The 51,645-nt window shown below is 33.9% G+C and carries 44 protein-coding genes and 1 tRNA gene (1 of these 45 only partly in view); 11 read left to right on the forward strand and 34 right to left on the reverse strand.

The window, feature by feature from the left end:
* The 3 genes from Q0783_RS09200 to Q0783_RS09210 form a co-directional block, all read right to left on the reverse strand.
* A protein-coding gene (locus tag Q0783_RS09200; protein WP_298894591.1) for a hypothetical protein crosses the window boundary here: on the reverse strand, window positions 1–705 show its 5' portion. It extends 867 nt beyond the left edge of the window; the window shows 705 of its 1,572 coding nt (coding positions 1–705); it begins with the start codon at window positions 703–705; the stop codon falls past the left edge of the window.
* Window positions 706–771: 66 nt separating this feature from the next.
* Complete coding sequence (locus Q0783_RS09205; RefSeq protein ID WP_298894592.1) at window positions 772–1,356, reverse strand: hypothetical protein; 585 nt, start codon at window positions 1,354–1,356, stop codon at window positions 772–774.
* Window positions 1,340–1,897: an RNA polymerase sigma factor gene (locus Q0783_RS09210; RefSeq protein ID WP_230936111.1), complete on the reverse strand. Its 558-nt coding sequence runs from the start codon at window positions 1,895–1,897 to the stop codon at window positions 1,340–1,342. The genes Q0783_RS09205 and Q0783_RS09210 overlap by 17 nt, the downstream gene beginning before the upstream one ends.
* A 178-nt stretch (window positions 1,898–2,075) precedes the next feature.
* Here Q0783_RS09210 and Q0783_RS09215 point away from each other — a divergent pair, with 178 nt between their 5' ends.
* Both Q0783_RS09215 and meaB read left to right on the forward strand, forming a co-directional pair.
* On the forward strand, window positions 2,076–2,648 hold the full coding sequence (locus Q0783_RS09215) for a DUF2911 domain-containing protein (RefSeq protein WP_298894593.1): 573 nt from the start codon (window positions 2,076–2,078) through the stop codon (window positions 2,646–2,648).
* 7 nt (window positions 2,649–2,655) lie between these two features.
* Window positions 2,656–3,735, forward strand: coding sequence for a methylmalonyl Co-A mutase-associated GTPase MeaB (gene meaB / locus Q0783_RS09220; RefSeq protein WP_298894594.1), 1,080 nt, complete (start codon window positions 2,656–2,658; stop codon window positions 3,733–3,735).
* Here meaB and Q0783_RS09225 read toward each other — a convergent pair.
* Window positions 3,725–4,663: an NAD(P)-dependent oxidoreductase gene (locus Q0783_RS09225; RefSeq protein ID WP_298894595.1), complete on the reverse strand. Its 939-nt coding sequence runs from the start codon at window positions 4,661–4,663 to the stop codon at window positions 3,725–3,727. The genes meaB and Q0783_RS09225 overlap by 11 nt on opposite strands.
* Window positions 4,664–4,761: 98 nt before the next feature.
* Between Q0783_RS09225 and Q0783_RS09230 the strand changes: the two genes are divergently transcribed.
* Window positions 4,762–5,478, forward strand: coding sequence for a glycosyltransferase (locus Q0783_RS09230; RefSeq protein WP_298894596.1), 717 nt, complete (start codon window positions 4,762–4,764; stop codon window positions 5,476–5,478).
* Between the two features lie 2 nt (window positions 5,479–5,480).
* On the opposite strand, the gene Q0783_RS09235 is transcribed toward Q0783_RS09230, so the two are convergent.
* The 8 genes from Q0783_RS09235 to Q0783_RS09270 all read right to left on the reverse strand — a co-directional run bounded on the left by Q0783_RS09235 (window position 5,481) and on the right by Q0783_RS09270 (window position 13,758).
* Window positions 5,481–6,056, reverse strand: coding sequence for a phosphatase PAP2 family protein (locus Q0783_RS09235; protein ID WP_298894597.1), 576 nt, complete (start codon window positions 6,054–6,056; stop codon window positions 5,481–5,483).
* A complete protein-coding gene (locus tag Q0783_RS09240) occupies window positions 6,056–6,283 on the reverse strand; it encodes a hypothetical protein (protein WP_230936105.1) in 228 nt (75 codons plus the stop codon). The genes Q0783_RS09235 and Q0783_RS09240 overlap by 1 nt, the downstream gene beginning before the upstream one ends.
* Window position 6,284: 1 nt before the next feature.
* Complete coding sequence (locus tag Q0783_RS09245; RefSeq protein WP_298894598.1) at window positions 6,285–7,673, reverse strand: MATE family efflux transporter; 1,389 nt, start codon at window positions 7,671–7,673, stop codon at window positions 6,285–6,287.
* A gap of 322 nt (window positions 7,674–7,995) precedes the next feature.
* Entirely contained in the window at window positions 7,996–9,099 is a 1,104-nt protein-coding gene (locus Q0783_RS09250) for an ATP-grasp domain-containing protein (protein WP_298894599.1), read from the reverse strand.
* A gap of 45 nt (window positions 9,100–9,144) precedes the next feature.
* Window positions 9,145–10,092, reverse strand: coding sequence for a nitronate monooxygenase (locus Q0783_RS09255; RefSeq protein ID WP_298894600.1), 948 nt, complete (start codon window positions 10,090–10,092; stop codon window positions 9,145–9,147).
* Complete coding sequence (locus tag Q0783_RS09260) at window positions 10,093–11,700, reverse strand: S8 family serine peptidase (protein ID WP_298894601.1); 1,608 nt, start codon at window positions 11,698–11,700, stop codon at window positions 10,093–10,095. It abuts the gene before it with no gap.
* Window positions 11,701–11,769: 69 nt separating this feature from the next.
* Window positions 11,770–12,957, reverse strand: coding sequence for a tRNA 2-thiouridine(34) synthase MnmA (gene mnmA / locus Q0783_RS09265; RefSeq protein WP_298894602.1), 1,188 nt, complete (start codon window positions 12,955–12,957; stop codon window positions 11,770–11,772).
* A gap of 78 nt (window positions 12,958–13,035) precedes the next feature.
* Window positions 13,036–13,758 carry a toxin-antitoxin system YwqK family antitoxin gene (locus Q0783_RS09270; RefSeq protein WP_298894603.1) on the reverse strand — a complete coding sequence of 241 codons (723 nt, stop codon included), beginning with the start codon at window positions 13,756–13,758 and terminating at the stop codon, window positions 13,036–13,038.
* A 64-nt stretch (window positions 13,759–13,822) separates the two neighbouring features.
* Here Q0783_RS09270 and Q0783_RS09275 point away from each other — a divergent pair, with 64 nt between their 5' ends.
* Entirely contained in the window at window positions 13,823–15,238 is a 1,416-nt protein-coding gene (locus Q0783_RS09275; RefSeq protein WP_298894604.1) for a fasciclin domain-containing protein, read from the forward strand.
* A 128-nt stretch (window positions 15,239–15,366) separates the two neighbouring features.
* On the opposite strand, the gene yidC is transcribed toward Q0783_RS09275, so the two are convergent.
* Window positions 15,367–17,277, reverse strand: a complete 1,911-nt coding sequence (yidC, locus tag Q0783_RS09280) for a membrane protein insertase YidC (protein WP_298894605.1) — start codon at window positions 17,275–17,277, stop codon at window positions 15,367–15,369.
* Window positions 17,278–17,347: 70 nt separating this feature from the next.
* A complete protein-coding gene (locus Q0783_RS09285) occupies window positions 17,348–18,988 on the reverse strand; it encodes a CTP synthase (protein WP_298894606.1) in 1,641 nt (546 codons plus the stop codon).
* A 219-nt stretch (window positions 18,989–19,207) separates the two neighbouring features.
* On the opposite strand from Q0783_RS09285, the gene Q0783_RS09290 reads away from it, so the two are divergent.
* Window positions 19,208–19,597 (forward strand): hypothetical protein, encoded by a 390-nt coding sequence (locus tag Q0783_RS09290; protein WP_298894607.1) that lies wholly within the window; start codon window positions 19,208–19,210, stop codon window positions 19,595–19,597.
* A gap of 8 nt (window positions 19,598–19,605) precedes the next feature.
* Here Q0783_RS09290 and Q0783_RS09295 read toward each other — a convergent pair whose 3' ends face one another.
* Window positions 19,606–20,475, reverse strand: coding sequence for a DUF4349 domain-containing protein (locus Q0783_RS09295; RefSeq protein ID WP_298894608.1), 870 nt, complete (start codon window positions 20,473–20,475; stop codon window positions 19,606–19,608).
* Window positions 20,476–20,607: 132 nt separating this feature from the next.
* On the opposite strand from Q0783_RS09295, the gene Q0783_RS09300 reads away from it, so the two are divergent.
* Both Q0783_RS09300 and Q0783_RS09305 read left to right on the forward strand, forming a co-directional pair.
* A complete protein-coding gene (locus Q0783_RS09300) occupies window positions 20,608–21,495 on the forward strand; it encodes a hypothetical protein (protein WP_298894610.1) in 888 nt (295 codons plus the stop codon).
* A 59-nt stretch (window positions 21,496–21,554) separates the two neighbouring features.
* Window positions 21,555–21,974 (forward strand): hypothetical protein, encoded by a 420-nt coding sequence (locus Q0783_RS09305; protein WP_298894611.1) that lies wholly within the window; start codon window positions 21,555–21,557, stop codon window positions 21,972–21,974.
* 9 nt (window positions 21,975–21,983) lie between these two features.
* Here Q0783_RS09305 and Q0783_RS09310 read toward each other — a convergent pair whose 3' ends face one another.
* The 7 genes from Q0783_RS09310 to porU all read right to left on the reverse strand — a co-directional run bounded on the left by Q0783_RS09310 (window position 21,984) and on the right by porU (window position 32,148).
* The gene (locus Q0783_RS09310; protein ID WP_298894612.1) at window positions 21,984–22,667 is read right to left on the reverse strand and encodes an SDR family oxidoreductase; all 684 of its coding nucleotides are present in this window, start codon (window positions 22,665–22,667) and stop codon (window positions 21,984–21,986) included.
* A complete protein-coding gene (locus Q0783_RS09315; protein WP_298894613.1) occupies window positions 22,660–23,643 on the reverse strand; it encodes a M28 family peptidase in 984 nt (327 codons plus the stop codon). Before Q0783_RS09315 ends, Q0783_RS09310 begins: the two co-directional genes overlap by 8 nt.
* 90 nt (window positions 23,644–23,733) lie before the next feature.
* A complete protein-coding gene (locus Q0783_RS09320) occupies window positions 23,734–25,362 on the reverse strand; it encodes a pyruvate dehydrogenase complex dihydrolipoamide acetyltransferase (RefSeq protein WP_298894614.1) in 1,629 nt (542 codons plus the stop codon).
* 3 nt (window positions 25,363–25,365) lie between these two features.
* Window positions 25,366–26,364, reverse strand: a complete 999-nt coding sequence (gene pdhA, locus Q0783_RS09325; RefSeq protein ID WP_298894615.1) for a pyruvate dehydrogenase (acetyl-transferring) E1 component subunit alpha — start codon at window positions 26,362–26,364, stop codon at window positions 25,366–25,368.
* A gap of 89 nt (window positions 26,365–26,453) precedes the next feature.
* Complete coding sequence (cdd, locus tag Q0783_RS09330; RefSeq protein WP_298894616.1) at window positions 26,454–26,936, reverse strand: cytidine deaminase; 483 nt, start codon at window positions 26,934–26,936, stop codon at window positions 26,454–26,456.
* 74 nt (window positions 26,937–27,010) lie between these two features.
* Window positions 27,011–28,240 (reverse strand): type IX secretion system outer membrane channel protein PorV, encoded by a 1,230-nt coding sequence (gene porV / locus Q0783_RS09335; RefSeq protein WP_298894617.1) that lies wholly within the window; start codon window positions 28,238–28,240, stop codon window positions 27,011–27,013.
* 65 nt (window positions 28,241–28,305) lie between these two features.
* Window positions 28,306–32,148, reverse strand: coding sequence for a type IX secretion system sortase PorU (porU, locus tag Q0783_RS09340; protein WP_298894618.1), 3,843 nt, complete (start codon window positions 32,146–32,148; stop codon window positions 28,306–28,308).
* A gap of 251 nt (window positions 32,149–32,399) precedes the next feature.
* Between porU and gldJ the strand changes: the two genes are divergently transcribed.
* On the forward strand, window positions 32,400–34,082 hold the full coding sequence (gene gldJ, locus Q0783_RS09345) for a gliding motility lipoprotein GldJ (RefSeq protein ID WP_298894619.1): 1,683 nt from the start codon (window positions 32,400–32,402) through the stop codon (window positions 34,080–34,082).
* A 68-nt stretch (window positions 34,083–34,150) separates the two neighbouring features.
* Window positions 34,151–35,416: a UDP-N-acetylmuramoyl-tripeptide--D-alanyl-D-alanine ligase gene (gene murF / locus Q0783_RS09350; protein ID WP_298894620.1), complete on the forward strand. Its 1,266-nt coding sequence runs from the start codon at window positions 34,151–34,153 to the stop codon at window positions 35,414–35,416.
* Window positions 35,417–35,660: 244 nt separating this feature from the next.
* Here murF and Q0783_RS09355 read toward each other — a convergent pair.
* Window positions 35,661–35,735 (reverse strand) — tRNA-Val (locus Q0783_RS09355).
* Window positions 35,736–35,894: 159 nt separating this feature from the next.
* Here Q0783_RS09355 and Q0783_RS09360 point away from each other — a divergent pair.
* Window positions 35,895–37,403, forward strand: a complete 1,509-nt coding sequence (locus Q0783_RS09360) for a hypothetical protein (RefSeq protein WP_298894622.1) — start codon at window positions 35,895–35,897, stop codon at window positions 37,401–37,403.
* On the opposite strand, the gene Q0783_RS09365 is transcribed toward Q0783_RS09360, so the two are convergent.
* The 10 genes from Q0783_RS09365 to Q0783_RS09410 all read right to left on the reverse strand — a co-directional run bounded on the left by Q0783_RS09365 (window position 37,396) and on the right by Q0783_RS09410 (window position 47,759).
* Window positions 37,396–39,888: an Hsp70 family protein gene (locus Q0783_RS09365; RefSeq protein ID WP_298894623.1), complete on the reverse strand. Its 2,493-nt coding sequence runs from the start codon at window positions 39,886–39,888 to the stop codon at window positions 37,396–37,398. The genes Q0783_RS09360 and Q0783_RS09365 overlap by 8 nt on opposite strands.
* A gap of 6 nt (window positions 39,889–39,894) precedes the next feature.
* On the reverse strand, window positions 39,895–40,188 hold the full coding sequence (locus Q0783_RS09370) for a hypothetical protein (protein ID WP_298894624.1): 294 nt from the start codon (window positions 40,186–40,188) through the stop codon (window positions 39,895–39,897).
* Between the two features lie 44 nt (window positions 40,189–40,232).
* Window positions 40,233–41,450, reverse strand: coding sequence for a folylpolyglutamate synthase/dihydrofolate synthase family protein (locus Q0783_RS09375; protein WP_298894625.1), 1,218 nt, complete (start codon window positions 41,448–41,450; stop codon window positions 40,233–40,235).
* Complete coding sequence (locus Q0783_RS09380) at window positions 41,451–42,308, reverse strand: energy transducer TonB (protein ID WP_298894626.1); 858 nt, start codon at window positions 42,306–42,308, stop codon at window positions 41,451–41,453. It lies immediately after the preceding gene.
* Window positions 42,309–42,376: 68 nt separating this feature from the next.
* A complete protein-coding gene (locus Q0783_RS09385) occupies window positions 42,377–42,766 on the reverse strand; it encodes a biopolymer transporter ExbD (protein ID WP_298894627.1) in 390 nt (129 codons plus the stop codon).
* Between the two features lies 1 nt (window position 42,767).
* A complete protein-coding gene (locus Q0783_RS09390) occupies window positions 42,768–43,163 on the reverse strand; it encodes a biopolymer transporter ExbD (protein WP_230936076.1) in 396 nt (131 codons plus the stop codon).
* Complete coding sequence (locus Q0783_RS09395) at window positions 43,163–43,846, reverse strand: MotA/TolQ/ExbB proton channel family protein (RefSeq protein WP_230936075.1); 684 nt, start codon at window positions 43,844–43,846, stop codon at window positions 43,163–43,165. Before Q0783_RS09395 ends, Q0783_RS09390 begins: the two co-directional genes overlap by 1 nt.
* 66 nt (window positions 43,847–43,912) lie before the next feature.
* Window positions 43,913–45,310 carry a sodium:proton antiporter NhaD gene (gene nhaD / locus Q0783_RS09400; RefSeq protein WP_298894628.1) on the reverse strand — a complete coding sequence of 466 codons (1,398 nt, stop codon included), beginning with the start codon at window positions 45,308–45,310 and terminating at the stop codon, window positions 43,913–43,915.
* Window positions 45,311–45,320: 10 nt separating this feature from the next.
* Window positions 45,321–46,547: a Glu/Leu/Phe/Val dehydrogenase dimerization domain-containing protein gene (locus tag Q0783_RS09405; protein WP_298894629.1), complete on the reverse strand. Its 1,227-nt coding sequence runs from the start codon at window positions 46,545–46,547 to the stop codon at window positions 45,321–45,323.
* Between the two features lie 153 nt (window positions 46,548–46,700).
* On the reverse strand, window positions 46,701–47,759 hold the full coding sequence (locus Q0783_RS09410; protein ID WP_298894630.1) for an anhydro-N-acetylmuramic acid kinase: 1,059 nt from the start codon (window positions 47,757–47,759) through the stop codon (window positions 46,701–46,703).
* Window positions 47,760–47,851: 92 nt separating this feature from the next.
* On the opposite strand from Q0783_RS09410, the gene Q0783_RS09415 reads away from it, so the two are divergent.
* Window positions 47,852–48,994: an acyl-CoA dehydrogenase gene (locus Q0783_RS09415; RefSeq protein WP_230936071.1), complete on the forward strand. Its 1,143-nt coding sequence runs from the start codon at window positions 47,852–47,854 to the stop codon at window positions 48,992–48,994.
* Between the two features lie 48 nt (window positions 48,995–49,042).
* Here Q0783_RS09415 and Q0783_RS09420 read toward each other — a convergent pair whose 3' ends face one another.
* Window positions 49,043–51,478, reverse strand: coding sequence for a helix-turn-helix domain-containing protein (locus tag Q0783_RS09420; protein ID WP_298894631.1), 2,436 nt, complete (start codon window positions 51,476–51,478; stop codon window positions 49,043–49,045).
* Between the last annotated feature and the right edge of the window lie 167 nt (window positions 51,479–51,645).

Here is a 51,645-nt window from a genome sequence, read left to right on the forward strand (position 1 = left end):
AGCGTAGTCTTTACCAAACTTTTTTCCAAACTTCTCTCCCCATTCTTCCATGCGTTTTTCATAAGAAGAAAAATCAACTTTTGCCATTTTTCGACCCCAAGCTTTCATTTTCTCACGGTCTTGAGCTGGATACTCTTGACTCCACTTTTCTAAATAAGCTTCACCATCTTTTTTATAAGCTTCGGTGTCAAAACTGATATTATTAACACCTTCTGGTAGTTCTGGTAATTCTGGTAACTCAGGCATTTCAGGAATTTCAACATTTGCAATTTCTGGCATTTCTGGTAAGTCTGGCATCACAGGCATTTCTGGCAAATCTTCTAAGTTTAGATCACCTAATACCTCTAAGGCTTCAAGTCCTTCTAAATTGATGTGCAGGTCTGCCAAACGGTCCCATGATCCATGCGATCCGTGAGATGTAATCTTCACATTGCTTCCAGAACCTTCAACCTTCAAGTTCCAGTCTTCAAGTGCTTCTTGCAATTCTTCTTTAGATAATTTTTCACCTTCAATATAAGCTTCAACCTCTAGTGTGTTCTTATTCCATGTATCAATTTCTATTTGCACATAGCTGGTGTTTAAGTCGATAGTCACATCTTTAGTAACATCAATTTTCTTAGACACTTTTGTTAACTTCTGTTGTGCTGAAACACTTATAGTGAAACAGAAAAACATTAGTAATAGTAGTTTAAATTTTGTTTTCATTGTATTATGTTTTATTCTGAAATATGATGCTTTTGACACCTTGTAATTAACATTTCAGTATTAGGTTTATCCTTGATTTATAACTTCATCAGAAGCATTTAGATCATGTAATTGTTCTTTTAAGCGATACAATAAATTAAGACGTAACTTTAAATTATCTATCAATGCACTTACCGTTAATTCATTAGGACCGTTATTGGTCAATTCTACCGACAAACGTTTGTACTCCTGATTTAACTCAGCAAGTCTTACAACATAACCATCAAACAATTCTTTGTTCTCAGGTGTTTGTTTCACTTTAGATAATTCTAAGTTAATATTGGCCAGATAGTAATCTTCCACCTTTTTTAAATCGGGTGAAATATCACCTAAAGATTTAAGCTGCTCCTCTTTTGCAGGATCATCATTGCTTACAACCGTATTTTCAATAGATTGTGGTTGATTAAAAAACTTATAAGCTCCAAATGCTAATCCAATTAGAATGACAATACTCGCTGCAATTTGTAGCATACTGAAACGTTTTTTGATCGTTTGTTGTTGCGGTAGTGCCTCATCTAATTTTTTAAGAAAACGTGCTTCATGACCTTCGCTCATTTTTAATTGCGACTGCTTCTGCTCTTCTTCAAATAAATTTCTAAGATCTTGTGCCATTTTTAATAGGTATTAACAGTTCTTTTAATTTCGATTTTCCCCTAGATAGTTGTGTACGAGATGCAATTTCTGTGATATTTAAAATTTCAGAAATCTCTTGATGATCGTATCCTTCGACCAGATATAACGTCACTACATAGCGATATTTGTCTGGTAACTTTTGAATTGCCTCTTTAATCTCATCTAAAGTCATTGTATCATCTACTAACCATTCGTTTTCATAACTCGAGTCGACTACTTTTAGGTGCACCTCATCCAATTCTTGCAAATGCTGTTTCTTGGATTTCAAACAGTCGATACTCTTATTAACTACGATACGTTTTAACCAAGCTCCAAAAGTCACTTCAGCTTTATACTGATTCAATTTTGCAAATGCTTTAATAAAGGCTTCTTGTACGATATCTTCAGCTTCCATAGAATCCTTTACAAATCGCATGGCAACTGTGTACATACCATCACAATATTGATTGTATAGTTTTAATTGCGCAGTTCGATTATTCTGCTTGCATTGCTCAATGATGTCAACTTGAAATGTATTCAAATCTCTTTTGGTTTGGTTGAGTTCACTTTAAAGACGATACAAAAAAGTGAGTGTTGCAAAATTTGCATGATTTTTTTAAAAATAATAAGAAATTTATACAATTTCCCGTTAAGTAGTTACTTAAGATTTCAATTTAATTTATCTTTGATACTTATTTTAGTTTCAATCTTGTTTTGCTATGAATACCTTTTTAAAACGCCTACTTGTTACATTATCTATAGTTGCCGTTGGCCTCTTTTTATATTCTTATTTTGTTGAGGATATTTTTTCTAAACGTTTGAGTCCGAAAGACACCGTCGAGTTTAGACTCAACGATCTTAAGCTCGAAGTATTCTATAATAGACCATCTAAGAAAGGTCGTGAGATTTTTGGCGCTCTAGTGCCCTATAATAAAGTTTGGCGAACTGGTGCCAATGAAGCTACCACTTTTCAAACGAATAAAGCTTTAATGATACAAGGTATTTATTTACCCCAAGGAAAATATACTTTATGGACAGTTCCTAAAGATTCTGTTTGGAATGTCATTTTTAACGAAAAACAGTATCCGTGGGGAGTTGATGAAGAAATGCAAGTGATGTGGGATCCTAACTATGACATTTTAGAAATTGATGTTCCCGTTGAAAAAATAGATACCACAGTTGAACAGTTTACTATCGCCTTTGATAACTCAACAGATAATCTCAAACTTACTATGGCTTGGGATAATACAAAAATAGCAGTACCTTTAAGTGTATTAAAAGACAAAAAATAAACGAAGTTTGTCAAAAAAATCTAAATCGTCTGCTTTACATGAAAACGATGGTGTTTCGCAATCTGATATCACCAATGCATCCTCTATAAAAACAATTCAGAAGAAAAGACGCCTCCAACCTAGTACTCAAGATTTAGTTTCTGAAATTTTAAACGGAAATATTACTTCGCTAAGTAGAGCAATCACTTTAGTTGAAAGTGCTAACCCAAAGCATTTAGAAAAGGCGCATGACATTATAACACAGTGTTTACCATATGCCAACAAATCGGTTCGTATTGGAATCACTGGTGTTCCAGGTGTTGGAAAAAGCACATTTATTGAAGCCTTAGGTATGCATCTTACTGCTATTGATAAAAAAGTGGCTGTATTGGCCGTTGATCCAAGTAGTAGTTTGAGCAAAGGCAGTATTTTGGGTGATAAAACACGTATGGAAGATCTTGTAAAAAACGAGAACGCCTTTATTAGACCTTCCCCTTCTGGCACATCACTTGGTGGTGTGGCTCGTAAAACGCGTGAGACTATTATTCTTTGTGAAGCTGCAGGTTTTGATACGATTATTATAGAAACGGTTGGTGTTGGACAAAGTGAAACGGCTGTTCATAGCATGGTCGACTTCTTTTTATTACTCAAAATTGCTGGTGCAGGAGATGAGCTTCAAGGTATCAAACGCGGTATTATTGAAATGGCTGATGCTATTGCTATCAACAAAGCAGATGGTGAAAATTTAAAGGCAGCAAAACTTGCCAAAGTTGAATTTAATAGAGCCTTACATCTCTATCCGCAAAAAGATTCTGAATGGCAACCTAAAGTAACGCTTTGTAGTGCTTTACAACGTGAAGGCATTGATGACTTGTGGACGTTGATTTCAGAATATATGACGCATACAAAGTCTAATGGCTTTTTTGAACACAACAGAACAGAGCAAAATAAGTTTTGGTTGCTTCAAACCATTGAGGAGCGTTTAAAATCTGATTTTTTCAATCAGCCAACCATAAAAAAAGAACTCAAGGCACAATTACAATTGATTGAAGAGGGAAAAACAACGCCTTTTGTTGCTGCAGAATATTTATTCACACTTAAAAATTAGCCTTATACCATTCTACCTGCTGCTTTACGGCTTCTAACAATGTTGTTTGCGGGTTATAATCTAATAATCGCTTAGCCTTATCAATATTAGCCTTTGTACGTGATTGATCACCAGGACGTTTAGGAATAACATTAATTGCTATAGACTTTCCTAAAACAGCTTCTACAGTTTCGATGCCTTCTTTAGTGGTATGCTCTACTTCTGTTCCTAAATTAATAATCTCACCTTCAACTTTTATTTCATTATCGATCACACTTACCACACCATCAACAATATCATCTACATAGGTAAAACTTCGTAAATGTTTGTCGCTACCTTCAAATAGTGGAAACGCCTCATCTTTTAAACCTAAAGCAATTAATTTTGTATACATTTTTTCTGGACGTTCTCGAGGGCCGATTACCGAATATAAACGTAATGAACACGCTGGTAATTTTTTCTCTCTGCTTTTTTGAAGTACTAATTGCTCGGCTGCTAATTTAGTGACACCATAATGTGATGCTGGTTTAGGCACATAGTCTTCGGGAAACGTCGCCTCAAGTCCATAAATGGAAGAAGTACCAATATTGACAAATAATTTCAGGTCTTTACATCGTTCTGCAAAATCAATCAAATGCTTTGTTGCAATAATATTATTGCTAAAATAATCTTCAAAAGTAGAGGATTGTGAAATCCCTGGTTGTGCCGCAAAATGAAAAATATAGTCAATGTCTTTTGGTAAAACACTAGCTAAATCATCGTCACGCAAATCTTTTTTTAAGATGGTAATTCCTTTTTGGCTCAAGGCTACGGCATTGAGTTGTTTTAGTTCTAAACTGTAATAGTCACTAAAATTGTCTAAACCAATAACATCATGTCCAAGACTTTGTAAACGTTCTGCTGTATGAGAACCTATAAAACCAACTGCTCCAGTAACGAGTATTTTCATTGATACGAATTGAAGTCACAAAATAACAATTTTTAAATCAAACCAAATCAACAGCAAGCAGATTAAAAAGAATATTTTTGTAAGACTAACTTTTAGTAATGGATTATACATTTACCATAATTGTTCCTGTCTTTAATGAGGAAGCTAATCTTATTCGTTTAGAAAAAGAGCTGATATCGTATCTAAACAATACTTCGGTAAAGACCAAGGTGCTTTTTGTAAATGATTGTTCTACTGATAACAGTCAGTCCATGATAGAATCTATTTGCCATACAAACGTCGCTTTTGATTATCTCCTGTTTTCAGATAACAAAGGCTTAAGTGCTGCGCTAAAAGCTGGTTTTGATCATATCGATACACCTTTAATTGGGTATATTGATGCCGACTTACAAACATCTCCAGACGATTTTAATTTGCTACTCGAATATATAGAAGATTATGACCTCGTTACAGGTGTTAGAATAGATAGACAAGATAGTTTGATAAAAAAACTATCCTCAAAAATAGCCAATCGTATTAGAAGAGTATTTACTAATGATGGCATGCAAGATACTGGTTGTCCACTAAAGGTGATTAGAACAGATTATGCCAAACGAATTCCAATGTTTAAGGGTTTACATCGTTTTTTACCTGCTATGATTTTACTTCAAAAAGGTACAGTAAAACAAGTCCCTGTAAACCATTTCCCAAGACTAGCAGGCACTTCCAAATTTGGCTTACGCAAACGATTACTATCTCCTTTGACTGATTGCTTTGCCTATCTTTGGATGAAAAGAAAAACTATAGATTATACGATTAAAAAGAAAAGTTTTTAAAGTTATTTCAGCTGATATTTAGTTTGTAAATATTTATCCAACTTATAGAATAGAAGTCCTGAGAACGCACCAAATAGCATTCCGCTAAGTACATCTAATGGATAATGCACACCAATATAAATACGACTATACCCCATTGCTATTGCCCAGATTATCATAATGTACGGCAAAAACCTATATTTTGATTTTAGCATAAAACTAGTAAATACTGCTACAGCCATAGAATTAGAGGCATGACCAGAAAAATAACCATATTGACCACCACAATAACTTTTCACGAGCCTGAAGAGTCCATCAATATCTTCGTTATGACATGGTCTTAATCTCATTACCAGCACTTTTTTAAACAGATTAGTCATTTGATCTGTGAATGTAATCATTAATGCAATGACCAATAAAGTGAGTAAAAACATCTTGGTATTAAGACGCTTATACATTAAATACGCCAAGACGGCATAAAATGGAATCCAATTGAATTTGGTCGTATAAAACATCCAAAATCCGTCCCAGGCTTCTGTCCCAAGGTTATTAAGGTAGATGAATAATTCGGTATCTAGTCTTGCTAATTCTTCTATCATTACTCGTCGTATCGCGCTACTTCTCTGTCATAGAAGTCTGTTGCTGCCTGAATTAAATTTTCGGCCTCACTTTCAATTTCTCTTTGATCTTGTTCGTCAAACTCTTCAAACCATTCCACATCATCATCTTCGAGGTTTATGATAAATCTAGGAAATTCGGTATGAATGACATAGATCGCATTTGGATGGTCTGTATTATCGCCTAATATGAATTTTGGTAGTTCCATGTTATTCTAAGTCGTTAGTATTTGACAAAATTAACTTTTTCGTGAGATAATTGAATCTAATAAATAATAATATTGCAGCAGTTGTTAAACCTGCCAATAAACCTAACCAAATCCCAAAGCTTCCATACGCCTCTTCTTTTCCGAGGAAATAACTAATAGGAAACCCAACTAGCCAATAAGAAATAAACGTGATAATGGTAGGTATTTTTACATCCTGAAGACCTCTTAATGCTCCTAAAACAACCACCTGAATACCATCACTTATCTGAAATATGGCAGCAGCAATCATCAATTTTGCAGCTATTGAAACCACTTCTGTATTATCTAACAAATTTTCACTATCGTTAAAATCTACATATAATTTTGGGAGTTCGTCATGAAATAAAAAGAAAATAGCCCCAAAACATACAGCTAATAGTATGGCTAATAAGAAAATAGAAAATGCAATTCGTCGCAGTTCAAAATACTTATGAAGTCCTTTTTGGTTTCCAACTCTAATCATAGATGCTACACTCAATCCCATCGCTACCATAAAAGTCATTGAAGATAAGTTAAGTGCTATTTGATTTGCAGCTTGAGGGTTTTTTCCCAGTAAACCACTTAACCAAATCGCAGCTGTAAAAATGGCTACCTCAAAAAACATCTGCATCGCACTAGGCAGGCCTAAATTGATAATTTTCCGAAGCATTAATTTCTCTAAAACAAAAAACTTAATATTGGTCACATAAGCTTTTGACTTTTCTTTTTTTGTCAACAACCACCAAAGATATATCACCATAATAAACCTTGAAGCTAAAGTACCATAAGCGGCTCCAACAATACCAAGTTCTGGAAAACCAAATTTTCCAAATATCAACACATAATTTAAAATAACATTGACAATATTTGCTATAATAGTTGCATACATAGGATATCGCGTCATCGACAATCCATCACTAAACTGTTTAAACGCTTGAAATACAATAAGCGGAATAAGCGAAAAAGCAACCAAATTTAAATAAGGTAACGCTAACTCAACCACTTCAACAGGTTGCTTCATAAAGTACAGTAATGGTTTTGCAACAAATACAGATAGAAACAATACAACTCCTAGAACTGTACATAGAAATAATCCATGCTTGAATGAAGATTTTCCTTCTGAAAAATGGTCTGCTGCATCAGCTTCGGCTACTAAAGGTGTGATTGCTGTAGAAAAACCAATACCTATAGACATTGCTATAAACATAAAGCTGTTTCCTAAAGAAACTGCTGCCAACTCGGCAGTTCCCAATTGTCCTACCATGATGTTATCAATAAAGCTAACAAAAGTATGACCAAGCATCCCAAGAATAACAGGAGCTGCTAACTTAAAATTATAGTTGAATTCTTTTGTGTACTGTGATAAAACCAAGTGATTATTTTTAAAGTGCCAAAGTTAATGCATTTGAATTGCCTATAGTCTAAGCACTGGTAATTTTAGCAATATAAAATTCAATTGTTTGATTTCTATAAAGTTATAAACTTAAATTGTTAATAAGTTGACTAGAAAATTAATGAGATAATTGGCTTAAAAACTTATTTTTATTCCCGACAAATATCTTATTGTAGTAGGTTAGGTATTTGGGGTAGAAACTTTTTTAGCTATTATTTTAGAGGGATTTAAAAATTTTTTTGTTAAAAAACGTTTCACGCAAAAAGAGGACTCGTCCTCTTTTTGCCGTTTATACACCTTTTTAAAATTGTCTACCTAACCATTCTCTAAACTTATAGACTGTTGGCAGTGGATCTTTTAAAAACATATTAACTTCAGTATTATTTAAAAGAAATTTTCTTTTGAAAATAAACCAAGGACGTCGTTTAATGCATTTAAGAACACCTTTTAGACGCATATAATTAATCTCATCAAATGTAGTGGCACTAATGGTTTTACTTAGTGCTAGCTGAATTGATAAATGCGGAAAGTTTATTCCTGCAGAACGAGAAGCATCTACACTTCCCCAAAAACGCGCATTAATTTCTATAAGTTTAAATGTATGAGTGTTGTTGTCAAACCTGAGATCTAAGTGCGCAACACCAGACCAATTGAGTAAAGCCATGGTGTTTTTCGTAACTGTTAGCACTTCATCATTCTTTAAAAAATCAAAACCCAACTGTGGAGCAAATTCGTTATGCCCTTTTAAATTTCCTTTTTGAATGGTATACGCCAAAATCTTACCATTAAGACACAGCACACTGCAATCTATATCATAACCTTCAATAAACTCTTGAATAAATAAAGGTGAATCTTTTACGTCTAAACGCATAGGGAAATTAGACTTTGAACTTACTTTTAGTATACCATCACCACCCTTCTGACTTAAAGGTTTTATTAAAATTGGAAAGCGTATATGAGTCAATAGTTCTTGCCTTTCTTTTTCTGAAGACACAAAAAAAGACTTTGGGTGCGCAATCGTATGACTATTTGAAAAATCACTAAGCTTATGTTTATTCGTGGCTGTTTCAAAATCTTTTAGATCTGGTAAAGGAATTACCTTTGCTAGTTGTGATATCCTATGCTTATAATTAATAAAGAATAAAGTCTCGACTTCGGCAACAGGAAGTATAACATCAATCGCATTTTTTTCTATTTCAGAATTGATAATTCTTAGCCAAGACTCATCATTTGATCGCTCATAAAATGCATAGTAGAATGTATATTTTGAAAACTTTGTAGCCGTTCTTTTCTCGTTAGATAAAACAAACAGTTTGTAATTGTCTATATGAGATAAGCACTGTATAACAGACAGCGCCCAAGTGCTATTGCCGTCTGGAATTAGAACGTTCAATTTAGAACTCATCAATTAATAAGGGTCATTATTAATAGTATTAAATATACTATTTTTTTAAAGTCTAATCTTCTGGGTAATCTTTTGAGCCTCTTTAAACTCGGTAATCATATCGTCAACAATCTGAGCAGCAGGTTTGATATCATGTATTAATCCTGCAATCTGGCCTATTTCTAATTCGCCATCTTCTAAATCACCTTCAAACATCCCTCTTTTAGCTCTGGCTCTTCCTAAAAGTTCTTTCAATTCTTCAACTGTAGGTCCAGATTTATAGAGTTCTTGCACTTCATTATAGAACTTATTTTTTATCAATCTAACTGGTGCTAATTCTTTTAATGTTAATTGAGTATCGCCTTCTTTTGCATTGACTACAACCTCTTTAAAAGCTTGATGTGCTGAAGATTCTTCACTAGCTACAAAACGACTTCCAACTTGAACCGCATCTGCGCCTAGAATCATGACTGCTAACATAATTTGCCCGTTAGCAATTCCACCAGCTGCAATTAGAGGAATATCTAATTGCTCTTTCACCATTGGTATTAATGTTAAGGTTGTTGTTTCTTCTCTTCCATTGTGCCCACCAGCTTCAAAGCCTTCGGCGACCACAGCATCAACTCCAGCGTCTTGTGCTTTTAATGCAAACTTTACACTGCTCACAACATGTACAACTGTTATTCCCTTTTCTTTTAGCCAATTGGTCCAAGTTTTTGGGTTTCCCGCAGATGTAAACACAATTTTTACGCCCTCTTCAACAATGATATTCATAATGTCTTCAATGTTGGGATATAGCATGGGTACATTAACACCAAACGGTTTATTTGTTGCTTTTTTACATTTCTGAATATGTTCACGCAAGACATCGGGATACATAGAGCCTGCTCCTATTAAACCTAAAGCACCTGCATTACTGGCTGCAGAGGCTAATCTCCAACCGCTATTCCAAATCATTCCAGCTTGAATGATTGGGTATTTTATATTGAAGAGTTCGGTAATTTTATTTCCCATTTAAGATTTTATGAGTTTGATTGTTTTTGAGGCTTCTCCTGATTGAAATGACATAATGTAAACTCCTGCAGACATTGAAGACACATCCAATTGATGCGTTGATTGCATGATTTGTTGTTCTAAAACTGTCTTTCCAAGAATATCATAAATTCGAAGTGTTGTGGTATCATTTGCTGAAGGTACCTGAATGTTCAATATATCTACAGCTGGATTAGGAAACACTTTGAATTCAAATAATTCTTCTTCCTGTACAGATAGACCAATATCTAATGCTAATTGAAGATCTGGTATCCCGTAACCTAAAAAATAATCTGGTGTATCATATTGAGAAGCCGATAATCTTACGTAATGCTTAATCTCTTCATGTGTTGCATTAGGTAAGGCCTGCCAAAGCGATGCGATACCACCTGCCATGATCGGCGAGCTAAAAGAGGTCCCATTATTGGAGATAATGGTATTAGTATCAGCAACAACAAAACTTCCGCTTCCTTGTGCAACAACATCGGGTTTTTGTGTTGGTTGTATGGCACTTCCCTGAGAGCTAAAGATGGCATAAGCTCCATTATTATCTACAGCTCCAATACTTAAAACACCGGCAGCATCTGCAGGAGCTCCTAGTCCACTAGCGCCAGAATTTCCAGCGGATGTCACTACTAAAATTCCTTTTTCATTAGCAATGTTTGCTCCTCTAGTTATAAAGGCAGTAAGACCATCTAAATCTTCATTTGCATAACTGTAGTTGGCATTTTGATAGGTCTTGTATCCTAACGAACTATTAATCATATGCACACCAAGACTATCAGAGCGTTCAGCAGCTTCTACCCAATAAGCTTCTTCAACTGGTGTTTCACTTCCTACATCTTCTGTTCTAAACAAATAGTATGACGCATCTGGGGCTGTACCTACAAATTGATCTTGTATAAAACCAGCCATATCGCTCAGTACTCTTGTTCCGTGATCATTTGTTGTAAATTCATATACATTATCATTTCTATCAACAAAATCATAACCTCCTAGCAAATCGCCATTATCTCTCAATCGCTGAAAGGCTCCCATAGTATCTACATTAGAAAATCCTGAATCTAAAACTGCTATAATAATACCTTCACCTGTAAAATCATCGAGATGTAGCATATGTGCATTAATCATTTCAACTTGATTTTCAGCATCTCCATAATTAAAAGTAACTGTATTATTTTCTACTAAAAATTTATCGTTAACCGCAGCAAATCTTGTAGATGCATCTAAACTATTGTCTGCAAAATCAACATATTCTACAAAATCGAAATCATCGACCAAGGCATTAATTTCAGCTTCACTACCGCGAACATAAACGGCATTAAACCATTTTGACTTTGCAAAAACAGTAACACCTGTTTCGGGTGCTTTCAGCATAGAAATATAAGATTCATTTACAGGAACATCGCGTTCATCAATCGCAATACCATGTGCATTTTTGCGATCAATGGCTTGTTGTGTTAAAATTGAAATTGGATTATCTAACGACGCTTGAACATTTTCTTTGGCATTAAAAAACACCCAGGCATCTTGTTGTGCAAAGGCATTGTACTGACATAGTACAATACAAACGAGTAGGACTTTTTTCATAGTAATTAATATTTCATTTAAAAACATTGTCGTTTTTAAAAGCAATAATTAAGATTTCTTTCTTGCAATTTAAGAAATTACTCCCGAACCTACTAATTCGTCACCAAGGTACCAAGCGACAAACTGACCTTCTGTAATGGCAGATTGCACATTTTCAAATTCTACAAAAAGACCATTATCAACTTTATACAATTTAGCTTTTTCCAGAGCTTGTCGATATCTGATTCGTGCATTTACCACCATAGTCTCATTTATATCTAAGGCTAAATCCTCACGAATCCAGTGGAGTTCGTCATTACTAACAAACAATGCTCTTTTCAATAATCCAGGGTGTAGTTTCCCTTGACCAGTATAAATCACATTTTCATCAACATCAGTCTCTATAACAAACAACGGTTCTACGGTTCCACCAACAGCCAAGCCTTTTCGTTGCCCTTTAGTAAAGTAATGTGCGCCTTGATGTTTACCTACAATAGTGCCATCTGCAATAGCATAATCAATCTTTTTTGTTAGATATTGAAGTTCTTTTTCTTTAGAATCAAATACAGGCATATCTAAATTATAGAGCTCTTTTTCTTTAGGTATCTCAACAATAACGCCTTCTTTAGGCTTTAGTTTTTGCTGAAGAAATTCTGGTAATCTCACTTTTCCTATAAAGCAAAGTCCTTGAGAGTCCTTTTTATCTGCAGTAACCAAATCTAATTTAGTTGCAATATCGCGCACTTGAGGTTTGGTCAATTCTCCAATAGGAAACAATGCTTTTGACAATTGCTCTTGCGATAATTGGCATAAAAAATAAGATTGATCTTTGTTAGTATCAACACCTGCAAGCAGTTGATAGATTTGTTTTCCGTCTTTTTCTATCGTTCCTTTTCTACAATAGTGACCTGTAGCAACATAATCTGCGCCAAGTTCTAAAGCAATTTTCATAAAAACATCAAACTTGATCTCCCTATTACAAAGAACATCCGGATTAGGCGTTCGTCCTTTTTGATATTCATCAAACATATAATCGACAATACGCTCTTTATACTGTTCGCTTAAGTCTACAGTTTGAAAAGGGATACCTAGCTTATCTGCTACTAACATAGCATCGTTACTATCATCTAACCATGGGCACTCATCTGAAATTGTAACAGAATCATCATGCCAATTTTTCATAAATAAGCCAATTACTTCATAACCTTGCTCTTTTAATAAATAAGCTGCAACGCTTGAATCAACACCACCTGAAAGTCCGACTATTACTCTTTTCATACTGCAAAATTAATAAATAAAAATAGCAACATGATATCTGTTGCTATTATAATTAACTATATAATGTATTGACTTTGACTATTGTTTTTTAGGATTTTTACTTCGCTTTGTATGGTCTTTACTATTTACGAGTTTTCCGTTTTCATAATAGTTCCAAACTCCATGTTTAAGTCCGTCCCTATAGGTTCCCTCTGCTTTGATATTTCCATCAGCATCATAATACTTTGACACACCATTGAGTTCATCATTTTGATACTCAAATATTTTTAAGGGTTTTCCGTTTTCTGCATACCATGTTGATGTGCCTTCAAGTTTACCACTAGAGTAATTGGAGTGTTCGGCTAATTTTCCATTTGGATAATACACCATTTTTTCGCCTTCAAGTTCTCCTCTATTATTATAAAACTCAGTAGATAGAATTCCATCGGTTTTATTATGATAATACATCCATTTACCGATGTAAAGCTTACCATTCATTTGTCCTTCACTAATGAGCTTTCCTTTTGACGACATAAACTTCACAACAGCCTTATTATCAGAAGTATTAAACTCTTTTGTAGCACTCAAAACGCTTTTACCTTTATTAAGTGTGTAGAATTTAAATGTACCGACTTCCTTACCATGATTAAACTGCCCCTCATAACGCAATTGTTTAGTCTTATCAAAGTACTTTTTCCATACACCGTGCCTTTTTCCGTTGCTATCAAATTGATTTACAGAATCTTGAGCATAAGAACTTAAACAAACAACTGTTAAAATATATATAAAAAAATGTCGCATTTTATTATTTTGTTTAATCATTTCATAGATTTGTTGAACAAAATTATTTATTATCAGTAATGTTGAACAACAAAAACTCAAAAAAATGAAAATTATTTCAAAAACATTCAAAATTTTACCTTTATTTTTATTGGCTTTGGTATTCACATCATGTAGTGATGACGATGACAATACAATAATGAACCCACAACCGATGAACATTGTGGAAATTGCCCTTGGAAACTCTGACTTAACAAGTTTAGTAGCAGCTTTACAAGCGGCAGATGGAGATTTAGTAAACGTATTAAGTGGTAGTGGTCCATTTACAGTTTTAGCTCCTACAAATGACGCTTTTGCAACGTTTTTAAATGCTAACGGGTTTTCTCAATTAAGCGATGTACCAACAGATGTATTATCTCAAATTTTATTGAATCATGTTATTTCTGCAGATTTAGCTGCTTCTGATCTTGTTGGATTAGGCGCTGGATATACAAGCACAAATGCTCTAGGAGCAGACGGACGAAACATGAGCATCTATTTTAACACCTCTAGCGGTGTAGAGTTTAATGGAATCTCATCAGTAACTGCAGATGGTGCAGATATCGATGCTTCAAACGGAACAATTCATATTGTAGATGCTGTAATAGGCTTACCAAGTATTGTAGATCACGCCTTAGCTAATCCAGGGTTTAGCAATTTAGTTGCTGCTTTAGGAGCTGCAGATGGGAACCTAGTTGATGTTTTAAGTGGCGCTGGACCTTTTACAGTATTAGCTCCAGATGATGCAGCATTTGCTACGTTCTTAGACGGAACACCTCTTGGAGATGTACCAACCGATGCTTTAGCTAATATACTATTAAACCATGTGATTACTGGAAATGTTGCATCAAGCACACTCATAGCTGGTGGAGCGGGTTATGCAAATACAAACGCAACTGGACCAAATGATAATAGCTTAAGTTTATACTACAATACTAGTGATGGTGTAAGATTTAATGGTGTGTCTTCTGTTGCTCAAGCTGATGTTATTGGAACAAATGGAATTATTCACGCTGTAGATGCTGTTATCGATATTCCTTCGATAGTAACTTTTGCAACTGCAGATCCTAATTTTTCAACATTAGTTACTGCATTAACAACATTAACACCTGCAACAGATTTTGTAGCTACATTATCTACTGCTAATGGAACAAGTCCTGCACCTTTTACAGTATTTGCACCAACCAATGATGCTTTTGATGCCTTAGCTGCGATTCCTGCAGAAGATGTATTAACGCAAGTATTACTACATCACGTATTAGGAGATGCTAATGTGCAGTCAGGTGATTTAACTGATGGTATATCTCCATCAATGTTAAATGGTCAAGCTATTACTATAAACTTGCCAGGAGCTGGAGATAATATTGCAGATGTTACTGATGGTGCTGGAAATTCTGATGTTGGAATTGTAGCCGTTGATGTTCAAGCCGGAAATGGTGTAATACATGTACTAAATAAAGTAATGTTACCTGCTGATGAATGATTCATATAAAAGATAAGTTCATTGGGAATTGATTAATAGCATAATATAATTTATATGAACTTAACGAAAAGAGCCTTTAGAATGTGATCTAAAGGCTCTTTTTATTTATAAAGTAATTGTCTAATTAATTACTTTTTCTTTCTTTTCTGTTGCGCCTGTTTTTGCTGCTCGGCCTGTTCCATCATGTCTGCCATTCGCTTCTGAAATTTATTCTGCTTTTTAGGTTTCGCCTTATTCACTTGAATTTGTGCATGTATCTTATCTTCATCTAAAATGTAGTTTTTGATCACTAGCATAATTCCGATACTAATTAAGTTAGAAATGAAATAATACAAACTTAATCCAGAAGCATACTGGTTAAAGAACACCAACATTAATATTGGTGAAAAATAAATCATATACTTCATCATCTTACTCATATCTGGCATACCTTCTTGCGTAGGTTGAGATGCCATTTGCTGACCAGTAGTCATCTTCATATAAAAGAAAATGGCGATTGCTGCTAAAATTGGAAACAAACTCACATGATCTCCATAGAATGGTATATTAAAAGGTAGTTCAGCTATCGCATCATAAGATGATAAATCATCTGCCCAAAGGAAACTTTTTTGACGTAAATCAAACGCTGTTGGGAAAAACATGAATAAAGCATAAAACACTGGCAATTGAATCAAACCTGGTAAACATCCTGCTAACGGACTTGCACCTGCTTTGTTTTGAAGTGCCATTGTCTCTTGTTGCGCCTTCATCTTATTATCCTTATACTTTGCTCTAATCGCATCCAATTCGGGTTTTAACACCTTCATTTTAGCTTGTGATAAGAATTGCTTGTACTGCACAAATGACATCATTAATTTAATAAGAACAGTCATAACAATAATCGCAATACCATAAGGTAAGAAACCACTTAAGAATGCAAATAATGGAATAAATAATGCTTTGTTAATCCATCCAAAAATTCCCCACCCAAATGGTATACTTTCTTCCAGATCATAATCATATTGCTTTAAGACCTTACTATCTGTAGGCCCAAAGTATAATTGAAAGTTGTTATTTGCATCACCATTTGTAAACGTTAATGGTAGTTTAGATGAAAACTGCTTCGTAAATACGGTATCAACTGCTTCATCTTCTATAAGATTCTTTGTCGCAATAGTTGCATTTTTGAAAGGTTTATCTGCAACGAGAATAGAACTAAAGAAGTGTTGCCTATACGATAGCCAACGTGCATCTGTAATGAGTTCTTCATCATCACCCATTTGGCCTAATTTATCAATTTTATCCTCTTCATGCATATATGTTAATCGCGTGTAACGATTTTCATACGTAATACTCTGGTCATGACGAAATGCCTTTAATGACCAATCTAAGTTAATCTCTTGAGAACTATTGATCACATTACTCAACCCTTCAGAACGAATTGAAAAATCGATCATATAGTTATCAGGCTTTAACTCATAGCGATACTCTAAAAATTGAGATTCAGACGCCTTAAATTTCATAGAGACCACAGTATTATCACCATTTTTAGTTACTGTTGGTTGAAAATACTTGTCTTCTGTATTAAGAATTCTGTTGTCTGAGGTTTGGAAATTGATATTGAAGGATGTATTTCCATCTTGAATTAAAGCAATTGGAATTGAATCGTAGTCTACAAACTCTTTTAATATAACTTCGGAAAGAAATCCTCCTTTGTTACTAAACTTCAAATCAAGTACATCGGTTTGCACTGTTGTATACGCATCTGTTGCTGATGGCAAAGTTGATGAATAAGCAAACGCTCCTAATTTGTTTTTTAAATCGGCTAGTCGTGTAGAGTCTCCTGGTTGTACAGCTGAAAAATCTTCAGCAGTAGTTACCTTAGTTGAATCTTTAGCTGTTTCAACAGCTTCTTTTTTATCAGCTTCAATTTGCGCTTGTTTCTCTTGTTCTTCTAATTCTTCAGGAGTGGGCTTTTGTTGCCACATCATATAGAGTAAAATTCCGAAGATAAGAACGAATCCTATAATGGAGTTGAGATCAAATTTTTTTTCTTCCATGGGTATAATTTAGTTTCTCCGATTGGTTAGGGAGAGGATGCCTCCTCAATATCAAAAAGTTATCCAAGTATTAGTTTTGTGCCATACTGACACTATTATTATTTGTTTTGAAATTTAAAGCTGCTTTTACAAAAGCCACAAAGAGTGGATGCGGATTAGCAACTGTACTTTTATATTCTGGATGGTATTGTACACCAACAAACCAGTTATGTGATGGAATTTCTACAATCTCAACTAAGCCTGTTTCAGGATTTAGTCCTGTTGCTTTCATTCCTGCAGCTTCAATTTGAGCCTTATAATCGTTATTAAATTCGTAACGATGTCTATGGCGTTCTTTAATTGCATTGGTTTGGTATATGTCTTTTGAAATACTACCATCCAACAACTCACAATCCCATGCACCTAAACGCATGGTTCCTCCTTTATCTGTGATTGATTTTTGCGATTCCATCAAATCAATGACTGGATTTGATGTGTCTTCATTCATTTCAGTAGAATTTGCATTATCTAATCCGAGTACGTTTCTAGAATACTCAATAACTGCCATTTGCATACCTAAACAAATTCCTAAAAACGGAATATTATTTTCTCTCACATACTGTACAGCATCAATTTTTCCTTCGATTCCTCGCTCTCCAAAACCAGGAGCAACAAGTACACCATGAAGATGTTTTAGCTTGTCGGCAGCATTATCTGCTGTTAAATGTTCAGAGTGTATCGATTCTATTTTTACTTTCACCTCATTTTCAGCACCTGCATGAATAAAGGCTTCCAGTATAGATTTATACGAATCTTGGAGTTCTACATACTTTCCTATAAGTCCGATAGTGACTTCTCCTATTGGGTTTTTGTGACGTGTTAAAAACTGATTCCACTGCGTAAGGTCTGGTAGAGAACTATCTAATGCTAGTTTTTTAAGCACTACTTTATCCAAACCTTCATCTAGCATCAAATTAGGCACGTCGTAAATAGTTGAAGCATCTATAGATTGAATCACCGCTTCAGGACGTACATTGCAAAATTTAGCAAGTTTGTGACGTAAGTCTGTTGGTAGTTCATGTTCTGTTCGACAAACCAAGACATCGGCCATCACTCCACTTTCCATTAAGGTTTTTACACTGTGTTGTGTTGGCTTTGTTTTTAATTCACCTGCGGCAGACAAATAAGGCACTAATGTTAAATGAATCACAATTGCATTATTCTCACCTAGCTCCCACTTTAATTGACGTACAGCTTCTACATAAGGTAATGACTCAATATCACCAACAGTTCCTCCTATTTCGGTTATAACGATGTCATAATCGCCAGATTTTCCTAAAATTTGTACACGATGCTTAATTTCATCAGTGATATGCGGAATCACCTGAACTGTTTTTCCTAGAAATTCTCCACGACGTTCCTTTTCGATCACACTTTGATAGATACGACCAGTTGTAACATTATTAGACTGGCTCGTTGGTACATTTAAAAAACGCTCATAATGCCCAAGATCAAGATCAGTTTCGGCACCATCGTCTGTGACATAACATTCGCCATGCTCATAAGGATTTAAAGTTCCTGGATCTACATTAATGTAAGGATCTAGTTTTTGAATCGTGATTCGATAACCTTGTGCTTGGAGTAGTTTTGCCAAGGATGCAGCAATAATTCCTTTACCTAGTGAAGAGGTAACGCCTCCAGTTACAAAGATGTATTTCGTAGTAGTTGTCATGTTGCGCTGTTAAACGCAGGCAAATTTACAAAATTTAAATAGTTATTGTTGTATAGTTATAGGGTTTAATTATTAACAGTTGAAATCACTGACTATGAACAAGATATACTTAATCTCGGTATTGGATATATTAAAAAAATAAACGACCTTCGTTTAACACTTGATGTGAGTCATTCATATCAGTGAAAATTGACAAATTATTTTTAGAGTCTAAGTACAATGAACCACCTTATCACCATACTTCTTATTACCATCTCAAGTTTTCAAGCCAAGCAAGAACAAAGTTTAGATGACTGGATCAAAGCGGTTGTTAATGATATGGTAGAATTAAATGATTTAGATAAATATAGTGATAGATCTATTTCTTCTGATATTGAGATTAATTTCATTTTAGTACAATCTACTAAGGATATCACCATAAAAGACGATAGTATTACCATGCTCATAAATAATGGAAAAGGGACGTATTGTACACAATTAAAATTTAGATATACTCAAAAAGACGGTCAGTTTTATTTGGTTTTTCCAGAACCATATAAAACGACCATCTTAGGTCAAGAGCGTTTGTTTGTTAACCCTTGGATTGAGAAAACCAATATTTGCGAGTAATAAACAGATTAGGCTTTTCTATTTTTAATTTTCTTTTTAACTACAAAAAACACAATCACACCAATAATTACCAATGGCCATATATAGATTAATCCTAGAATAAAACTTTCTATAATAGTCCATCCATTGTTCAAACCTTCTTTTCCTTTAGCGAAAAAGGTTTTAGAGTAGCTTTCTGGCTCTTCAGTATATTCGACGGTTTCATACAAATCAATTTGAATGGTACTATATGACACCTTATTTGTTAAATATTTTAAGCGTCCTTGAGCCGATTCGATTTCTTCTTGGATAATGCGTAGTTTATCTTCAGTTGCTAGAATATCTTCAACAGTAATCGCATTTTTTCGTAAAATGGATTCGTAACGTGTTTTCACTTCTTTTTTTGTTTCTAGTCGTGTTTGGATATCGATATACTCTTCAGTTACATCTTTTGTAGTTATGTTTTCGTACTCTACAAATTCTACCATAAAACCGATAGAATCCATCATGGTGTCAAAATACTGCTGTGGAATTTTAATGGTAAATCTGTTTTCCTTTTGGTACAGATTATTTTCAAACCGTAAATCGGAAATATAAGCACCATATTTTTGAGCGATGTGCTTTATTTTTCTGGTTGTTGTTTTGACGTCCTTAACTTTATATCTCGCATTTGCAGATTTAATTATTTTAAGATCGGCTGGCACCTGATTCATTCCAACTTCAGATTTTAGCGCCTTATCATTGCCGTCATAAACGGCTTCATAATCTTCATCGATATCAGCTGTAGTTACTTGTACACTCTCTTTATACTTGCTATCCATAGAGCAAGCCACACAAAAAAACAGTAGTACAAAAAGAATAAGAAATTTAATTTTTGATTTCACTAAGATTACATTCATAATTTTATATTTTTAATGATTATGAAACAAATCTAGAGTGCGAGAACACTTGAGGCTTGTAAAGCTCTTGTAAACCTTTTGTAAATTAATTTACAATTTGCAAACACCTAAAAATAAGACAACTACATCTATTTGAATTCTAAAGATACATATCAATTCAATAAGCTGAAATCGGCAGTAATCTCTAAATTCTTGGAAAAACACAGTGCATCTTCAGATGTTAAAAATTGGAATGGTGATGATATTGGATTGTTTCAGGAGGATTTGTTTTCAGAAGTAAAAGCTAAAGTAAGTGAGAAATGGTTTTACACGTATTTTAAAAATGAAGCTTCAAAATTGCCACGAATTGACATGCTTAATTTATTGAGTAGTTATACAGGTTTTGAAAATTGGAACGCGTTTAAATCTGCTCATATTTCCGAAGAAAAAAACAAAAAGAAGCGAACATTTCTATGGCCAGTTATTTTTATACCGATAGCCATCATTTTTTTGGTGACTATGAATTCGAAAAATGAATTTACGTTTTGTTTTCAAGATGATCTAAATACAAAAATTGTATCTGAATTGGATATTAAAATACTTCAAGATAACCAATCGCCTTTATATTTTAAAACGGATAGTGTTGGATGTTTTAATTACAAAACCGAAAAAGATAAGATTACATTTGTCGTATCTTCTCCATATTATAAAACGGACACTATCATTAGGTCTATTGACAGAAATGAGCATTACAGGATAAAACTTAAAAGTGATGATTATGCGCTAATTTTAAAGTATTATACCAGTGGAAATGTAAAAGACTGGTCAAGTCATAAGCAAAAGATAGAAAATATCATTCATGATGATGCAAGAATTTATAGACATTATCATAAGAATATGGGAGTAGAGATTTATTCAAAGAAAGAATTTGTTAGGCTTTTAACAATACCAACTTCATCATTAGACCGAATAAGAATATTGAATAAAGATTTTGATTACAATAAAAATCAAATCATAACATTACATTTTATAGTAGATTGAAAAAGATAATATACATAGTGTTCTTGGCCTTGATTATATCATGTAAAAATGATAATCAAATGTTTGCAGACAAAGAAATAGAGGCTACCGCTGACATTGAACTTGAAGTTGCACCAGAATCTTTATTGAGAATAAGCACGCAGAAATTAAATGAATATGTCGAACTCCTTAAACTAAAACAGGAACACCCCGAATTTGAAAGCGAGATTAATGCTCAACTCTTAAGTTTTACTTCAGATAGTTTAACTTTATCTAACTATCCTAGAGAATTTTCCATTTCAGATATACATCAAATTGGAGATACTAGAACTGAAGGAGATAGCTTAGAGTTATTTACTTTAGGCTTTACAGTTCATACAGATTTTGACACATTCAAGGATTCGGTTTTAACTAGCGTAAGCAGCAGGTCAGACTATACGCAATACGCAGAGGCTGTGATGATAAAAAAGGTCACGTTTTTGAAATTTAATAGTAATTAGAAAAATCAATTAAGGCGTCGAATTAGACACCTGTAACACCTTTCCGTTGTAGTATTTATTTCCGTTGAGTGCAAAGTCATGAATATACTCGGCCATTTCTAAAGCCGTGGTTGGTGCCTGATAATCAGGGAAAGCTTCTTTTAGCATTTCGGTTTGCACAGCACCCAAAGCCAACACATTAAATTGAGGACCTGTTTCTTTGTATTCTTCGGCCAACAACTCCGTTAACGTAATAACTGCACCTTTACTAGAACTATAGGCTGCTAATCCTGGGAACTTCATACTCCCTTGAATACCTCCCATACTACTAATGGTAATAACGTGGGCATCATTTTTCATATATGGCAATACAATTCGTGTGAGTTCAGAAACACCAAAGACATTTGTTTCGTATACCTTCGAAAAATCTTTAAATGTAGTTTCAGCAAATGGCTTATTGAGCAACATTCCAGCATTGTTAATTAATATATCCACATGCTTAAACTCATTGACAATGAATTGCTCTACTTTTTGGTAATCATCTTCTTCACATAAATCAAAAGCAAAAGACGAAATATTATCGAAATGTAGATTATTTACGGGTTGAGCATTTCTAGATAATGCTAACACATTATGCCCTTGGTTTGCAAACAAATGAACCAATTCAAAGCCAATACCGCGACTTGTACCTGTAATGATAATATTTTTACTCATCGTTTAAAAGGACTTCTTTAGTTGGTGCATTCATCATGCCTTCTAAAGCAGGAATCATTTTATTTATAAAGTTTGCCATGTGCTCATAATCCATTTTATCAGCCTCATCATCTACGTGATGATAATAGTCAAAATTTGTAAAATCAAATGTAGAAATGGCATGTGCAGGTATATTAAATTCTTTAAAAAACGGAAAATTGTCCGATCTCATAAATAAATTAAAGTCTTTTGCCTTCGGAAAAAAGCCTACAATCTCTTCACCTGCATATTTATTTAAAGTAGGTGCAAAGTTAGAACGATCATAACCACTCATATATGACATGGATTTTCCATCTTCTCTTGGAACACCAATCATTTCAAAATTTATCATTGTATAGGCTTTCATTCCTTTTTCTTTCAAACGTTTTGCCAAATGCGCCGAACCTTTTAAACCCATTTCCTCTGCATCATATAATGTAATTAAAATGCTACGCTTATTACTTTTAGATTTTGAAAAATAACGACCAAACTCCATAGCTGCAATGGTACCTGAAGCATCATCATTAGCTCCATTAGCTATACTATCACCATCAACAACTTTACCTTTACCTATATGATCGTAGTGACCTCCCAATATGATAAATTCATCTTTCAAATTTGGGTCATTCCCTTCTATCATTCCAACGACGTTGTATCCTGTAATATTCCCAAGTTGAAATGAATCACGATAAGATTCAAAATAAGGTTGTATCCCATTCTTCTTGAAGAAGTTTTCTATAAAAGTGGCAGCCTTCTCGCTACCTTCACTTCCTGTTGCTCTACCAGCTAGTTCATCTGAAGCTAAATACTCCATACTCTTTTTTACATCATCTATAGATATTGTAATTATCTCTGGTGTTTGTCCATCTTTTCCTGGTTGACCATCTCTACCTTTTAATTTTGCACTGCACGAAAGCAAAAACAGACATGCGACTAAAGACGTAATAATTTTATTCATTTGATATATTTTAAGTAAGGTTTAAAGATAAAAAAAACCTGATTCAAAAAAATGAAACAGGCTTTTATATTATATATTACAAACATGCAATTATACTAACATTGTTATTGGGTTTTCGATATAACCTTTTAATGTTTGTAAGAATTGTGCTCCAGTGGCGCCATCTACAGTTCTGTGATCACAAGCCATGGTTAATTTCATTGTATTTCCAGCAACTACTTGTCCGTTTTTAACCACAGGTTTAGACACTATAGCTCCTACTGATAAAATAGCTGAATTTGGTTGATTAATAATAGATGTAAAACTTTCAATACCAAACATTCCTAAGTTAGAAATCGTAAAGGTACTACCTTCCATTTCATCAAGGGTTAATTTCTTATTTCTAGCTCTACCAGCATAATCTTTTACAGCAGCTCCAATTTGTGGCAAGCTTTGTTCATTTGCAAAACGCACTACAGGCACTACTAATCCATCTGGCACTGCAACAGCAACACCAATATGTACATGATTATTTAATTGCATTCTATCGTCAAACCATTGCGAATTAACTTGAGGATGTTGTTTTAAAGCTAAAGCGCAAGCCTTAACGATCATATCATTATACGATATTTTTGTGTCAGGTAACGAATTGTACTGCGCTCGGAATGCTATGGCATTTTCCATATCAAACTCCACATTTAAGTAGTAATGTGGTGCAGAGAACTTAGATTTCGCTAAGTTTTTAGCAATAGCTTTACGCATATTAGAATTTGGTACCTCATCAAAATCTTCTTGACCAGTTGGTACAAATTTACCTACCGCTGCTCCTTGCGCTGCTGGTGTGAAGTTCTCAATATCACGTTTTATGATTCTACCATTTTCTCCAGTACCATTAACTTGAGATAAGTTGATTCCTTTTTCTTCAGCCATTTTTTTAGCTAATGGCGACACAAACACTCTACCGTTTGGTGAACTACTATTTGTAGTCGCTTTAGGTGTTTCTTTTTTTGGTTCTGATTTTAATACTTCTGCGGGTTTGGATTCCTTTTTAGGCGCTTCTTCTTGTTTTGCTTCGGAAGTAGTTCCTTCAACTTTAAAGTTTTTGGCTACACTAGAAACGTCTGTTCCAGCAGGTCCAATTATAGCTAATAAAGCATCTACCTTTGCAGATTCTCCTTCTTCTAAGCCAATATGTAATAGGGTACCGGACTGAAACGATTCAAACTCCATCGTTGCTTTATCAGTTTCAATTTCAGCAAGAATATCTCCTTCCTCAACCTCTTCTCCAACTTTTTTCAACCACGTTGCAACAGTTCCCTCTTCCATAGTATCACTCAAACGAGGCATAGTAACCACAATCACACCTTCAGGTATTTCTTGAGCTTCAGAAGCAACTTCTTTGGTTTCCGATTTAGTTTCTGATAATATTTTTGTCTCTTCGGAAACCTCTATTTCAGGCGTTTCAGGTGCTTTTCCATTTAACAGTCCAGAAATATCTTCACCTTCATCTCCAATAATAGCTAAAAGCGTATCTACTTTAGCAGTTTCACCTTCTTGAATCCCAATATGCAATAACGTTCCTTCATTGAATGACTCAAACTCCATGGTTGCCTTATCGGTTTCAATTTCAGCTAAAATATCACCTTCTTCAACCTTGTCTCCTACTTTTTTCAACCAAGCAGCGACAGTTCCTTCTTCCATGGTGTCGCTCAAACGAGGCATGTTAATTACTTCTGCCATAGCTTATAATTTGTGTTGTATGAATGGATAATCTTCTTGTTCGTAGACAGCGTCATACATGACGTTCTTTTCAGGGTATGGTGATTCTTCAGCAAATGTCTCACATTCTTTCACCAAATCTTTAACACGCTTATCGATAACTTTTATCTCATCTTCTGTCGCGTATTTTTTATCTAAAATAATATCTTTTACCTGAGTAATTGGATCTATTTTCTTGTATTCTTCTACTTCTTCTTTTGTTCGGTAGTGTTGCGCATCAGACATTGAATGCCCTCTATAACGATACGTTTTTACTTCTAAAAATGTTGGACCACCACCTGTTCTTGCCCTTGTAATAGCTTCATCAAAAGCCTCAGCAACCTTAATTGGGTTCATACCATCTACTGGTCCAGAAGGCATTTCATAACCACGACCTAACTTCCAGATATCGGTATGGTTTGCAGTACGCTCAACAGAAGTTCCCATAGCATAGCCATTATTTTCACAAACGAAAACAACAGGTAAGTTCCATAGCATAGCTAAATTAAATGTTTCATGAAGAGATCCCTGTCTTGCTGCTCCATCTCCAAAGCAACAAATGGTAACAGCGTCCACATTGTGATATTTATCACCAAATGCAATTCCTGCTCCTAAAGGAATTTGACCACCAACAATACCATGACCACCATAAAATCGATGTTCTTTAGAAAAAATATGCATAGAACCTCCTAATCCATTTGATGTTCCTGTGGCTTTACCGTATAACTCAGCCATAACACGTTTGGGATCAACTCCCATACCAATAGGTTGTACGTGATTTCTGTATGCAGTAATCATTTTATCTTTAGTCAGATCCATCGCATGAAGCGCACCTGCTAGTACTGCTTCCTGACCATTATATAGGTGAAGAAATCCTCTTACTTTTTGTTGAATATAAACTGCAGCAAGTTTGTCTTCAAACTTTCTCCAGAACAACATATCCTCATACCATTTAAGGTAAACTTCTTTTGTGATTTTTTGCATTGTTGGCGTTAATTATTTAAACGAATAACAAAAGTAACACTTTAGTTAGTAATGAAAAAACCGAAAATCGTAAATTTATTACGAAAACGTTATAGAAAACTTCTATCGAATCCTAGCGGCAATAAATTAGCTAGTGATGCAGATTTTACAATCTTTCCTGTTTCACCCATAAAATAGATCTCAATAGGCGACTCTTGCTTCACTTCATATTCGGCAATAGCTTGTCTACAAGCTCCACAAGGAGGTATAGGTGATACTGTTTGCTGCGTTTGTGATCCTGCTGTAAGTGCCATCTTCACAATTTTGGCTTTAGGAAATTGAGCTCCAGCATAATATATTGCTGTGCGCTCAGCACATAAGCCTGAAGGGTATGACGCATTCTCTTGATTATTACCAGTAATCACTTCTCCATTGTCTAATAAAATAGCTGCGCCTACTAAAAATTTTGAATACGGTGCATAGGCTTTGAGTCTTGCTTCTGATGCTTTGTTCATTAAGCTAACAATATCCTTTGGCAACTCGTCAAAGTTTTCAAAAACAGTTAATGTAGATTCTATTTTTACATCTTTCATTAGATAGGTATTTAGACAAAAAAACTATTGCTTTTTGAGAAACAATAGTTTTTAGTTTTAAATGATATTAACGACTAATATTCGTCATACGTTCCATCTCCAAAATTAAACGTTAGAGAAAAGCGCAATGTGTTTTCTAACGGACTCTGAACTTTCGATGCAGAGAACAAATAAGATAAGTCGATATTAATTGTTGTGTATTTAAATCCTGCTCCCAATGCGAAAAATTTTCTCGCCCCTTTTTCGTCACTTTCATTAAAGTAACCTGCTCTAAATGCAAATGACTCTTGGTATAAGTATTCTGCTCCTAAGGCCCAAGTAAATTCTTTAAGTTCTTCGCTAAAACCACCTGGTGCATCACCAAAAGATTGTAACGCTCCAGATAAGAAACTCACATCATTAGTTTGTCCTCCAGTAATAATTGTTGGCTCACTTTCATCAATATCTGGGGTTGATGCATCATCCGATGTTTGCTCACCGTCACCGTTAGTATCTACAAAACCAAATAAAGGTGGTGTTGGCACTAAAAGTTTAGTCACTTCGGCAGTAATTCCTAATTTGTTATACTCGTCAAAGATAAAATCAAAACCAGCTCCAACTCGTAGGTTGGTTGGTAAGAAATTTTCTCTTCCGCCATCATCATATTTAATTTTCGGGCCTAAATTTTGAATAGCAAAACCTAAACGAGTTCTACCATTAAAATTATTGTAAGCCTCTTCTTCACTTTGGTAAAATCCAGAGATATCTACACCGAATGATCCTGCAGCTTGTGCATTAGCATCTACTGCTTGAATTCTTAAATCTGATCGCAAATATCGTAACGCAACAGACATTGCAAACTGATCTGCTAAACGCAACGAGTAAGACGCATCTACAGTAAACTCATTAGGCTTTTCTATTAATGGTTCAGAAAATTCGTCAGGACGAATTTCAATTTCACCCAAACCAAAGTATTTAAAACTGAACCCAAAAGAGCTTCTATCATCAATTCTATTAAAATAGGTAAGGTAAGCGATAGAAATATCGTTAACTAGCTTACTTAAGTAAGGTGTATAACTTACTGCAATTCCTGATTTCGCTTCAGAAAATGTGTATTTCGCTGCATTCCATTGTTGTGAATATGCATCTACCGAAGTCGCGACTCCTATATCTCCCATACCTGCTGAACGCGCATCTGGCGCAATGAGCATGAATGGAACACCAGTTGTAATTACTGTAGACTGGTTAGGAAATGTAATCGTTTCTTGGGCATTTGATAGGTTAAACACCGACAATGTAATAAGGGCTAAAATGTATTTTTTCATCTGTAATTTCATGTTCATATCAATGCATCTCTACATTGAATATATTAGGCAAATATAAATCTTTATTATAGTATGACAAGTTTTTCGATTTTTTCAACTTGTTTATTTAAACGGTTAGATCTCACTTTTAGTTTATATACGTAGACACCTTTTCCGATTTTATCACCAAAATCGTCTCTTCCATCCCATACAATATCCTTAGAAAGTGAACTGGTTACTTTACTTCCTCCGGCTGTTTGGCCATTTAGAGTTCTTACCAGTTTTCCTGACACAGTAAATATCTGTACTGAAACGTCTAAAACATCTGAACTATTGTGATTGAACCAAAATTCGGTATAATCGATAAACGGATTAGGGTAATTTAAAACGTTACTAATCACTAATTCTTCATCTTTATCTCTTACTAAAAACTCTATTTCGGCTGTAGAAGAGTTATTATACACATCCCAAGCTTTTAAAGTAAGCGTATGTAATCCAGGTTCTAGGTCTCTAAACGGATAGCTCAATGTGCCTCGCTGATAATCGTCAACATCGGCTTGATAATAATCGTTTAACACAAATGGATTGGTTTCATCTCCATCAATTATTGCAGTAATATCGTGACCAATACCACTAGCTGTATTTATACCGTTATCATCTTGTAACTTAGCAAGTAATGTTGGTTGTTCATTGGTAATTCCACCAGAAACAAAATTTTCATCATTCATAAAGAGATTGATCACTGGGCCTATATTATCTTCTTCGGCATTCTCATTAATACCTCCAACTTCAAAGTCGAAATTATATCCTGACTTGTCATCTAAAATATTATCCTGTTTAGAATAAAAACTTACTTTTCCAGCGCCAACAGGAATACCAATATCTCTAGGCACAACAAATTCAAAATCAAATCGACCTTCTGTAACTGTTGCTTGGCCTTTAAAAATAGTTTCGCCCAAGGTTTTGAAATTTAATATGATAAGTTGACCATTATCAGTAGTACCATCGTTACCTAACGTTTGTCTATCGATTAGTTTATCTAAAACAGTTGCAGTTAAAACACCATTGTAATTTGATAAAAAGTTACCAGCTGTATCATAAACCTCGCCAGACATTTTTACGCGATCTAAAGCCTTTAATGGTTCGTTAAATTGATCTAAAGGTGTATCATTTATTTGTGTTAACCTTACTTCTGGTCTAGCAAATGCTAATTTCATAGCGGGATCTCCGATGTAGAATACCAGAGTTTTTTGTGGGTTTCCAGCTAAGGCTGGGTCATTTTTTGTAAGTCGCAATGCTTCGGCCATCGTAGGATAGTCGTTTGAACCATAATTAAATAAATATTCATCTAAAACAACATTATAACCAACACCAGCTGTCACAAAAATCTGTCGAGTTGTAGTTATCAATGCAATAGCACCTCCTTCTTTATTCCAATATGTAAATTCTCCAGCAGTCGCTCTTTGAGGGTTGTCAAATTTGGTATATTCACAAGTTACGGTAACAAAAAGCGTAAACTTGCATACATTTTTTATGTCTTGAGCATCTACCTTAGTAAAGATACGTTCACCAGCTAAACCGTCTTCACCTCCATGGCCAAAATAATTAACAACTAATGCACCAACTTCTAATGCATCTTTAATTGTTTTATTAACTTCTGGATAACGTTCTCCGCTAGCGGTAGATTGTTGTTGAAATGCGTCTGTATGCACTTTAAAAACATTCATAAATGGTTTTTCTTGAGTTACCTCATCTCCTATTTCATCAGTAGTATTCTGCAAAATTTTCTCCCATGATAGATTAACATCATCAGATATGGTTACAAAATTATTTCTCCAACTTCCAAAAGCTTCTTCACCATAATAGCCTTCAACTTTATCAACAAGTTCTTTTGCTCGCTGAGGCGTATCGGCAAGCATTCTTCCAACTGCTATATCCAGACGATCTCCACTATTCAAGTCGCCTTCATCTTCATCCATCATTCCGTAGAAATCATCAGAAATAAATGACGATGTCAAATTAAAGCTTTGATAAGAACTCCAGATAGGTATAATGTTAGTATTATTTGAAACTCTATCTTTATAATCATAAGATGCATCTCCAAAAAGACACAAATACCTTAATCTTTTATTTGGGCTACTTGCATTTTCGTAGACATATCTTACCATATTTCTAATGGCAGCGATATCTTGGTTTCCAGAACTAAACTCGTTGAATATTGATTCAAGCTCTACTACTTTTACAGTTAAGTTATATTGGTCTCTATTAATTTGAGCTAAGCGTTCTGCTTGATTAAGATAGTTGGCTCGGGCAACAATAATATAGTCTATATCTTCAAATTCGCCTTGAGCATTTTGAAAAATAGTTCCTTTAATATTTTGATTGTTAACCGACGTATTAGCATCTCTTAGCGGTTCAAAGTAATCCAAATTCGTAACTGTAACATATTTTTTACTTGAACCGGCTACATCTTTAAAGCTCAAGTTTTGATTTGAATCTGAATTTATAATAGTTTGAACATTAAATTTATCGGTAATGTCCCAAATTTCTTGAACATTGCCTGCATTACTCATTGTATATTGAGCAATTCCAGGGTTTACAGTCACTTCATTATTTTTAAATACTAGTTGTGTGCCTTCGAAGTTAAGGCCTCGGGTAGCTTCAATTGAAATATAATCTAAATAGGCAGTTGCAGAAGGATTTCCATTATTATTAAAAATCAAGTCTATTGCAACATCCTGTGATGTCAAACTTACGTCTTCATCAAAAGTACTTCCAGAAGCCAGTACAGGGTCATCAATAGGATTGAATCCCTGAGTACTTATTAAGTTACCATTTAATACGATTTGCATATTAGTAGGTATATTTTCACTAACACCAGCAGTTAAAATCCTTACTTTAGCAGGCTCAGTAGTTACAAGATTTGGGAATGTAAAATTAAATGTTCTTTCGTTTTCAACATCAAAACGCTCTCCAAACCAGCGACGACCAATTTTAGCTATACTATTTTCATCTAGTTCATGAAACTGATAGTCTTGAAACGTATTGACTTCAATAGTAGGCTCATCTTCAGGTTGATTTAATACTTGAATGCGTTTTCCAGAAGCACCGTCAGTATTTATAAAATAATAAGATCGATCAGTATATGCGTTGATATTAGTATCACTTTCTTCACTATACTCTGTGGGTCCTTCGGCATAAAACAAAATATAATCGTCGTTATTAAATACGCCATCTTCTTCACCAACAAACTTTATGGCATTTTCAGTTAGGTCAAGAGGATAGAACTCACTATTTAGAAAAGGTAGCATTGCTCCTCCGTTTCCATAGACCTTTATAGTTCTAGGATCTACATTTGTATTAACTCCTATAGAATTTAAAAACCCTTTAGTTAATCTAAAAACACCTGATTTATCAACATAAAACTTATGCCATGAGCCAGAGCTAAGTACAGAATTAGTAATCTCTTGATTATTTAAACCATTTCTATTTAAAGCTTCATATTGGTAAGTGACAGTAAACGATGTAATTTTTTTGTAAACGCCTCGATCATTAATTATTGGTGTGATTTCCAGATATGCCGAAACTTTATCTCTATCTACAGCATTATATAATAATACCTTTGGACTACTTGGTATTGTAGATAAAGGTAAATCTCTAAGTTCTGTGGCACTAATATTTTGATAAGAAACTTGACTTAATTCAACAGAGTTTTTATTTACATAAGATGTTTCTTCCCATTGAGCGTAAAACACTAGACCGTTATCTCTAAGAAAGCTTAAATGCTTTTTATCAAAACTAGGAATTTCAATTGTTGAATTTTCAGTTTCTAAAATAATTGGTTCATTCCAAGAGATATCAAATTGCTTTTGTTGGGAATAACCAAAAAATGAAGCTAATATTAAAAGTAAAAGTAAATATTTTTTCATAGTCAAATAACGTCTATAAACTCGCTATATTATAGAGTCTCAATTTTTTATTCAAAATTACAACAATAATTGATTTATTCAACCGTTATTAAAGACAAAATACATCGATAAACTGACCAAAAATCCGTTATTGTGTACAAAAAAGAGGATGAAATGCAACTTTTTTTGCAGGATTTTCGCAAAAAATGTTGTTAGTTTACCTTTAATTACTATATTGCGTCTCTAAAATTTAATTAGCTTACTTAAAAAGTATGGATATGAAAAACGTCTTAAATCTAAGGATACTAATAGCCCTAGTACTATCCTTAACAATTGTTAGCTGTAGTAGAAACACTTCAAAGAACACTTCTAGAGCTACGGGATGGAAAATCAACGATAAAAATGGTGGTTTTCAGTATAATGACAAATTCGAAGAGCAAGAAACTGGTCCTGGATTAGTTTTTATTGAAGGTGGTACCTTTACCATGGGAAAAGTTCAAGATGATGTTATGCATGATTGGAACAATTCTCCAAACCAACAACACGTTCAGTCTTTTTATATGGATGAAAGTGAGGTAACAAACAAAATGTATACTGAATACCTTGATTGGATAAAAAGAACTTATCCACCAGAAGAAGAAAATTATAGACTTATTTACGAAGGTGCACTTCCAGATACACTAGTATGGAGAAACCGTTTAGGTTACGCCGAAATGATGACAGAAAACTATTTACGTCATCCAGGTTATGGAGAGTACCCAGTTGTAGGTGTTAGCTGGATTCAAGCAGTTGAATTTGCTAGCTGGAGGACAGATAGAGTTGCAGAAATGGATTTACAAAACGCTGGATACCTTGAAAGAGATTCGCACTTAACGTCTTCTGCGGAGAGTAATTTTAATGTAGACACTTACATTAATGCTCCAACAAAAACATATGGTGGTAATGATTCAATCATTAACCCAGAAAAATCTAGACGTAGAGTACAAACTACAGCTGCTGGTGATACTATAAATACATATGCTCGTAGAGAGTCTGGTATTTTCTCACCTGATTACAGATTACCTACAGAGGCTGAATGGGAATATGCTGCATTAGGTTTAAGTGAATTAAGAAGTTATAATGTTTACAGAGGTCGTAAAAAATACCCTTGGGATGGACAATATACACGTTCTGGTAAAAGAAAAACCAGAGGTGATCAAATGGCCAATTTCAAACAAGGAAAAGGAGATTACGGTGGAATTGCTGGGTGGTCTGATGATGGTGCAGATATTACAGCGCAAGTAATGTCTTACCAACCTAACGACTATGGTTTATACGATATGGCTGGAAATGTTGCTGAATGGGTAGCTGATGTATACCGACCAATCGTTGATGATGAATTTAACGACTTTAACTATACCAGAGGAAACGTATATTACAAGAATGCAATCAACGAAGATGGTACTGTTAAGATCATTACTCCTGAAGAGATTGTTTACGATACATTAAGTAATGGTAGAATTGTTGCAAGAAACCTTCCAGGTGAAATTGCTTTAATACCAGTTGATGAAAATGAAACATACTTAAGAACTAACTTCGATAAGAGTGACAACAGAAACTTTAGAGATGGTGATGTAAGATCTTCACGTCAATATGCTGATAATTTTGATGAAGAAGAAGGTGAAGGAGCAGATGATAATAATACACGAAAAATGTATAATTCACCAAGACACAATGTTGAAAAAGATTCTACAGGCGCTATTATTAAAGAATATGATACGTCTAACGATAGAACATCATTAATTAATGATGAGGTTAGAGTTTACAAAGGTGGTTCTTGGAGAGATAGAGCTTACTGGATTGATCCTGCTCAACGTAGATATTTCCCACAAGATATGGCAACCGACTATATCGGATTTAGATGTGCAATGTCTAGAGTTGGTTCTAAATCTCAAGGAAAGAAGAAAAGAAACTAATTATTTTTTTTGATATAAAAATAAAGTCCTAGTCGTAAAGATTAGGACTTTTTTATTACATTTATTTTATGACAATAGACACTATCTATCAGCATTTTTTAAAGTGCAATACTGTTAGTACAGACACAAGGAAAATTACTAAAGACTGCATGTTTTTTGCTCTTAAAGGCGGCAATTTCAACGGTAACACCTTTGCTAAAAACGCTATAGAAAATGGAGCATTATTTGCAGTTATTGACGAGGAAGAATTTCAATTTAGCAATCGGTATATATTAGTAGATGACGTTTTAAAGACATTACAGGATTTAGCAACCCTGCATAGAAAAACTTTAAACATTCCTATTATTTCTCTTACTGGAAGCAATGGTAAAACAACAACCAAAGAGCTTATTAATAGTGTCCTTTCAAAAAAATACCATACTACAGCAACGGTTGGAAACTTGAACAACCATATAGGCGTACCATTAACTTTGCTCTCTATGACAAATACAACTGAAATAGGCATAGTTGAAATGGGAGCAAATCATCAAAAAGAAATTGAATTTCTTACAAATATTGCATTACCTGATTATGGTCTTATAACTAATTTTGGAAAAGCTCACCTCGAAGGTTTTGGTGGTATTCAAGGTGTGATTAAAGGGAAGTCTGAATTATATGATCATTTAAAAATGCATGGTAAAACTATTTTTGTAAATATAGATGACGCTTTACAAGTCAAACAAGTTGGAGACTATGAAAAAGTAGTACTATTTGGTTCAGATACCAAGTTACAGGAATCTCAGCCCTATGTGAACCTAAAATTTAAGAATCATATTATTAAAACACATCTCACAGGTGCTTACAATTATAATAATGTATCTGTAGCTATTGCCATAGGCCAGTATTTCAAAGTCTCAGATGAGCATATAGCAGCCGCTATTGAGCACTATATCCCAAATAACAATCGATCACAGATTATTGAAAAAAATGGTCATCATATTATACTAGACGCTTATAATGCAAATCCGAGTAGTATGACTGCCGCTTTAAACAATTTCAATCAACTTGATGGTGTTAACAAAGTAGCTATTTTAGGTGATATGTTCGAATTAGGTAAAGATGCTAAAATTGAACATCAAACTATTGCTGATTATGCAAATCAACTAGGCTTAAAGCACGTCATCTTAGTTGGTGAAAATTTCTATGCTATAAATTCTAAAGCTGATAATACCTCGTATTTTAAATCATTTGAAGCATTAAAAAACACCTTTAAAATGTTTCAGTTTAAAAGCAATATGTTTTTAATAAAAGGTTCAAGAGGCATGGCTTTAGAACGTATTTTAGACCTGCTCTAAAGACGTAAGGTCTAGGCTTGATCACATATTTAATTTATAAAACAAAAAAATCCACACTTGCGTGTGGATTTTCTGCGTGTTGTGGGCGCGAAGGGATTGTATATACCTTATGCTTCCCCTTTTGCAAATAGAAAATCTAAATGCAAGTGCATTTCTTTTTTTATTTCTACAAACATTCAAATTTTGAATTTGAGTTTATTGAAATAAAAAAATCCATACTTTCGTATGGATTTTCTGCGTGTTGTGGGCGCGAAGGGATTCGAACCCCTGACCCCTTGGGTGTAAACCAAGTGCTCTGAACCAACTGAGCTACGCGCCCTAAATATTGGACTGCAAATATAGTCTAGATTTTTAATTACCAAAAGCTTTTTTGAAAAAAAATGAAATAATTTTTTTAAGCAATTAAATACCAAAAAAATAGTCTTAATAATACTGTTCTAATTTATTTTGATATTTTTAAGTCTTATAAAAATTCAATTTGAAATACATCTCATTTATTGACCAATTAGATATTGATATTGAGGCATTATCTCATATCGATTCTAATGGAATTATTAAACTTCAAAAGCAGCTTAAAGCAAAAGCTATGCTTGGCGATGCCAATAATTTAGGTGAAGTTGCTAATCTTATTGAAAAGTTGAAAGATGAAAGTATTAGACAACATCATATTTTTGTTGAAAAGCACATCTGGTTGAAACAACTTATTTCTGGAGATTATAAGTCCATCAAGCAAAGCGAAATTACTGTTGACAAATCTCTGATTAACAATTTAGACGACCTAAAGTATTTTCTCGCTCCTTTCTTAAAGGAAAATTTGAAAGTGTTTTTATCTGAATCACTCAGTAAAGGTAAATATGTACTTATGCTGAAAGTCCTCATTGAAAACCATCTCTTTTCTGAAGAAAACAATCAATTGGTAATTAATTTCTTTAAGGCACGACTTAATTATGCTGCCGTATATTTGAGAGAAAATCGTTTGAAAGACAAAGAGTACCCAATAAGTTTTATTACCAACAAAGTATTTATTAATTGTCTTAATGAATATCCCGATTGCTTTAATGAAGAAATACAAGAACTCAATTCGGAAGTTATAGACGTGTATAATTCTAAACGTAGAAACATAGACAATAAACAATTTAGATTTACTGCAAAAGCCATGGTAGCTTTTTCTATACTGGACACTTCAAATATATTTCTAGAAGAAACCTTAAAATCTAATGCCAGTATTGCTAGAGAATATACGTATCCTTCGAGGTCAAGCCGAAAAACTGGATCTGGATATGGAGCTTGGAGTGTATTTGTAATTATTATGATTGTGCTTAGAATTATTTTTTGGGTAGCTAGAGATAGTAATCGTCCTACTATTAGTAGTTATCCATCCTCCAATAGTGGTATTAGTTGGATGTCTGATCTAGGTAAAAATAATATTATTGAATTAAATAATATCTTATCGGTATATCCTAGAATAAGTAAGAACAAGCCTACGGTACCTTTATATCAAAAACTCTATGATAATCCTTATCACCCTAAGTTCCATAAGTTTTACCCTCCAAAGTCTGAAGGAGATATTTCAAAATTTGACACTTATGTTACCAATAAAACCGATAAAGATCTCATTATGTTCATGCTATACAAGAATAATGACAAGTCTATTTATATTCCAAAGGGAGAACAAGCACCATTACAAATTAGTGCTCGAGATACTATAGTATTCTATTCTGGAAACGACTTTGTGAATTTTTCAAAGTCATCGCGATTTTTTAAATCTGATGCGCATATGAGTAACCTTTTAATCATTGACAGCATTCAGTTTACTAAAGAACACTTTATAGATATCTTCCCTGAGAATACAAAAGTAACTCTGGCAGGTACTGAAGTTATTACACAAAAAGTAGATTCTATATATTCAAAAAACGTTTTCTATAAAAAGATTGGACTTCTCGCTGCGCGAAACAAAGCCTTTATGGATGCCATACGCTCTAACTAAGCCCTGTTCTACTATCATCTTTGAAGTTTTTCTGCTTTTCCTTTTCATAATCTGGTAGTAAAGCAGACAACCCATATACGATGTGACGCAAGGATTTGTAATCCTGTTTTTCCATAGCTTGGTCACCTTGCTTGAATAGTCGATCTGCTTTCCGTTGATTAGAAAAATCTGTGCAAAATTTAAGATTCAAGAAATACGAAATAAAGTTTTCATCACTTGATTGAACAATGGCATCATATAACTCATCTAATTCTTTGATTTTTGATCGGATTAAATATTTATTTCCTGAATTGATAACTTCTCGTTCATTTTTTATAATTCGAGCATATTTTTCTTGGAAACGCTCATTCTCTTCTTTGTTTAAATGGTATTCCAAGCTTGACTTTGTATCTCTGTACTCTTCAATTTCATTGGCAATAACCTTATTACGAGTTAAATCGTCAAAATCCTGAATGAGTTTTCTCTTTTTATCATCAAGCTGAAATTTAGTATCAGAAACATCATTGTCATCTATTAACGACGCAGCAATTTGTGTTTCAATTAACCCTACCCTTATTGTTTCTAACTGTTGAGAATACTCAAAATTCTCATCAGAATTATTAGATTTTATTAAGTCTTCGACGTCACCTAAAACTGTATTTATTTCCATATTGATCTTACCAATACTTATGGCTCTTTCAGACTCACTAAACACATTTTTAAATTCTTGATCACAAGACTGCAAAAACACGTTAATCTTCAAATCACGGGATTCTGTCACTTCAATCTCTATTTCAATATCTGTTCCTTTAATCAAATCTTCTTCAAGATCTTTCCCAGATATTTCTATGTAACCAATACTTAAACCCGAACTTGGTAATCCTTTAGACTTTCCTTCAATAATATTAATAATCAAATTTGATTTTGATTGTTGTAATATCGTTTTAGATGCTGTTTTATATATTTTCTTTTTGAGTGGTAAAATACTACCCTTAGCAAATACCTTTTCGAGTCGTGTTGCAGAAGCATCTAAATCATCAACTTCCATACAGATATCATTAGGCAAAGGTTGCCCCTGAACATTATAGCTTCCTTGGTTTATGGCCACAGAATCTAGTGTCTTAATAACATCAAGAGCTGAATTTAACAGCTGAATTTTAAATTGATTTAATCTTCCCTCAAGTAACGGAACAAACTCAGAAAAACCGCCATCTTCAATAGTCTTAACTCCAGAATCGTAACCACCATCTTTTCTCATAATCCTGAAACTATTTGCTACATCAGAATTGATCTTTCCGGTAATAAGTTCTTCTAAATCTCTAGTATTTTGCTCATAAAAGAGTCTTACATCTGGCTCGTTGTCTTCAATAATTTCTTTTTCAATTTCAACTTCAGATACTGAAGCTGGTTTTGAACCTGCATAGTAGGCAGCACCATGAACTACTGCTGATGTTGGGTCTATACTAGAGTTTACTTCAACACCAATAGCTTCTGCTATTCGCTTTTTTATTAATGGCACATATGTACTACCGCCAATTAATATCACGCGCTCTATTTGAGAGTTTAACAATTGATTATTTTTTATAACATCTTGAATAAATGTTATTGTTTGTTCAACTTTTGGGGAAATTAAACCTTCAAATTGCTCACGCTTTATAACAAACTGATCATAGAAATTATCATCATTAATATCGATGTCAAGTTCAATTTCGGTTTCTTCGTAATGCGACAGTTCTTTTTTTGCTTCCTCAGCAATTTTAAGCAATTCAAAATAGAGACCTTTATAACTAGTTTCTTTAGATTTAAGGTCTCGCCATAGGTTTGTAAGCCCTAGTTTGTCTTCAATAAATGGAACAATGATATGCTCAACTATAAGATTATCAAAATCTGCACCTCCAAGATAATTATCACCAAGGTTATCAGTAACCTTTAGTTCTCTATCATTAACCTCAACTAAGGCGACATCAAATGTTCCACCTCCAAAATCGTAAACAATCCAGTTTTGTTTATTGGTTACTTCAATGGCTGATGTATTAGCAAATGCAAGACATGCTGCAATAGGCTCCTGTAATAAGACGACTTCTTTAAAACCTGCCATATATCCTGCTTTTTTTGTAGCATTGGATTGTATTGTATCAAATGATGCGGGAATTGTGATGACCACAGAATTGAGTGTGTCTTTGTCGTTTACAAAATTTTTGAGCTCTTTCAGTATTAATGAGGATAACTCTATAGGAGACATCTCTTTGTTGATTGAAGGCACAAAATAAGTGTCTTGTGTTCCCATTTTTCGTTTAAAGAGCATACAAATATTCTCGGCATCTTTCTCTAAATAATCAAGTGCTTTATCGCCAATAACGGTTCTATTTCCGCGAAAAGCTATACATGATGGTAAGGTTTGTTTTAATCCTAAGGGATTATTATAAATCTTGATATTTCCATCATCATATTTAGCAATGAGGCTGTTAGTTGTCCCTAAATCTATAGCAAAGTTTATTGTTTTCATTCGAGGCTATTCTACAATTACGATTCCTTTTTGAAGCAGTATAGTTTCATTATTCTCAACTTGGTAAATTACAGGTTTTAACACTTTAGTAATTTTAGAGTGTCTATTTAAATCTCCTAATATATTTGCATCAACATCTGTCATTTCATTGCGGTAAGATTTCCCAATTGGGTTAACAATTTGAAATCCCATAGTTTCAAACTCGTGATAAATACGATCCAAATATCGATTTGCACTCTCATTACTGTCCTTTTTCATTTTTAAATCTAGTGCAAATATTTGATTAATAATTTCTGTCATTTTAAAAAATTGAATTGAATTTGAAAGATACAATTTTTTACAGTTTATACGACTTCAGCCACAACAAATGTACTGCCGCCAACATATATAATATCTTCCATTGATGCTGCTCTTTTTGCAGCATTCAAGGCATCCATTACATTTGGATAGGTGTGTCCATTATACCCTTTTGTTACAAAATAAGATTGCAAAATTTCGGCCTCAAGACCACGAAATACATTTGGTTTGCAAAAATAGTAGATGGCATTCTTGGGAAGTATTGATATAATCGTATCTAAATTTTTATCGCTTACCACTCCAAAAACGATGTGCAATTTATTATAGCGTTCTTCTTTTAGTTGATTGATGACATAAGATAATCCTTCTTTATTATGAGCCGTATCACAAATAATTTTTGGGCGGTTTTGTAATAGTTGCCAACGACCATTAAGGCCTGTATTTTTAACTACATTTTGCAATCCGTTTTTTATATGCTGATCTAAAACTTGAAACTTTTTTTTATTGAGCAATACTAGTGTCTTTAGTGTTGTTTTAATATTATGTTTTTGATAATTTCCTTTAAGATCACTTTTATATAATGGTAAGTTACATTGATCTGCAAAATAAATTTCAGAGTTGTTTTGAGTTGCAACATTTAAAAATACGTTCTCTGTCTCTATTTGTGTTTCACCAATAACAACAGGGATTTTTGGCTTAATAATGCCTGCTTTTTCTCGTGCAATAGCGTCATAAGTATCACCTAAAAACTGCATATGATCAAAGCCAATATTAGTAATAACGGAAATTTCTGGAGTAATTATATTGGTTGAATCCAATCGTCCACCAAGTCCAACTTCTATGACGGCAATATCTACTTTTTTCCTAGTAAAATAATCGAAGGCCATACCAACAGTCATTTCAAAAAAGGATAGTTTGTTAGATTCAAAAAAGGAGAAGTTACGCTCAATAAAACCAATAACAAATTGCTTACTAATTTCTTTACCATTAATTTTTATACGTTCTCTAAAATCTTTTAAATGCGGTGAAGTATACAAGCCTACTTTATAACCAGCTTCTTGTAATATTGAGGCTAGCATATGACTCGTAGAACCTTTACCATTGGTACCAGCTACATGAATACTTTTAAATTTGTGCTGTGGGTGATTTAAATGATCTGCAAGAAGTAACGTATTGGATAGATCTGTTTTATACGCTGATTTACCTTGATTTTGATACATAGGTAACTGCTTAAACATCCAGTTGACTGTATCGAGATAGTTCATTTAATTTCCTAGGCTAAAGTCTATTTTAACCCATCCAATTTGCGTAGTAGGTGCTTTAGAATCTGCAGGCCATTTATGAGTAAGAGCTGTTTTACGAGCTGCTTCATATAAGCATGAACCTCCTGTTGTTCCTCGTTTACCTGGTATGGCTTTCACCACTTTACCTGATCGATTCACATGAATTTCCACAACTACACGACCTTCTTCTTCACAATCTGGAAGCACTTTAGAATAGGTTGCACTTCCTCTACCATTGAGTCCGTAACCAGTTCCTCCAGATCCATCTCCTGGTCTTCCAAAATAACTTGGAGCATATGGGTCTCCATCTAACTGACCTTTATCTCCTGGACCATCTCCTGGACCTTCGCCTCCAGTCTCAGAGCCTTCAGAATTCTTAACGCCACCAATAAGTGCATCTAATTTATCTTTTTTGGCTTGCTCCTCTTTTCGTTTTTGTTCTTCTTTAGCTTTTCTAATTTGCTCTTGACGATCTGCCTCGGCTTTTGCTTTTGCTTCAGCTTCTTTAGCCTTTTTGATTGCTATTGCTTCAGCAGAATCATTGGTAAGTACATCTTCAGTTTTACTATTTGCCTCCGAATGTTTTTCAGGTTGAGTTTCCTCTGTCTGAGTTTCTTCTTTAACAACCTTTTCTACTGGTTGTGACTTGATAGGTTTTGTTGGTTGAATGTTTCCAGTTCCTACAGGAGAATTCCCGAAATTAACGGCTACTCCATATTCTATAGGTGGATCTGGATGTGCACACCCTCTAACCACAAACAATAGTAATAACAAAATTACCACAATCAAAGTTGTGACTTTTGCTGAATTTCTCTCGTGTATGGTTTCAAAATATTTCATTTTAACCTTCTTATTTAATTATAGTCATGGAGTAAATTACAACATTCGTTCCAAACTTTTGCTTTAAGCTATTCATCGACAGGTTTTACTGCCATTATAACTTTGAATTTATGTGTGTTAGCAATTTCCATCACATTAATCATATGTGCAACCGGAACCGATTTTTCTGCTTGTAAAATTACTGTCAAGCTATCATTTATAGCCTTTTCCAATAAAACTCTTTCTACATCTATTATATTGTATTTAATATCATCAACGTAGACATTTAAGTCCTTATTTATTTTTACAACAACACTATTCTCATGTTGAATAGAATCATTTGTTGTGGATACAGGCATCAAAATATCAATGCTAGCATTATGTTCTACTTTATCAGTAATGGTTTTAAAATAATAAAGTGTTACACATAAAACGATTCCTAATCCAAGATAGATGAAAGGTTTTAAATTTCGTTTCACTTTAATTATTTGGTTTAACCGCTAAAATTACCTTGAATTTATTTCTATTAGCAATATCCATCACTTTTACAACATTCTCCACAGGCACCGATTTTTCGGCGCGCAAAACCACTGTTGGTTCGTCTTGACTTGATAATGCCGAAATCAATTCTCGTTCCAGAACACTTTCGCCAACACGCTTTTGATCTATATAATATGTTAAATCCTTTTTTATACTAACAGCTACCGATCTTTTGTTTTCAGTTTTACCACTTGCTTTTGGTAATAAAATATCAATAGCATTTGTGGTAACCAAAGTAGAGGCTAGCATAAAAAAAATCAATAACAAGAATACAATATCTGTCATCGAAGACATATTGAATTCTGGCGTTACTTTATTTCTTCCTCTTAAATTCATTAAATAGGTTCGTTTAAGTGATCTAAGAATTCTAATGAATTCGCTTCCATTTGATAAACTACTTTATCGGTCTTAACTACTAAATGGTTATATGCCATGTATGCAACAATACCAACAATAAGACCTGCAACGGTTGTTGTCATAGCCGTATACAAACCATCAGATAATTGTTTAATATCTATTTGACCTCCAGAATTAGCAATTTCAAAAATGGATAAGATCATACCTATTACTGTTCCTAAAAATCCAATCATAGGCGCTACTCCAGAAACTGTAGCCAAAATACTAACATTCTTTTCAAGACTATAAATTTCTAATCGTCCTGCATTTTCAATAGCCGTATTGATGTCTTCGAGAGGTTTTCCTACTCTAGTAATACCCTTATTTATTAACCTCGATACAGGTGAATTAACTTGCGCACATAACATTTGAGCCGAGTCAATCTTTCCATTACTCACATGGTCTTTGATTTGATTCATAAAATTTGAATCAACCTTAGACGCTGATTTGATAGCAAAAAGGCGTTCAAAATAAATATAAATAGCAGCAATTAATAGAACGAATAACAAGGCTATTATAATTTGTCCAGCTGTACCACCACTACTTATGAGTTCTATGATGGATAGTGTTTTTTCGGTTGATTCTGCATCAGTAATTACTTCTGCTCCCTCTTGAATTATCATATTAATGAAATTGAAAATTAATTTTAACTATTGTAATAACGATTGTTTTCTTGCTAAAGTATATTCTTAAAATAATGTTCTTGTAAATAAGAATGCTGCAGCTCCAGCTAAAAAGCCTATTAAGGCTAACCATGAGATTTTTTTAAGATACCAGAAAAAGTCTATTTTTTCCATTCCCATAGCAACAACACCAGCTGCAGAACCTATAATTAACATACTTCCACCTGTACCAGCTGAATATGCAATAAAGTGCCATAATTGGTCGTCTATAGCTTCTGAGAACATTCCCAAACTAGCAGCAACCAGTGGTACATTATCTATTACAGCAGATCCCACACCTAGTAATATAACAACTAAATCGGAAACTCTTGTACCATCCATTTCAGTCGTTAACATCGGCATAGTATCTTGCAGTGAATTCGCAAATCCAAACAAAATCCCAAGCGATTCTAATGCAGCTACAGCCATTAAAATTCCGAGGAAAAATAGAATACTAGGTAACTCGATTTTGGATAAAGAGTGATGCACAGGACTATGATGAGCATGAGCATCGCTTTCTTCAGAATCATGACTTGAGATACTAAATTTCGAATTACTATATATTTCGGCAAAAATTGCTACAACACCAAGTGCCAGCATCATTCCTACATAAGGAGGTAAATGTGTAACAGTCTTGAAGATTGGTACAGATACAATACCTCCAAGCCCAAGATAAAGCATTGTTGAGCTAAATTTACTTTTGGGTTTATTAGAGTCTTCATCTATATCATTTTCTAATTGTCCTTGAAAAGGTTTCATAAAAGAAGCCACTAAAAATGGAACGAGCATACATAATAGAGAAGGTATAAACAGGTATCCAAATAGATAGCCTGTGGTCACTTTTTTACCAATCCATAACATTGTAGTTGTAACATCTCCAATAGGTGACCAAGCTCCACCAGCATTGGCCGCTATAATTATTAAACCAGCATACCATATACGAACACTTCTATCAGAAATTAGTTTTTGCAGTATTGATATTAAAACAATTGTAGCGGTTAAGTTGTCGATAATTGCCGAGAGAAAAAAGGCCAAAAACCCAAAAATCCAAAGAATTCTTTTTTTACTTTTCGTTTTAATAAATCCTTTTATCGTTGAAAATCCATCAAAATAATCTATAATTTCCACAATGGTCATCGCACCTAGTAAGAATACTAAGATTTCAGCTGTTTTACCCAAATGATGAAGCAATGTTTCTTCCATCCAGTGCATTTTGTCTTCATGTCCCAGAGTATCAAACCCATCTACCAATCCATGGCTAGATGAATCAAACCATTGGGGAAAAGAATCAATGCCCAATGAAATCAACGCCCAGCTTATGGCCATCATAACTAAGGCAGGAATTAGCTTATCAATTTTAATACTGTGTTCTACTGTAATGGCCAAGTAACCTAAAACAAATACGATTATAATTATGCTTTCCATAGTGATTGGATTATATTAATTGAGTTAAGGCTATTTCAAATGCCGTAGCACTAATGCCTGTTTTAGTTTGATTTTTATCATAAACTTTTTCGATAGCTTTTTTTATGATTTCAGAAGTATCATTAAAAATTGCCTCATCAGTCATTTTAACTTTACGCTCCATAAAGTAGGCAAAAACTCTAGCCATACCACAATTGGAGATAAAATCAGGGATTAAGCTCACCTTATTGTCTGTATGCTCCATAATACTACCAAAGAAAATTTCTTTATCAGCAAAAGGAACATTGGCGCCACATGAAATAACTTCTAAACCAGTATCAATCATTTGATCGATTTGATCTTGAGTTATAAGTCTTGAAGCTGCACATGGTGCAAAAATTTCGGTCTTGAGTGACCATATCTTTTCATTCATTTCTGAAAAAGGAATGAGGTTTTCACTTACCAAGGTGTTTCCAGATTTAGCCAAATACAGTTCGGTAATATCTTCAAAAGAGAATCCATCTTCATTTATCAAACCTCCAACGATATCAATAATACCAACAATCTTTGCTCCCATTTGAGACAAATAAAAAGCCGCTGCAGCTCCTACGTTACCAAAACCTTGCACAATAGCACGTTTTCCTTTTATAGAATCACCTTGAACATCATAAAAATGCTTAGCAGCTTCTGCAACACCAAAACCTGTGATCATATCTGCAACAGTATACTTTTTTGTCACACTAGGTGAATATTTAGGATTTTCTATTACTTTGATTACACCGTAACGCAATTGACCAATACGATTAATTTTATCTGCTTGAGTTGGTTTGAAATGCCCTTCAAAAACACCTTCTTGAGGATGCCAAACACCGCTTTCTTCAGTAATTGGAATAACTTCATGAATCTCATCAACATTGAGATCTCCTCCTGTTCCATAATAACTTTTCAATAGTGGAGCGACAGCTTTATACCAACGTTCTAAAACTCCTTTTTTTCTAGGATCTTTAGGATCAAAGTTTATCCCAGATTTAGCCCCTCCAATCCCAGGTCCAGATACTGTAAATTTCACTTCCATTGTTTTTGCAAGTGATAATACCTCATTCATATCAAGTCCTTTACGCATTCTTGTTCCGCCTCCAGCGGCACCACCGCGAAGGGAATTGATAACAGTCCAGCCTTCAGCTTCTGTTTCTGGGTCTTTCCAATTAAAAATGATTTCAGGGTCTTTATCTTCGTACTTTTGTAGTAGTTCTTTCATCTAAGAGTTCTTAGTTTTCAGTTGGTTTAGATGCAGCTCGCGTTTTCAAAAACTATATCAAAATAAGTTCTGAATTCACTCGTGTCATTAGTTAGTTATTCTATAACAAATATAAAAAACTAAAAATCGCTAGATTAGAAATTTACAATAATTTTATGGATAATATATTTCTCCTGAAGAGTGATCATTATTTGCACCTGTAACACTTGATAAACAATTGATTTCACCTCTTAATTTGAGCACACCAAGTAACCCAAATATTAGAGCCTCTTTATATTCTATAAGATCATGTGAAGGTTTTATCAATTCAAATTCCTTATAGTTAATAATTCGCTCAAGCAGAAAATCATTATAGGTGCCACCTCCAGTAAAAAGAACTCTGGTGTTCGCATTTACAGAACTTGCAATTTGTAGAGCTATATGCTCAACAAAAGTTCTCAAAATATCAGCATCTGAGAGAGTACTTTCCTCCAATACTGGACTTATAGTATTGTCTACCCACTCTAAACCTAATGATTTTGGAGGCTTTTCTTTATAAAAACCTATTTGGTTTAAATTATGTAATAACTCCTGATTTAGCACGCCAGTTTTAGCAATCATACCTTTATCGTCATAATCATAACCGAGAGCATTGGCATAGCGATTCATAACAATATTAACAGGACAAATATCATATGCTATTCGTTTGTTATCAATTTCAGAAGAGATATTTGCAAAACCTCCTAAGTTGATACAATAATCATACTTCGAAAACAACAATCGATCACCAATAGGTACTAAAGGAGCACCTTGACCTCCAAGTTCTACATCCTGTACTCGGAAATCACAAACAAGTCGTTGTTCTATAAGTTTGGCCAATTTGGGATGATTTCCTATTTGATACGTTAACCCATTATCTGGTTGATGTAATGCTGTATGACCGTGAGAGCAAACCGCATCAAGATGATCAATAGTATTAACTGTTATAAACTTTTGAATGACTTCCCCTAAATATTCAGTATAATCTAAATTAATTGCGTCTATAACCTCTCTTGGTTGGTTAACTATATGCCTTAATCTTTTTGACCAATTTTCAGAATATGGTATTGTTTCAGCTTTATGAATTTTGAACGTCCAGTGCTCTTTAAACATTAAAGTCATGTAAGCCAAGTCAAGTCCATCTAAAGATGTACCAGACATCACTCCAATAACATTGTACTTAGATTTTATCATATTCAGTAAAAATAGCAATCCTTATTGAAAATATACTAATAAAGAGTTATCTTTGCACTCACTTTTTATCAATTCAATAATTTATTAAGACTATGGATTTTAGTTTAACCGAAGAACATATTATGATTCGCGACGCAGCTCGTGATTTTGCACAAACCGAATTATTACCTGGAGTTATAGAGAGGGATGAAAAACAGCAATTTCCTCAAGAGCTTGTTAAAAAAATGGGCGATTTAGGCTTTATGGGAATTATGGTTGACCCAAAATATGGTGGAAGTGGAATGGATGCGATTTCATATGTCTTAATTATGGAAGAACTTTCTAAAATTGATGCCTCTGCTTCGGTTATGGTTTCTGTAAATAACTCATTAGTGTGTTATGGGTTAGAAGCTTTTGGAACAGAAGAGCAAAAACAAAAATACCTAACAAAATTAGCTACTGGTGAATTTATTGGAGCATTTTGTTTAAGTGAACCAGAAGCAGGTAGTGATGCGACATCGCAAGCTACCACTGCGATAGATAAAGGAGACCATTACGTTATTAATGGAACCAAAAACTGGATTACCAATGGTGGTCGAAGTGATGTATATTTAGTCATTGCTCAAACTGATAGAGAAAAAGGTCATAGAGGAATTAATGCTTTTATTGTTGAAAAAGGCATGGAAGGATTCGATATTGGACCAAAAGAAGATAAGTTAGGAATTAGAGGAAGTGACACACACACCTTACAATTTAATGATGTAAAAGTTCCAAAAGAAAATAGAATTGGTGAAGATGGATTTGGCTTTAAGTTTGCCATGAAGACACTATCGGGTGGTCGTATTGGCATTGCTGCTCAAGCCTTAGGAATTGCTTCTGGAGCCTATGAACTTGCACTGAAATATTCTAAAGAGCGTAAAGCTTTTGGTACTGAAATTTGCAACCACCAAGCCATTGCTTTTAAATTGGCAGATATGTATACTGAAGTTGAGGCAGCTCGTATGCTAGTCATGAAAGCAGCTTGGGATAAAGATCAAGGCAATAACTATGATATGTCTAGTGCTATGGCGAAGTTATATGCTTCTAAAGTAGCTATGGAACAATCTGTTGAAGCGGTTCAAATACATGGTGGAAATGGTTTTGTAAAAGAATACCATGTTGAGCGTTTAATGCGTGATGCTAAGATTACTCAAATTTATGAAGGTACTTCGGAAATTCAAAAAATTGTAATCTCAAGAGGTGTTATTAAAGGCTAATCTTTAAAACAGGATAAATGAAAGGCTTCAAATTTTTTTGAAGCCTTTTTATTTTGATAAATCCTCTAAAACTAATCTTAGCTCAGCATAGGAATACTTATCGTCTATTTGGTGTTTTAAATCTGATAGATTTTCAAATGTATGCTTAGGGATTATGTTCTTCAATTCTTCGTAGTGTTCTTCTGAAACCAAATCAGTAATTTTCACTTCGCCTGAAGATATAAAACTGGCTAAGTGACCAACAATTGTATTTATATTTAATTCTCGCTCATTAGCAATATCTTCAATAGAATTTCCAGATTTAAATAAACTCAGAGATTCTTTTTTTGTATCCCCTTTTTTACGCTTAAGTTTAGGTTTTTCAAAAATCTCGATAGCTGAAGACGTTTCAATATTATTCTCATCACAGTAACCTCTAATTACCGCTAATATGTCGTTTCCATATTTCTCAACACGCACTTTTCCCATACCATTAACAGCTTTTAACTCTTTCTTATTGGTGGGCAACGTTTCACACATTTCATACAATGCTTTTTGAGTAAATATTTGATAATGTATTAAATCTTCACGTTGAGCAATAGTATTTCTTAATTCGCGAAGTAATTCGAAAAGTTCTATGTTTGTTGTACCATCGATTGCAACTTTTCTTGGTTTCTTAGGTTTTTCTTTTACAAGAAAAACAGACTTGGCTCTCAATTCTAAAAAGGCAGACACTTTAAAACCATTGGTAAGTTCATTTAAATATAGTAGTTTGGCGGCTATTAATTCTTCAAAAGTTTCCAATTGGTTTGTGATATCTTTGTCTAAAGCTTTATTATCTGTTGTAAAGTTAAAACTCTTATAAGGTTCTATAATATTAGTCTGCGTTTGATGATTAAAATAATCTAGTGCTTTTTTAAAACGCTTTTGTAATAACTCATTAAACTCTGTCAATTGATTCCCAATAGACATTTCTAAAAGTTGAGCTCTAAATCCGTTAGCCACTTTTAATAAATCTGTAATAGTTACTTTAATGGCATTCAATGGTATTTCAACGTGTCCTTCTATACTACCTCTATTTTTAAAATAAATATCTAGAATACGATTAATAGGATATAAAAATTTGTAATAGTCGAATAACTCAGAAATTAAATTTAATTGAAATTCAATTTTAGATTTTTCTAAGATATTAGTATCGGGTTCATTTTCTTCTAATGTCTTAGTAAAAGATTTGATATTTGAATCGCTGATAACTTGGTTTTCATTTATCTTACTTTTAAGTACTAATCCTTCAAGACTCTTACACCTACTTAATGCAACATACGTTTGTCCATGAGCAAATGCTCCTTGAGCATCTATAATGGCCTTTTCAAATGTTAATCCTTGACTTTTATGAATTGTTATTGACCAAGCAAGTCGCAAAGGCATTTGAGTGTAAGCTCCTACTTTATTTTCGGTAATAACCTTAGTTTCTGGGTCGATTGTGTAATTAATATTTTCCCAAACTTCTGGAGTCGTAACAATATTAAAATCATCGTCGGGGCATTTTACTATAATCTCGTCATTATCTAAAAAAATAACTTTACCAATTTTACCATTGAAATATCGTTTTTCTATTGAACTATCGTTCTTAACAAACATAACTTGAGCTCCCACTTTTAAAACTAATTCTTCCTTATTAGGATAAGAATATTCAGGGAACTTTCCTTCAATAATAGCTTTATATGTTTTATGCTTTCCGTTTAGCTTTTCAAGTTCTAATTTATTGGTATGCTCAGCTTTATTATTATGAGTGGTTAAAGAAATATAACCTTCATCTTCTGCAGGAACAAAATCAGGTTTAAATCGTTTATTCAGTTCTATAATAGAAGATTGAGATAACTTATTATTTCTTATCTCATTTAAAATTTCAATAAATTTCGGGTTATCTTGCCTATAAATATGTTTCAACTCTATAGTTATCGCATTACATTGCTGATAAGCTAAACTGCTAAAAAAATAAATATTTTTATAATACGATTTGAGTAGTTGCCATTCATGATCTTTTATAACTGGTGATAATTGTTGTAAATCCCCAATCATCAATAATTGTACACCTCCAAAAACTTTATTTCGATTTCTAAATCGTCTTAATGTCTTATCAATTGCATCAAGTAAGTCGGAACGAACCATACTAATTTCATCTATGATTAATAAATCTAGAGACTTGATTATATTAATTTTTGTTTTATTGAATTTGCGATTGAAATTTGATGAATTATTTAAATCATCACTAGGAAGAATAGGTCCGAAAGGAACTTGAAAAAACGAATGTATTGTAATTCCTTTAGCATTAATGGCTGCAACACCTGTTGGCGCAACAATAACCATTCTCTTTAAAGATTTCATTTTTAATTTATGCAGAAAAGTTGTTTTTCCTGTTCCTGCCTTACCTGTTAGAAATACATTTCTGTCGGTATAATTGACAAAATCCCACACTAAATCTAATTCCTTATTTACAGTCATTTAATAATTCCATATTTATTTCGAAGATAAAAAATAAAAATAGTCACTAGGGTTTAATCATAAGCTAAATCTAGACAAATAAGTTGTTGGAGTATACAAAAAACAAAAACCCCGTTCTATAAATAAGAACGGGGTTTCAAAAAAGGCGACGACCTACTCTCCCACGA

The organism is uncultured Psychroserpens sp. (assembly GCF_947500255.1).
GTDB lineage: Bacteria > Bacteroidota > Bacteroidia > Flavobacteriales > Flavobacteriaceae > Psychroserpens.

Coding starts and splice junctions, on each gene's coding strand:
- Q0783_RS09205 (WP_298894592.1), bottom strand. CDS start 1,356: ATGGCACAAGATCTTAGAAATTTATTTGAAGAAGAGCAGAAGCAGTCG.
- Q0783_RS09215 (WP_298894593.1), top strand. CDS start 2,076: ATGAATACCTTTTTAAAACGCCTACTTGTTACATTATCTATAGTTGCC.
- Q0783_RS09225 (WP_298894595.1), bottom strand. CDS start 4,663: ATGAAAATACTCGTTACTGGAGCAGTTGGTTTTATAGGTTCTCATACA.
- Q0783_RS09230 (WP_298894596.1), top strand. CDS start 4,762: ATGGATTATACATTTACCATAATTGTTCCTGTCTTTAATGAGGAAGCT.
- Q0783_RS09235 (WP_298894597.1), bottom strand. CDS start 6,056: ATGATAGAAGAATTAGCAAGACTAGATACCGAATTATTCATCTACCTT.
- Q0783_RS09240 (WP_230936105.1), bottom strand. CDS start 6,283: ATGGAACTACCAAAATTCATATTAGGCGATAATACAGACCATCCAAAT.
- Q0783_RS09250 (WP_298894599.1), bottom strand. CDS start 9,099: ATGAGTTCTAAATTGAACGTTCTAATTCCAGACGGCAATAGCACTTGG.
- Q0783_RS09255 (WP_298894600.1), bottom strand. CDS start 10,092: ATGGGAAATAAAATTACCGAACTCTTCAATATAAAATACCCAATCATT.
- Q0783_RS09260 (WP_298894601.1), bottom strand. CDS start 11,700: ATGAAAAAAGTCCTACTCGTTTGTATTGTACTATGTCAGTACAATGCC.
- mnmA (WP_298894602.1), bottom strand. CDS start 12,957: ATGAAAAGAGTAATAGTCGGACTTTCAGGTGGTGTTGATTCAAGCGTT.
- Q0783_RS09270 (WP_298894603.1), bottom strand. CDS start 13,758: ATGATTAAACAAAATAATAAAATGCGACATTTTTTTATATATATTTTA.
- Q0783_RS09275 (WP_298894604.1), top strand. CDS start 13,823: ATGAAAATTATTTCAAAAACATTCAAAATTTTACCTTTATTTTTATTG.
- yidC (WP_298894605.1), bottom strand. CDS start 17,277: ATGGAAGAAAAAAAATTTGATCTCAACTCCATTATAGGATTCGTTCTT.
- Q0783_RS09285 (WP_298894606.1), bottom strand. CDS start 18,988: ATGACAACTACTACGAAATACATCTTTGTAACTGGAGGCGTTACCTCT.
- Q0783_RS09290 (WP_298894607.1), top strand. CDS start 19,208: ATGAACCACCTTATCACCATACTTCTTATTACCATCTCAAGTTTTCAA.
- Q0783_RS09295 (WP_298894608.1), bottom strand. CDS start 20,475: ATGAATGTAATCTTAGTGAAATCAAAAATTAAATTTCTTATTCTTTTT.
- Q0783_RS09305 (WP_298894611.1), top strand. CDS start 21,555: ATGTTTGCAGACAAAGAAATAGAGGCTACCGCTGACATTGAACTTGAA.
- Q0783_RS09310 (WP_298894612.1), bottom strand. CDS start 22,667: ATGAGTAAAAATATTATCATTACAGGTACAAGTCGCGGTATTGGCTTT.
- Q0783_RS09315 (WP_298894613.1), bottom strand. CDS start 23,643: ATGAATAAAATTATTACGTCTTTAGTCGCATGTCTGTTTTTGCTTTCG.
- Q0783_RS09320 (WP_298894614.1), bottom strand. CDS start 25,362: ATGGCAGAAGTAATTAACATGCCTCGTTTGAGCGACACCATGGAAGAA.
- pdhA (WP_298894615.1), bottom strand. CDS start 26,364: ATGCAAAAAATCACAAAAGAAGTTTACCTTAAATGGTATGAGGATATG.
- cdd (WP_298894616.1), bottom strand. CDS start 26,936: ATGAAAGATGTAAAAATAGAATCTACATTAACTGTTTTTGAAAACTTT.
- porV (WP_298894617.1), bottom strand. CDS start 28,240: ATGAAAAAATACATTTTAGCCCTTATTACATTGTCGGTGTTTAACCTA.
- porU (WP_298894618.1), bottom strand. CDS start 32,148: ATGAAAAAATATTTACTTTTACTTTTAATATTAGCTTCATTTTTTGGT.
- gldJ (WP_298894619.1), top strand. CDS start 32,400: ATGGATATGAAAAACGTCTTAAATCTAAGGATACTAATAGCCCTAGTA.
- murF (WP_298894620.1), top strand. CDS start 34,151: ATGACAATAGACACTATCTATCAGCATTTTTTAAAGTGCAATACTGTT.
- Q0783_RS09365 (WP_298894623.1), bottom strand. CDS start 39,888: ATGAAAACAATAAACTTTGCTATAGATTTAGGGACAACTAACAGCCTC.
- Q0783_RS09370 (WP_298894624.1), bottom strand. CDS start 40,188: ATGACAGAAATTATTAATCAAATATTTGCACTAGATTTAAAAATGAAA.
- Q0783_RS09375 (WP_298894625.1), bottom strand. CDS start 41,450: ATGAACTATCTCGATACAGTCAACTGGATGTTTAAGCAGTTACCTATG.
- Q0783_RS09380 (WP_298894626.1), bottom strand. CDS start 42,308: ATGAAATATTTTGAAACCATACACGAGAGAAATTCAGCAAAAGTCACA.
- Q0783_RS09390 (WP_230936076.1), bottom strand. CDS start 43,163: ATGAATTTAAGAGGAAGAAATAAAGTAACGCCAGAATTCAATATGTCT.
- Q0783_RS09395 (WP_230936075.1), bottom strand. CDS start 43,846: ATGATAATTCAAGAGGGAGCAGAAGTAATTACTGATGCAGAATCAACC.
- nhaD (WP_298894628.1), bottom strand. CDS start 45,310: ATGGAAAGCATAATTATAATCGTATTTGTTTTAGGTTACTTGGCCATT.
- Q0783_RS09405 (WP_298894629.1), bottom strand. CDS start 46,547: ATGAAAGAACTACTACAAAAGTACGAAGATAAAGACCCTGAAATCATT.
- Q0783_RS09410 (WP_298894630.1), bottom strand. CDS start 47,759: ATGATAAAATCTAAGTACAATGTTATTGGAGTGATGTCTGGTACATCT.
- Q0783_RS09415 (WP_230936071.1), top strand. CDS start 47,852: ATGGATTTTAGTTTAACCGAAGAACATATTATGATTCGCGACGCAGCT.
- Q0783_RS09420 (WP_298894631.1), bottom strand. CDS start 51,478: ATGACTGTAAATAAGGAATTAGATTTAGTGTGGGATTTTGTCAATTAT.